This window comes from Collinsella sp. AF39-11AT, assembly GCF_003474585.1.
Classification (GTDB): domain Bacteria; phylum Actinomycetota; class Coriobacteriia; order Coriobacteriales; family Coriobacteriaceae; genus Collinsella.
In genome coordinates this window covers 1-57,001 of the sequence record NZ_QROG01000010.1, presented here as the reverse complement: position 1 = coordinate 57,001, position 57,001 = coordinate 1, and the positions used below count along the sequence as shown (strand labels likewise).

The window sequence follows — 57,001 nt, the reverse complement described above, 5'->3', positions numbered from 1 at the left end:
GGGCTTCCCATATCTCATTGTGTGGAGCAAGCCCGAGGGTGATTTTGTGGCAGTTGAGCCTTGGGGCGGCCTTTCGACCTGCTCCGATGAGGACGACGTGCTTGAGCATAAGCGTGGCTGCCTTGTCGCCAAGCCCAAGGAGACCGTCGTTCGCTCGTTCACGATTGAGATTCTGTAATTCCGTTTTGTCGACTCGTATCGCGAGGCACAAGGAGCCTGCGAGATAAGGAGCTAAAAATGATCCTCACCGTTACGATGAACCCGTCCGTCGATACACGCTATCAGCTCGATGAGCTCATTATCGACGACGTTAACCGTGTGACGCCCGAAAAGACCGCCGGCGGCAAGGGTCTCAACGTGGCCCGTGTACTGGGTCAGCTGGGCGACGACGTTGTGGCAACTGGTCTACTCGGCGGCCACATGGGCGCCTACATGGCCGAGCTCATGGATGCTAACGGCATTAAGAATGATTTTGTACCCATCAAGGGCGAGACTCGTATTTGCCTTAACATCCTCCACGCCGGCAACCAGACCGAGCTACTCGAGAGCGGCCCGACGATTGCCCCCGAGGAGCTCGATGCCTTTACCGCCAAGTTCGCCGAGCTTGCGAGCAAGGCCGCTGTCGTTACCATCTCGGGTTCGCTGCCCCGTGGTGTCGAGGCGGGCTACTACGCCAAGATCACGGGTATTGCCGAGAACGCCGGCGCCAAGGTGCTGCTCGATACCTCGGGTGCTTCGCTCGAGGCCGCCCTTAAGTCCGAAATTAAGCCCGAGCTGGTCAAGCCTAACCTGACCGAGATTAACGGCCTTCTGGGCACGAGCTTTACCACCGACGATGTGGACGAGCTCCGCGCCGCGCTCGCCTCTGATGCCCGCTTCTCCGATATCCCCTGGGTCGTCGTGTCCATGGGCGCTGCCGGCTCCGTGGGCTTCCATAATGGCCGTGCATTCCGCGCCAAGACCCCCGATATCCCCGCCGTTAACGCTACGGGCTCTGGCGATTCGACCATTGCCGGCTTCGCACATGCGATTGCTGCCGGTGCCGACGACGAGACGGTGCTGCGTACCGCCAACACCTGCGGCAAGCTCAATGCCATGGATCCCATGACTGGCCACTTGGTTATGGATCGTTGGGACGAGGTCTACAACGGCGTTGTCGTGACCGAGCTGTAGGAGCTTGTGCTGCGGCCCCGGCATCGGTTGCTTGCTTGTGGTTAGAGTCGACGACAAGTGCAGTAGCATTATGCCGGGGCGCGACGCCGACACTGTCGTGTTCAATCCCGACCTTACCCTGGTCGAGACGCATGTGGGTGGCAACAGCGTCGGTAATGCGTTTGCCGAGTAGCCGCCAAAGAAACGATCCGAGAGGGGATTTAGATGATTTACGGTGCATTGGGCGATATCGAGGAGTACCGCGGAATGCTCAAGGGCCTCGACGTGCTGATCGATTGGCTCGAGGAGAATGATCCGGCGAAGCTCGAGGTCGGCAGCCATCCGATTCTGGGCGACAAGGTCTTTGCGAACGTCATGGCTCCCACGACGCGTCCCGAGGCCGAGGCTCACTATGAGACGCATCAGCGCTATCACGACCTGCAGATCGACGTTGAGGGTCGCGAGGCCTTTAAGGTTGCCACGGGCAGCCTGACGCTGGTCCAGGAGTTTGACGAGAAGGACGACTATGATCTGGTCGATTCCGACGCCTCGATCGCCGGCGATCTTGCCGACGACAAATTCGCGCTGTTCGTTGCCGGCGAGCCCCACATGCCCACGCTCGAGTTCCCGGGCGATGGCGCACAGCCGGTCAAGAAGATCTGCTTTAAGTTGCTTGCCGACGCCTACTGGGAGGAGTAGCGAGCTGCTCGGCTGAGCTGTTCGTCTGATGGCGTGATTCCCCTAGGGAAATCACGCTAGGACCCCGCCAAACGGGTTTTCCCTAGGGAAATCACGTTTGGCGGGGTTTTCTGTTTTTGAATAGGGAAGCCTCATTTATTTGCGAAGAACATCGGCTAGCCGCAGGATTGAAATCATCGACCGATAAGTGAGTTCCTCTTTTTCGCCCGCAAGCAGTCGTTTCGAGCCAATCTCATCTAGCCCCACAAGCCGAGAAAACAGCGGGCCGCTCATCGTGCCATCGTCAATTGATTCCCTTATGGTCTTCAAAACGTCCGTATCATGAAGCGATGCCGAGCTGTAGGGGGCAACACGAGCGGAACTCTCAATTAACGACGAGACAAAAGGATGGAGATGCTTTGGACATAGTCCATCAAACACCACATCCCCATTGTCGTTCGAGCCGACCAGGCGCCAAGTATAATGATCGACCCAGTCATCTCCGTCATATATGGCGTCCATGAGCAACTTCCCGTCTAGAGAGAGAAACCTATTTGGACATCGGGGCGCAAGACCGCAATCCATATCGGACCTGCAGCAGCTCCAACCCAACGCACCACTTAGGTTCCCTTTCGTACATGTGTATCAATCTGCCCCGAAATGCCGGTGAATGCAATTCCAGACCCGTTTGTCGGATAGCAATCGACGTATTTTTGTTTTCCGCTCACAACCTTGTATAGATAAATCGTTCCAGCAAAAGAGAAGGGATCGTTCGCAATTTTGTCCGGAAGAACTTGCCACCTCAAAATCCCGCTACCAATATGGTCAAGCTTGACCGTTCCGCCGTCCCCCTCAAAAGTGGCAAGGGGATTTACCCCAGACTGAGAGTCGGCATCGCCCTCCTTAGCAGTTATCAGCAGGCTGCCCGTATAAGACTGCTGAGGCTCACCTTCAGGACAGGCAGCCTCGGCCCAAGAAGGGCCACTCAGGCAGAACAGTCCGAGCAGCATCATTACCAACAAAAGAAAACCCTTAGTTCTTTTCATCTCTATCCCCAACGTCTCTCGACATTTGTATATCGTGACTATTTTAGATCTATATGGCCAATTCGAGCCCTCGCCATGGCATTTGTTGCACTGGGTTTCTTTTCATTAATTTTTCACTTTGGTAAATCCCCGCCCCTAAGCATTAAACCCGAAGTCCACCGAGTGGGCCGCTGTTGACGTGGCGATGCTTGGATTGGCGCGCACGCACTCAAAATCGGCAACAAAAAAGCCGCCCGAAGGCGGCTATCTTGAGCAATGGAGCCAGCGACCGGGCTCGAACCGGTGACCCCCGCTTTACGAGAGCGGTGCTCTACCAACTGAGCTACGCTGGCGGCCATGTGATGACGCAACTGAGGCGCCAACGGCTGTCTATGATACGGGACATCGCACATCCGCGCAAGTGTTCTGACGGCTTTTCTCACTTTAAATGCACTAATATTAGAGGCGTGATGTCTGCAGTGCCCATTTGGTACTTGACCTGCTGTTGAGTTGGTGGCCGACGTCCCGCTCGTATGGGTCTCAAACAGAATGGGGCAGCCATGGCTCAACCCAAGATCCTTCTCACGCGTATCGATGACCGTTTCATTTACGGGCAAGACGTTGAGCTGTGGAACGAAGCCGTGGGTTCCAATCTTGTCTTAATCGTCAACGATGAGATCGCGGCGGATTCGCGCCAATGGGCACCCATGAGGGTGGCGGCGCCAGAAGGCGTTTGGACGCGGTTTTTCTCGGTGCAAAGGACCATCGACATCATTTATACCGCAACGCCGCGCCAATGGATTCTCATCATGGTGGCGTCGCCCACGGATGCACTCGCGCTGGTTAAGGGCGGTGTGCCAATAACCAAGATCAGCATCGGCCATATGCGGGCGAGGGAGGGCAAGCGCTCTGCAACGCCTGCCATTGCCGTAGACGATACGGACATCGCCGCCTTCAAAGAGTTGCAAAAGCTCGGCATAGAGCTAGAAATCCGTTATCTCCCCAGTTCCGCCCCCGACCCCATTGGCAATCTGTTCAACTGATCCCTTGGGGACGGAGGAAAACGGATCATTTTGCCCTTGCGAGGGATGCGCGCGATGCCGCCTGTCAAAAACTATGCCCATTTACTACGTTTGGTCGGCTATCGCCGAGCATGTCGAATTTGAGAAAAACAAAACCGCAGGTAGACGGCTTGCGAATTTAACAAAAACCGGTGCATGGTCGAGCACCCCGGGCTAAACGTAGTAAATGGGCATAGTTTTGATATGTCACTCATACAGTCACAGCGAAAATGAGCCAAAAGATGAAAAACGCCCGTCGGCGGTGGTGCCGGCGGGCGCTGCTGTGCGATATGTTGCGTTATGGGCTTAGTGCCTCATAAAGTGGTATTCGATCACATTGCTGTAGGGGTGACCCGGGCCCACAATGCCCTGTGGGAACAGCGGCTGGTGTGGTGTGTCGGGGTACATCTCGGCCTCGAGGGCAAAGCCAGCGCCCCAGCCGTAGTTGGCATCGTCCTTGGCGTGCTCGTCGCCCAGCCAGTTGCCGGTGTAGAGCTGCACGCCCGGGGCGGTGGTGTAGTAGTCCAGCTCACGACCGGTCCACATCTCCTCGACGTGCATCGCGCGGCGCAGATTACGTCCGTACTGATAGCCATCGATGCACAGGCAGTGGTCGTAGCCACGGGCCTGCTTAATCTGCGGATCGTCGGCCTCCATGCCAGGCGCGACGGGGCGCAACTCGCGAAAGTCAAACGGAGTTCCCTCGACTGGAGCAATCTCGCCGGTGGGGATGTTCTGCTCATCGATGGGCAGGTAATGGGCAGCGTTGGCAACGAAGAAGTGCTCGCAGTCCATGCCGGCGTTATGACCGGCAAGGTTAAAGTACGTGTGGTTGGTCATGGACACGTACGTGGCGCGGTCGCTCTCGCAGCCATATTCGATACGGAAGCAGCCGGTGCGCGTCACGGTAAACACGGCCGTAAAGGTGCGGTTGCCGGGCAGGCCCAGCTCGCCATCTTCAAGCGAGGTGGTCATGCGCACGGCATTGTGGACCTCGTCGAGCTCAACGTCCCACACGCGCTTGTGCAGGCCGTACTCAAGATCGCTGTGCAGGTTGTTGGCGCCCTCGTTGGCGGGCATATGCCAGTCCGTGCCGGCGATGGTGATCGTGGCACCTGCAGTGCGGTTGGCCACAGGTCCGATGGTCGTGCCAAAGCAGGCGGGGTTGTCAAAGTAATCCTCGAGCTTATCGAAGCCCAGCACCACATCGCACACGTTGCCGGGGATATCGGACACGTCGATGCCCAACACGGTGGCGCCATAGTCCATAATACGAACGCAGATCTCGGGCCCGTTGAGGGTGTAACGATGAACGGGGGTACCGCACGGTGCGGTGCCGAAAAGCTCGGAAGTGATCATTTAGTTCCTAACATCGAGGTATTTCCGACAAACTGTAGCGCGAACAGGCGAGATTATCACTACACCCCACTAAAGCAGGGGGTATTTTTCTCAAAAAAGTGATGATTGACTTACTGTGGACAAACAAAAAGAAACCCGCCGGGATGCGACGGGTTTCTTCCACAGGGGATATGTGGCAATGAGTTAGGCGTTTGCCTTTGCGGACTCGGCTTCCTTAGCAGCCTTGAGGTCCTCCTCGGTAAACTTGCCGGTGGTGAGCGGCGAGAGGGTGCACTTGTCCTGCTTCGCGTACTCGATGTTACGAGCGATCATCTGCTTGCGATACCAAGCGAAGAGCGCGACGTACACGACGATGGCAACGACAGTGGCGATGATCATGGTCACATCGCCCGTGGTCGCCTTGCCCACGAAGAAGGCCAGGAATTTCTCGACAGGTCCTTCCATGGTGGTCTGAGAGATCAGGCCGGTAACGCCATCGGGGAATGCGCCGACGGTCTTCGCGGTAAAGGTAACGAAATCGGCGACGAGGGTGCCGGCGCCCAGGAAGACGGGCAGCAGGACGGCACCGATAACGACCATGCGAATCACGCGGCCGCGGGTGACAACGAGCAGTGCCGGCGTCAGACCCATGGCGATGATGCCACCGAGCGGCAGCAGACCGTTCCAAGTGCCAGTCGGGGAGAAGGGGAAGGGAACGTTGGCGAGCAGCAGTGCCTCACCCAGCATGATGGGGGCAAGGATGTTAGCGGCAGCCCAGATCTCGGCGCGGCCGGCGATGAAGGGCCAGTCGAGGCCGACGTTGAGGGTACGGCCCTGGAGCCACTTGCTGTTGTTGGCAAAGTCGGAGATGCCCTGAGACAGCGGCTCGACGGCTGCGATGAACCAAGAACCGATCATGGAGAACAGCTCAAGGCAGGTTGCGGCGGTAAAGGCGAGCGTGCAGATCTGCTGCGGGGTCTGGTGCGAAAGCAGACCGACGAAGACGCCCAGGTAGATACCAATAGCGAACTTGGAGCCCCAGAAGCCGATCATGTTGTTGAGCTTGGCAGCGTCGAAGTCGTACTTATCGAGGAAGGGGAGCACCTTGTCGATGATCTTGTTGAGCAGCATGGCCAGCGGGTTCATCATGTAGTTCATGTGAGTCGTGGTCATGGGGTTCTCCTCGGGAGCACCCAAAAGATCGTTGAACGTGGGCTTCATAAGGTCGGAGTTCATGATCTTCATAACGCCGACGAAGACGACGAGCAGCGTGGCGACGACGATGTTGGCGCCAAAGTAGATGCAGGCAAGGCCGACAAAGGCGAGGTGCCAAACGTCAAAGATGTCGACGTCGATAGTGTTGGTCTTGGCGAGCACGATCATCACGATGTTGACGATGACGAGGACCATCAAGAAGTACAGCGTGTAGGGAGAACCCCAGGTGATGGTGGCCAGCGGTGCCCAACCCACGTCGGTAACGGTGAGCTGAAGGCCGGTGGACTCAACGAACGTCGTCATGGCGCTCGAGAAAGCCGTCGTCAGAATGTTGATGATGGCGCCGATGCCGGTAATGGCGATGCCGAGCTTAAGACCGCCCTCGAGGGCCTTGGTAAACTTAACTTTGAAGAGAAGGGCAATAACCGTCAAAACGATGGTCATCATAGGGGCTGCGCCAAGGTCGATCAGCGGCTGAAAGACGGCATTAGCAAACCCGATTACTGCGTCCATGTCTCCCTCTTTCCTAAAAGAGAATTTCCTTTTCCGTATGTTGCCTTAAAAAAGGAAGATGCCGTTCCCGGTCGTCATCTTCCTTAAAGCCAAAAATTGCGCAGAGCGAAGCTGCAAAAGATTAGTTGAGGCCCTTTTCCTTGATAATGGCCTCGATCTTGTCGTAAACCGGCTTAGCCATGGCAGGCATGCGGTAAAGGATCGGGCCAGCATCGACGATCGGGGTCTTAACCTCAAAGCCAAAGTCGGTCTTGGCGATCTGTGCGAAGATGTCGTACTGAGAGAGCATCTCCTCGTTGACGTCCTTGATCATCACGGCGTCGCAGTGCAGGTTGTAGCCGCGATTCTTGAACTCGGACTCGATGGCGTCCTTGATCTGATGGCTGGAGTTAACACCGGCGCCACAAGCTGCGAGAACCTTAATCATGATGAATTCCTTTCTCTATGCGGGTTATTCCGCGGATTCCTAAGGGTAATTGGCTAGTCGACAGGGAAGTTGTCGACCAAGAACTGGTAGATAGCGTTCGTGTGGGTCATAGAGAATAGTTCCTTGACGCGATCGGTGCCCAGAGCGTTAACAAAGTCCATGATCTTTGCGAGGATGCCCACCTGTGCCTCTTTGTCGTCGTTGAGAATCATGAAGAGGAACGAGACGGGGAAGGTCTGCGAAGGGTCGATCATAGAGTGCCACTCGACAGGGGTCGTTAACTTGACAGGCACGATACGACGGGTGTGAACAAACTCGACCTCGGTATGGGGAACGGCAAAGCTGGGCAACTCGGGGTCGACGACAGACATATCCATGCCGGTGGGGTAGCCCTTTTCGCGCTCGATGATGTTCTCGAGAAACGCGGGCGCCACATAGTTTTTGAGTGACAGCTTATTGGCGATCTCGGTAAAGACCTCTTCTTGCGTGGTGCGGTCGCAAACAAACACGGTGTCTTCGAAGAACAGATTGCTCTCTGCGGACATGTCTGCAACTCCTTCCGTTCCATGCAGATCGAACATGTTCGAATCTGTTTGTTTAAGTTCCCTGTTATTTAAGTCTAAGAGAATTAGTGTGTCAATCTGTTTTCTATTGTTCGGCAAAGTTCAATTTGCTTTATTGAGGCAACATTGGATTGAAATGATTTTAAAATCGCAGCTTTTTGCCTATGTATAGCTGAAGTTGATGTGTCGGATACATTCGATATTCAACGTTTGGCGTTTACTATCCTACCGTTCACCGGGAAAAACCGACCGTTTAGGGTGAGTGAGCATAAATGTTCGATTACTATAAATGCGAACAAAACCACTCAAAGGAGTAAAAATGATTAAGGCAGAGCGACAGGATAAGGTTCGTCAGCTGCTCGAGGAGCAGGGTACGGTCTCGGTCAAGGAGATCTCGGATGCGCTGGGCGTTTCGGACATGACGATCCGTCGCGACCTTGAGGAGCTTGCGAGCCTGGGCGAGATCGAGCGCGTGCACGGCGGAGCCCGCAGTGCGCAGGGCCGTCCCCACGCTATGTTGCGCCATGAGTATTCGCACAGTGAAAAGCGCACCAAGCATGCCGAGGAAAAGCTGCAGATCGCACGCCGCGCTGTGGAGCTTATCGAGGAAGGCTCGACCATCTTCTTGGGTACGGGCACCACGGTTGAGCAGATGGCCTCGATGCTGCCGGCGTTTCGCCTGCGCATTGTGACCAATTCGCTTTCGGTGTTTAACTTGCTCGAGGCGCGCGAAGACTGCGACCTGTGCCTCGTGGGCGGCATGTATCGCCGCCGCACCGCCGCCTTTGTGGGGCCCATGGCCGAGGATACCCTGCGCGCGCTGGGAATCGACGCAGCCTATATCGGCGCCAACGGCATTTTGAACGGCGACGTGTCCACGTCTAACATGGAAGAGGGCCGCATCCAGCAGCTCGCCTTTAGCAAGGCCGACTCGCGCTATCTGATCGCCGACTCCAGCAAGATCGGCAAGCGCGACTTCTATACCTTCTGCCGCCTGGACAATTTAGACGCCGTGGTGTGCGAGCCAGGTATCGCCGCCGAGGACCGCGCCGCCATCGAGGAACACACGCAGGTCATCTGCTAGCTCGTGCTGCCGGGCTAGACCAGGCGGGCGTAGTCCTGTGACTGGTGAAAGACATGGGCGATATAGATCGTATCGCGCTCACACTTGTAAAGACACACGTAGTTGTTGACGGGAAACGATCGATAATTGCGTGCCGCCAGCTCTCGTATATGGGAGAGAGGCCGTAGGAGCGGCTGCTCGCGAAGCAGATCAAGCTGATATTCAAACTCAGCAACAAAATTGCCTGCTGCACGTGGATTCATGAGGATTTGAGCAAGGTATCCGACAATACTCTCGTATTCGTATCGTGCGCTTTTGAGTATTACGACGTTATAGGTCATATTTGTCTCGTATCGAGGTCGCGAAGGAGTCGTAGTCGCTGTAGTCGCCTTGCGATATCTCGTCTTCTGCCAACATCATGCGAGACAGCAGCTTGGCTTTGGCGATTTCTTCTTGCATGAGGCGATACTGGTCGCTGCTGATGCAGTGCATGGCCTCGTAGCCGTTCTTGGTTACGGTGACGTCGCGCTCGGACTCAACAAGCGCGGTAAATGCAGCGGTGTCCTTCATGTCTCGGACGGGCACACAGGTGGGCATAGGTACCTCCTTTGCGTTGGGACATAATTGTACCACGGCGCATCAAAAAATCGGTACCGTTAAGTTGTCTCGGTCTGTAACAGCTGGGACCGAAAACCCGGCTCGATGTTACAGATTGAGACAAACGTGCGGCGCGGGCCGCTCAAAAGCAAAAAAGGCAGATACGACCAAGGATGTGGGGCATCCACCGGGAAGGTCGTATCCGCCACACGGAAAGAGGCGCATGGACGCAGCGCCCATGCAATCGGGATTGGTAAGGCGCTCAATCGCGCGCGATAGTCGCGGCGGCCGGTGGAGCAGGCTTGCAAGCAGGGGCAAGTGACACGCTCAACACGATTCTAAAAACAAAAAGGCCAGGATGCAGTTCATCCGGTGGTGTGTTCATCGCCTTCGTTGCCAGATTGCTCTGCACGCTGGCGCGTTGCGACGAGTTATGAGCCCATATCATGCTGAGAAGGCAAAGCCCAAGAACAAAAGTATCCCCGTCGGACCTAAGTTCCGACGGGGGCTACGGTGCGCTATCGCGCTGAATGGGTGTGATTACAATTGAGTGGCACAGGTACCCTCAACCATAGCGGGAACAGCGGCAACGCCCTGCTCGACCATGCAGTTTACATCGATATCGGTGTAGAACGCGATGTGGTTGGTGAGCAGCACGTTGGGGAACTGGCGTAGGTAAGCCATCTTGCGGTTGGCAAGAATGTCGTGCATACGGTTCTCATGGTAGATGCCCACTTCGTCCTCGAAGACGTCCATAGCAAGCGCACCGATCTTTTCGGACTCAATCGCCTCGATGACGGCATCGGTATCGATGAGCTCGCCGCGCGAGACGTTGACGATGGTCACATCTTCGCGCATCTTGGCGATGGCATCGGCATTGATGATGCCGCGGGTGGAGTCCATGAGGGGCACGTGCAGGGTGATGACGTCGGAGTTGGCAACGAGCGTATCCATGTCAACGTACTCGAGGCTGTCGCGGTTTGCCAGCTCGGCATTGGGGTAGGGATCGTAGGCCAAGATCTTGCAGCCAAAGCCGGAGAGGTTGTCGATGACGGTGCGACCAATGCGGCCGGTGCCAACCACGCCCACGGTCAGCGTGCGCAGTTCGCGGCCCAGCAGCCCGTCCAGGGAGTAGTCATTCACCTGCTGGCGCCAAATGGCGGCCTTGCAGCGGCGCAAGGCCATCAGGATGAGCATAACGGTGAACTCGGCAACGCCGTAGGGCGGATAGGCGGTGTTGCACACCTTGATGCCCAGCTCCTGGGCGCGCTTGACGTCCACGTGGTTGAAGCCGACGCAGCGGATAGCGATGTAACGAACGCCCAGCTCGTGCGCGCGCTCCACCAAAGCGGCGGACATCACGGATTTGTTGTTGATGATGATTCCCTCGCAGCCTGCAACGGAGTCAATGTTAGCTTCGGAGAGGATTTGAGTGTCAAAGGAGATGGAGTAGCCTGCTGGAAGATTGGCGGCAGCGCGCATGTAGGCGGCAACCTCGTCGTCGCGCAATTCGAACAGTCTGATGTTCATAGCGTTCCTTTTCTATGTCGGCGTATGATACGTCGCGGCCGGTGCCCATGTGGCCCGTCCGCCGCGCTCGGGGATACCGTTCCCGTGGCGCATTCATCGTCGTTACGATAATAGGCGGTTTTTTCGTGCTGCAACATCGCATAACCAGCACTTCCACGATTGCTATTTCACCTACGCGGTGAAAGATTTGAATGTGCGTGAAATTGGCAGGTCCTATGACGGAAGGTATAGTTATCTGAGACGATGATAGGAGGGTGCCGTGAGTTCCGATCGAAGCAGGGAAATTGTTCGTATTCTCGAAAGCGGGGCGTCCTGGACCACGGCGTCTCAGATCGCTTCGCAGGTTGGATGCTCTTCCCGTACTGTCAAAAGCGACATCACCGCGCTTAATCGCACCCATGAGGGCATGATTGTTGCCAGCTCGAAGGGCTATCGTATCGAGGATGCCACAGCAGCGGCGCAGCTGCTGTCGCAGCAGGCGAACGAGGTGCCGCAGACGGCCGAGGCGCGCAAGCGTTATATTCTGTTTGAACTGCTGATGCGCCACCGCAAGGTGCGCGCGGCCGATTTGGCGGAAAGCCTCTATATCTCGCTTGCGACGCTCGATAATGAGCTGGTTGCCATCAAACGAGAGTTGTCCGGGTACGGCCTGGTGCTGCGTTCGCGCGCGGGCTCGCTGTATATCGAGGGCAGTGCATCGGGTGAGAAGAAGATGGTCAACCAGCTGATCTTTGACGAGACGAAGGACTATTTCAGCCAAATCGACCTTATCAATCGCTATTTCCCCAAGCTCGACCTCGCGCAGTTGCAGGAGCGCATCGACGCATGCCTGAAGCGCCGCGGGTTCTACATCAACGGCTATGCGCTCTCGAGCCTCATCATACATATTGCCATCTTCGTGGAGCGCACAAGCAATGGGTTCGAGTCGGTACCGACGACGGTCAAGGCGGCTCAGCCCGCCGGTAACGAGGCGCGCGAGGGTCTTGACGAGGTGGCGGGTGAGGTTTGCGCGGCTATCGAGGGCCTTTTCTCTGTGCTCGTGTCCGATGCCGATCGCGATGCCGTCCGCTTGATGCTGGGTGCAAACTTGATTCATGCGAATCGTTTTGAACCAAGTGACCCGGAGCACCGGCATGCGCGCGAGCTGTTGGGTGCGATTGTGGAGCGCGTGCACGATCAATTCGGGCTTAATTTGAGCGATGGCGAGTTTGAGCTTCGTTTCTCTCTGCATCTGGCCAATATGCTATCCCGCGTGCGCTGCGGGATGCTGTTGCGTAACCCGCAGCTCGAGGCCATCAAGAGCAGTCAACCGTTTATTTACGATGTTGCGGTGTTTGTCGCCGATGTCATCGCTGCGGAGACCGGCGTTTCTGTCAACGAAGACGAAATCGCCTACATCGCGCTCCACGTGGGGTGCTTGGTGGAGGGGCAGCGCGCCAATGCCGATAAACTGCATGCGCTGGTGGTGTGCACACGTCACAACGCCTACGAGACTCATATCGACAGTTTCCTCGATGCCCTTGATGCTTGTGTGGTGGTTGAGGGTATCGTGCCTGCCATCGACGCGGCGGGTGACATCTCGCGCGTTGACCTCGTGATTTCAACCGTGCCGCTGTCGGGGTATTGCCCGGTACCGGTGGTTAATGTCTCTCCGTTCTTTAGCAAGCAAGATATTTCGCTGATGCGTGAGCGTGTCGAAGCGCTGCTTAAGGCGCGCCTGCGGACAAACCTTGAGTGCAGCATGCGCACCTTCTTCACCGAGGATTTCTTTGCGATCGAGCCCGAGGTTGACGATTGGCGCGATGCGATTTGCAAGATGAGTGCGCCGCTGATCGAGGGTGGCTACGCGTTTGAGAATTTTACTGAGCGCCTACTGGAGCGTGAGGACATCAGCTCCAGTGCATACTGTGACATCGCGATGCCACACCCGCTCGATATGGACGCCAAGCGCACTGCCGTCTCGGTCGCTCTGTTCCCGCGCGGCCTTGCGTGGAACAACGCGACGGTGCATGCGGTGATCATGCTGTCGATTACCCGTGATGACCGGGCGTTTTTTGGCGAGCTGTTCAATTACATCTCGGGCGTGCTACTCAAGCCCGGTGCTGTGCGCGCCATCTCCCATGCAAAAAGCTACCAGGAGTTCTTGGACGCCCTGTTGCGTTGTGCGTAGGGTTTGCGTACAAGCGGGGGTGGCTACGTCAAAAAGGCCCTCCGTCGGGTGGTCGCCTTCTCGCTTGTCGCTTCGCGACATTTCAACTCATAAATAACAACGCCCGCTCGAGCACATACTCGGGCGGGCGTTGCATGAAAGGAGGGCCTTTGATACGCGGGCGAGGTCTACTTGATGAGCTGGTGGGTAGCCATGCGATCCATGGCCTCGATGACCAGCTTGCGAGGCATGCCCAGGTTCAAGCGCACGAAGTCGGCGCCGTTCGCGACATAGAAGGTGCCATCGCCCACGATGACGCCCGCCTTCGCTGCCATGTGGTTGCAGATTTCGGTTGCCGTGGCGCCCGTGCCAGCGATGTTCACCCACGGTAGGTAGGATGCATCCATACGCATGAGCTCCCAACCCTTCATCTTCTCCTCGATGAAGGCGGCGGTCTGTGCATAAGACTCGCGCAGATAGTCGGTGATCTGGTCCAGCCACTCCTCGGACTCATCGTAAGCGGCGATGATGGCGGCGCAGCCAAACGTGTTGGGAGAGGTAATAGAGTTCATCTCCAGGCGATGGCGGAAGATAGTGCGGATGCGCTCGCTGGGGATCATAGAGTAGGAAGTCTTGAGGCCGCCCAGATTAAAGCCCTTGTTGGGCGAGGTGAGTACGATAAGGTTGTCCAGATAACGCTCGGGCAGCTGCAGGGCCGAGATGAACGAGCCGGCCATGATGTGCTCGCAGTGAACCTCATCGACCACCAGTAAGCAGTTGTACTTGTGGCAGATCTCGGCGACGCGGGTGATTTCATCGAGCGTCCAGATGCGACCACCGGGGTTGTGCGGCGAGCAGAACAGGTGCACGCGTGGACGGAAACGATCCATCTGTTCCTCGAGCAGGTCGAAGTCGATGCGATAGGTGCGATCGCGATAGATGAGCTGGTTTTCGATTACGCGGAACCCGTTGTTGTGCGCCGCGTAGCCAAAGGGGTCGTAGACCGGCGTGTTGAGGATGACGCAGTCGTTGGGCTGGCAGAATGCCTGATACAGGTAGTGGATGGTCGGGACGGTTCCATAGGCGAGCGTGATCCACTCGCGCTTGACCTCGTTGTTATGGCGGCGGCGCTGCCAGTTGATGACAGCGTTGTAAAAGCCGTTGTGCGCATAGCCATAGCCGTATGCTCCGTTTTGGGCTACCTCGGCCAGACGCGTGCAGATTGCGGGGGCGGCGGCAAAGTCCATGTCGGCGATCCACATGGGAATGTAGTCATCCCCAGCCTTAGGGAATTTCTGCTTGATGATGGCGGGGTCCCACTTGCGAGCGTGATCGAGCGAGCGGTCAGCCATGGAATCGAAGTCGTAAACCGGCATAAGGTATCCTCCTCGGCGATATAGGCGCGACCCGCGGATGTGGGTCGCACACCGCCGGCGTGGTTCGCATCAGCGGCGTATGTTGCAGATAAGTATGACAAAGATGCATATGGAGCCCCATCCCCAGTAATTGCACGGCCGTGGTGAAAGGGGAGGGACTTTCACCGTTTCACCGCTACGGTGAAAGCCCGGATACATCATTTGCGGCGCGCTGTCGATACACTCGCATACAGACGCCGCCACTACGGGCGCCGCCATACGACCACAAGGGGGGGTTACCTATGAACAAGGAGCTTATGTTCGCCTTGAGCAACGCCGACGCTGTCGCTTGCCGCGAGGGCGAGGTCCGCTCCATCATGCATGCCGAGCTTGACGATATCGCCGACGCCGTCGAGTACGACAAACTCGGTTCGATCATGTTTAAGAGCGCGGGTACCGAGGAGAATCCGGTCCGCATTCTGTTCACCGGCCACATGGACGAGGCCGGCTTTATGGTTCGCTATATTTCCGATATCGGCATGGTTCATGTGATCGGCGTGGGCGGCCCGCGTAAGAACAGCGTCGAGAGCCAGATTGTGCGCATCAAGACGCGTAGCGGCGAGAAAGTTCGCGGCGTGTTGTTTGCCAAGCGCGATACCGACGGCACTCCGACCGATATGTACATCGACTTTGGCTGCGAGACGGCTGAAGAAGTCCGTGAGCTGGGCATTGAGATTGGCGACTGGGGAACCTTTGCGGCCGAGTGCGAGCTCAAGCCCGTGAGTGACATTCTGCTGGGCAAGGCGTTCGACGACCGCGCCGGTGTGTATGTGGTGACCGAGGCCATGAAGCGCCTGGCCAACACCCCGCACGCAGCCGAGCTGTGGTTCGCCGGTTCCTCTTCCGAGGAGGTTGGCTGCCGTGGTGCTCAGACGGCTGCGGCGCACCTGGATGCCGATATCGTCATCCCAGTGGACATCGCTAATCCGCCCGAGTTCGATCGCGGTTGGAATAACAGCCGCAAGAACGGCCACGGTCCCATGATCGTGCACTACGACCGCATGCATGTCCCCAACGAGAAGCTGCTGCACTTCATCGTGGACACCGCCGAGAAGAACAACATCCCCTTCCAGCGTGACCTGTTCAAGGGCGGCGGCACCGATGCCGGCACCGCTCATCTAGTGGGAGACGGCAAGCTGGCAACGGTGATCGGCGTGCCGTTGCGCTACTGCCACGGTTCGTGGTCTGTCATGCGTGGTGCCGATTTGGACGCGGCAGTCGATCTGGTATGCGCGCTGGCAACCTCGATCGATCGCGTCACCTATGAGGAGCTTAAGAGCTTCGAGTAGCGCTTCGGCAGTCAACGGTTTCAATCGGGCGCGCCGTCAAAGCGGTGACGTGCCCGCCGAGCAGAAAGGGATTATCCCGGTGGAAAACAACGAACAGCAAATCATGACCATCATCGGCTCTGCCGGCGCCAGCAAGGGCAAGGCGTTCGCCGCGCTCGCTTGCGTGCGTGAGCGCGACTACGAGGGCGCCCGTGCGCTGCTTGCCGAAGCCAAGGAGGCCGATCTGGCCGCCCATGCCGCCCAGACCGAGGTGATTACCCAGGCCCTGTCCGGCGCGGAGAACGCCGCCGCTGCGAGCCTGCTTATGGTCCATGCCCAGGATCACTACATGACCTCTCAGCTCGCCCGTGACCTCATCGAGGAGATCGTCAAGATCTTCGAGGAGCGCGACGCCGAGGCCAAGCAGGCGTAAGAAACACGTCTGCGAAGGAGCGAAGCGCGCTACGAGCGCTGCGGTCCGTTCCTTCTCCAACAGTATTCAATTGCCGTTAGAAAGGGATAAACAATGGCAAAGATGAACATCGTTTTGTGCTGTGCCGGTGGTTTCTCCACCACCATGCTGATGGATCGCATCAAGCAGACGATCCACAACAGCCAGAAGCTCAACGACGATGACTTTGAGCTCAAGGCCATCGCTGCCGACCTGCTGGACCAGGAGGTCGACCACATGGACGCGTTGATTATGGGTCCTCAGATCGCCCATAAGCTCGAGTCCATCAAGCCCCTGATTGAGCCTCGTCACATCCCATACGTGATCGTCGATCAGGAGACCTACGGCAAGATGGACGGTGCTACCGTGTTTAAGCAGCTGCTCATCGCCAAGAAGAAGGCTGACATGGCCCGCGAGGCCGCCGAGGCAAACCAGTAAGCCCCTGTTTGATATTTCCTGAAGTGGAGGATGCGACGTATGTCGGAAGCTGTAGAGAAAAAGCAGAGTGCCTTTGATAAATTCGAAAACCTGCTGAACACCTATCTTGGCCCTGTTGCCGAGAAGATGGACAAGCAACGTCACCTGTCCGCAGTTAAGAAGGCCATGATCGCCATGACCCCGCTGCTACTGATTGGTTCGTTCTGCCTGATCCCGGCCGCCATTCCCAACATGATTGGCGAGACCAACCCCATCTCCGTTTGGATTCTGAACAACACCCAGTACTTCGATTTGGCCTATAACGTTTCCATGGGCCTGATGTCGGTCTTCGTTTCCGTCGTTACCGCCTACCACCTGGCCAATTCCTATGAGCTGGACGCTCCCGGCTCCATGTCCATGGCCCTCGTTGCCTTCCTGTTGCTCGGCATGGAAATGGACGAGGCCGGCGGCATCGCGCTGCGTGGCATGGGTTCCAAGGGTCTGTTTGTTGCCATGGTCGCTTCGCTACTCGCGGTCGAGGTGTACCGTTGGTGCAAGAAGCGTCACTTCACCATCAAGATGCCTGATACCGTGCCCGACTTCATCTCGAGCTCCTTCGAGATCATCCCGGTCACCGCTATCGTCATCGGCCTGTTCTTGGGTATCCGTGTTCTGTGTCAGGGCGTTTTCGGCATCATGCCCAACGAGATCTTCTCGATCATCCTGGCCCCGCTCGTCGGTTCGATGGACAGCCCGCTCGCGGTTACCTTCTACCACATCCTGCGCTGCTTCATCTTCTTCTTCGGCATTCACCCCTCCGTTCTGTCGCCGATTGTTCAGCCGATTTCCACGCAGTTCCTGGCTGAGAACATCGCTGCGGTTCAGGCCGGTGGTGTCGCTACCCACATCTTCACCCCTGGCCCCATGTCCGCATTTGGCGGTTTCACCGGCCTGGGTGTGACCATGGGCGTTGTTATCTGGTTCATGTTCTCCAAGTCCAAGGTCCAGCGCGAGATCGGCCGCATCGCTTTCATCCCGTCGCTGTTCGGCGTAAACGAGCCGATTCTGTTCGGTGCTCCGATTGTTCTGAATCCGATTTTCTTTATCCCGTTCGTTATCTTCGGCGGCATCCTGTCCTCCATCCCGTTCTGGTTCATGAGCTGGGGCTGGGTACCCTGCTCTACCTTCACGCCTCCTTACGTCGGTGTGTTCCTGGAAGGCTTCCTGACCAACATGTCTTGGACCTCGATTGCGGCCAACGTGGTTCAGCTGGTCCTTGCACTGATCGTGTACTACCCCTTCTGCAAGGTTGCCGAGAAGCGTGCATTGGCTGAAGAGGCTCGTATGGCTGCCGAGAAACATTCCGAGATCTCTGCTGAGGACGAGGCTCTGCTCGAGGATCTTGACCTCGACTTCTAATCAAGTGGAATAGCAGGCGCCTGCACCTGCTGATTTTGAAAGTATGAAAGCCCGGCGATGGGGGAGACTTCATTGTCGGGCTCCTTTGAAAGGCGCTACGTTCGATGAATGCACATGTGGATAATATCCGTACCTTCTTGGACGAGCACGAGCTCGACGCATTGCTGATCAAGAGTAAAACCATGAAGCGCTACCTGGGCACGTTGACCGGTAGCGGTTGCAAGGTGCTCATCACGCGTGACCGCGGTTTTCTCATCATGGACGGCCGCTATGTGAACGAGGCCCAGGGTCGCGAGTTCGATCTGGAGTTCCGTGTTCACGAACAGGGGAAGAGCTATTTGGTCGAGCTCGAGCGTGCACTCAAGGAGTGCGGCTGTGCCACGGTGGGCATCGAGGAGTCCGAAATCTCAATCTCGGAGTATCGCAACTTGGAGGGCTTGGGCTTTGGCACCACGCTGCTGGGCAGCGAGATGGCGCTGATGCGCCTGCACAAGGACGAGGCTGAGATTGCTGCGGTCCAGCATGCGGTCGATGTTGCCGATGACGTGTACGCCAAGGTGATCGAGCAGCTGCACGTGGATATGACTGAATTTGAAATCTCCGCACTCGTGCACTATTACTCGATTGCCGCCGGTGCCGAGGCAATGTCGTTCGATACCATCGTTGCCACCGGCGAGCGCAGCGCCATGCCTCATGGCCGTCCTACCGACCGTCGGGTCCAAGCACATGAGCCGATCCTGATTGACTTCGGTGTGCAGATCAACGGTTATCAGTCAGATATGACGCGCGTGTGCTTCCTGGGCGCCCCGACCGACCGGATGGCTCATGTGTACGAGACCGTTTTGAATGCTCATCTTGCGGGCATCGATACCATTCGTTGCGGTGTGGCGGCGCGCGATGTGGATACGGCCGCACGTCGTGTAATCAACGAAGCGGGTTACGGTGAGTATTTCACCCATGGTCTTGGTCATGGTATCGGCATGGGTGGCGACTTGCCGCTGCTAAACCCCTCTGGTGAGATTGTGCTCGACAACGGAATGATCATGTCCTGCGAGCCGGGCGTATATATTCCTGGAGTCGGAGGCGTGCGCATTGAAGACGACGTCTTGTTGAAAGACGGCGTTGCATGCTCGCTTAACCATACTGATAAGCAGCTGCGCATTCTGGATGTGAGGTAGCGCATGGCTAAAAAGCGCAAGGAACGGCCGCGTGCGGCGACCGCGGAGCAGATGCCTTCTCCTGCGGCGAGCACTGTGAGCAAGATTCACAAGGAATCGAAGGCTAATGCATCCTCGATTCTGCCGGCGCCCCCGCTGTCGCGTTTGTACGCGTACGTTATCGACTGGATTTTGGGTGGTATTGTCTCTGGCTTGCCGGCCGTGTTGGTTTATCTTGCGCTGACCCACAAGAACGCGATGCTCCCCGACTTGTACGTGTTTGAGGCAATGGGGTATCCCTGGAGCGTCGGTATCGTGGTCGGACTATCGTGCGTGCTCGCCGCTATCGCATACTTTGTGCTGATTCCGTTGCTGGCGTGGCCGGGGCAAACGCCGGGCAAGCGCATCGCGCATGTTCGTGTCGCAACGCTTGATGGCGGCTTGCCTTCCGTCGGACGTTTGATTTGGCGTCAGGTTATCGTTGGCTTTTTGCTCGAAGGCAGCGGGTATGTGGTGTCCCGATATATTCGCGAGACAATGGTGCTTGTCACCCGCGTTGACGTGAATTATTACTGGGAAATCGCGGGCATGATTATTACAGCGGTGTCTCTGCTCATGTTCCTGATCGTCCCCGCGCGCCGGTGCGTTCACGATTGCCTGGCTGGCACGCGCGTGGTTCCCACTGAGGGGCATCCGCTGTATCAGGACTAGTCACCTGTGAATTTGCCGCGGCGACGTTGTCCGCGGCCTACTTGTTGTATGCATGCGTAATGTCCGGCATGCTTCTACCTTGCCTAACGCGCGCGTTGGGCTAAATGAATTGGTCGGTCTACGACGAAGGAGTTAGAAATGTATAGCAAGAACGTTATGGTCGTTAACCCCACTGGCCTGCACGCTCGCCCTGCAGCGACGCTGGCGACCGAGGCTGCTAAGTTTGCCTCGAAGATTGAGGTCCGCAACGCCTCCAAGGATGGTGACTTCAAGGACGCTAAGTCCATGATTGCCATCATGACCTCGGGTATTACCCAGAACGATGAGGTCGAGTTGCGTGCCGAGGGCGACGACGAGGTTGCCGCCGTTGACGCGTTGGTCGCTCTTATTGAGGGCGGTTTCGGCGAGTAGCGCACTCTTGATGCGGACGGGTGCGCGTTCTTGCGCGCCGTCGATTTTGGCAAGAACGCCAATGCAGATGCCCTTCTCCGAGCGATCGGGGAGGGGCATTTTATTGTGAGTTTGAGTGGCACGTCCGCCGAGGTTCCTGATAGTTCGCGCTATCTTATCGCCGACTCCAGCAAAATCGGCAAGCGTGACTCCTGCACGTTCTGCCGCCTGGACAATTTGGACGCCGTGGTGTGCGAGCCGGATATTGACGATGAGGATCGCGCCGCCATCGAGGAGCATACGCAGGTTATCTGCTAGCGAGTGCTGCGGGAGATACTTTTGCCCCTGCCATTGCGGAGTATTTACATCATCACGACGCATAATAGGTGCGCGTGCAGATTGCAGGTTCCCCTGTGCGATGAGTTGCAGCTGTTTTACGGTGAGGCATAGCATCCGTTATGCGTAAAGCTCGGTATTACTGTATGTCTCAACCATTGCAATGGTCGGTATTTTTGTAGCTATAAGCTCATTTAAAGCTCGGCATTTTTGTATTATTAGATATATCTGAAGGTCGGTATTTTTGTAAACTAGCACGTAAATTATGCTGAGGTGAGATTATGTTTAAACGGAAGGCATATGATCGTCTGCAGGAGTGGAAAGAACGCTCGCAAGGGCGCACTGCGGTGCTTATTGAGGGTGCAAGACGCGTTGGCAAAACGACGCTCGTCAAGTGCTTCGCGCAAAATGAATACAAGGATTATCTGTACATTGACTTTTCGGCTGCTAGCAAAGCCACGCTCGATATATTTCTGAACCATCGTGAAGATGTCGATCTTTTTTTACGCATGCTTCAGCTGCAGTATGGTAAGGCCCTCGAACCGAGAGAGTCGCTGGTCATTTTTGATGAAGTGCAGCGGTTTCCCATCGCGCGCGAATACATAAAGCATCTTGTAGAAGACGGCAGATTTGATTACATCGAGACAGGCTCTCTTGTCTCCATCAAAAAGAATGTCGATAGCATTGTCATACCGTCAGAGGAAGAAAGAATCCCTCTCGAGCCCCTCGATTTTGAGGAGTATCTTTGGGCGACCGGAAAAGATCTTTATGCAGAAGAGATCCGTAAAGCGCGCGAATCTCGGACCGCGCTTCCGGACGGCGTTCATGCGACGTGCATGAGATTATTTGATGAGTATATGCTTGTCGGTGGTATGCCTCAGTCGGTCGACTCCTTTGTGGCAGAGAATGATTTTAGAGGATGCGACAGGGTTAAACGGCAGATTATCGCACTGTACAGGGAGGACATTGCCAAGTTTGGAGGTTCGGACGCTAGACGTGCGCGGGCGGTTTATGACGATATTCCGGGTCAATTATCTGCGGCAAATAAACGGTTCAAATTTGACAGCTTGGAGAAGGGGTCCCGTTTTGAGACATATGAGTCGGCGTTAATCTGGCTTGAGGATGCGCGACTGATTAACCGTTGCTATTTATGCAGTGATCCGAGCGTGGGTTACCGCCTGCACGAGGACGCGTCTTCGCTTAAATGCTATATGGCGGACACGGGATTGCTCGTGAGCTTGGCGTTTGATGATGGTCCGGACCTTATGGATGTTCATAGAGACATTCAATTTGGAAGAATTTCAATTAATAAAGGAATGCTAATCGAGAACATCGTGGCGCAGCAGCTTAAGAGTCTGGGGCATTCGCTTTTTTATTACAGCTGGCAGGAGCCTTCCAAAACAGAGGGGAGTCGGCCCAGAACGCGTGAAATTGATTTTCTTGTTTCGCGCGGCTTTGAAGACGCGGCTGGAAAACCGCGGGTCACTCCTGTTGAAGTTAAATCTTCCAAATCGTATTCAACAATCTCGCTTGACGATTTCGGCAGACGATTCGAACGACGAGTCGGAGAAGAGATAGTTCTTCACCCAAAACAGCTCAGGGCTGAAGGGCATAGGATATATCTACCTCTGTATATGACGATCTTTATCTGATCGGTGGAATGCGGCCAAAAAGGGGGCATGCGGCTGAGATTGTCAGCCCGGTCTATTTTATTTGTCTCGATCTGTAACAGCTAGGGGCGAAAACACAAGCTAGTTGTTACAGATTTAGATTGAGAGGGTTGGCTCGTGTGTTCATCTCGATCTGTAACAACTAGGACCCAAAAACTTAGCTAGATGTTACAGATTGAGACTGAGAGGATTGCCCTGTGTGTTCATCTCGATCTGTAACAGTTGGGGCCGAAACCGCGGGTCAGATGTTACAGATCGAGACAAACGGCTCCCGGTCCGCCCAAACACAAAGGCCGGGGGCGGCGCGCCGTGTGACGTGCCGCCCCCGGCTGAGAAATGGGGACAGGTTATGTGGGCAGGCAACCCCGCTAGTCTTTAGTCCAGACGACGGGTCTGCGCCACGTGCTTGTACCAGTAGGCGCTTGCCTTGGGCGTGCGCTTCTGGGTTTCAAAGTCAACGTAGAAGAAGCCGTAACGCTTGTTGTAGCCATTGGTCCAGGAGAACTGATCCTGCAGGCTCCACAGGAAGTAGCCGCCCACGTTGACGCCCACCTCCATGGCCTTGAGCAACCAGCGCAGGTGCTGCTCGATGTAGTCGATGCGCGGCTGGTCGTCAACGAAGCCGTCCTTGTAGGGGTCCTTGTAGCCCATGCCGTTCTCGGTGATGAAGATCTGCTTGTAGTTGGGGTAGCGCTGCTTAATGTAGACGAGCAGATCGAACAGACCCTCGGGATAGATGATCCAGTCCCAGTCGGTGGTGGGGATGCCGGGCTTGTTCACATGCTCGCCAATACCCTTGACGCGCCAGCGGCCGGTACCCTTCTCGCCCGTGCCGTTGTGGTGCAGGTCGTTCTCGCCGTCGTAGGCCTTGAGGAAGCGGCACTGGTAGTTGTTAACGCCCAGGTAGTCGTTGTAGAGCGCTGCCTCGCGCATAATCTCGAGGTCCTCGTCCAGGATCTCGATGGTGCCGCCCGAGACGGCAGCCAGGCGGTTGGCGCACTCGAGGGTGTCGGGAGCATAGTCCCCGCGGAAGGTGGCGTCGAGCAAGAACTGGTTCTGCAGCACGTGCTCGTTATTGGCGGCCTTGATGTCGGCGGGGTCGTTCTCGTTGAGCGGATACTTAAACTCCAGCGATTGAATGACGCCGATCTTGCCCTTAAAACCGCCGTTGTGGAAGGCCAGCACGGCCTTGGCGTGGGCGAGCATCATGTTGTGCTCGCACTGGAAGGCCTCGGCCAGATGAGCTTTGACGCCACCGGGGAAGGTGCCCTCGATGTAGGTGTTGGAGGCGTCCGCCCAGATCTCGTTAAAAGTGAACCAATAGGTTACCTGGTCGGCGTACTCCTTAAAGCAGAAGGTGGCAAAGTCCACAAAGGCGTCGATGGTCTCGCGATTGAGGAAGTCGCCCTTCTCAAAGAGGGGCAGCGGCGTGTCGAAGTGATGCAGCGTGACAAACGGCTCAACGTGGTGCTTGTGGCACTCGGCAAAGAGGTCGTGGTAGAACTGCACGCCCTCGGGGTTCACCTTGCCGGTGCCCTCGGGGAAGATGCGGCTCCAGGCGATGGAGAGGCGAATACCGTTGATGCCAAACTCCTCGCACAGCTCCAGGTCCACCGGATACTGGTTGTAGAAGTCGGAGGCGGGATCGGGAGAGAAGCGACCCTGGGCTTCCAGAAAGTCGTCCCAGGCAACCTTGCCCTTACCGTGAGTGCGGGTCTCGCCCTCTACCTGGTAGGCAGCAGTGGCGCCGCCAAAGACAAAGTCCTCGGGAAACTGCGCAGGCGGGTTGGTGACGCTAGCAGGGTTAACGGACATGATGATCCAATCGTCTAAATCGAAGGGCCAGCCGGTCTTGGATGGTCGGCTGGCCCTAGGCGTTACTTACTTCGAAAGCTGCTCGGAGACGAAGGCGAGAGACTTGTCGCCGTTCTGGGAGAGCTCAATGTACTGCTTACCGCGGCAGGCGACGCACTTGTTGCCCACGCGCTCGCAGTCTTTCTGAAGGTCGGCCAGGTAGCTTGCGGCCTGCGGAGCCAGGACGACCAGGTCAAAGTCGGGGAGCATGTCCACGTGGTTGCCATATGCCTCGGCAGCGGTCTCAAGATTGATGCCGCGCTCCTTGGCAGCCTTGGCCAGTGCGTTGGCGAGCAGGCCCGAGGTACCGCCGCCCTGGCAGAGCACGAGCACGCGCTTGCCGTTGAGGTCGCTGGCGGTCGTTGCCTCGGCAGCGGATGCTGCAGAAGCGGCGGGGGAGTCGGCCTTCACGGCCTCGGCGGCGCCGCCGGCGGCAACACTCTTGGCGTCGGCCTTACCCTGGAAGGCGTCGTTGAGCTTGGCGGCCTTCTCGGCGTTCTTGGCGGCGAGCTCCTCCTGGGAGATCTCGGCCTCCTCGGCGCACTTCTGGGCGTCATAGGCACGGAAGAACGGGTAGTACAGGACAAAGTCGACGACCAGGATGAGGGCGAGCATCACAAAGGCGAGCGGCTGGAAGCCCAAGCCCATGATGGTGCCGATGGGGCCGGGGACGGTCCAGGGCAGGGTGTACATAAAGCCGTTCATGCCCAAGAAGTCGATAAAGATCTTGAGGATCCAGATGTTGGCGATCGGGGCAAAGACAAACGGGACAAAGAAGACGGGGTTGAGCACGATGGGCGCGGCGAACAGCAGCGGCTCGTTGACAGCAAAGCAGACCGGGACGATGGCGGCCTTACCGACGGCGCGCATCTCCTGAGACTTGGCCAGGAAGCAGAACATAAAGACCAGGACGAGCGTGGCACCGGTGCCGCCCATGCAGACGACGAAGTACTGGGCACCCTGGGTCAGGACAGCGGAAGCGTGCTGGCCGGCCTGGAACGCAGCCAGGTTGTCGGTCATGTTGGCAACGAGAGCGGCGGCGATGGCGGGCTCGACGATCGAAGGGCCGTGGACGCCCACGAACCAGAAGAGGCTCATGGCGCCGTAGATCACAGCGAGGCCGATGTAGCCGTCGGCAGCGGTGAACAGGGGCTGGAACACCTGGATGACGCCCTGGGCAAAGCAGAAGCCAAAGGCAGCGCGGAAGACGATGTCAAAGACCCAAAAGACGGTGATGCAGACGGAGAAGGGGATGATGTCCTTAAAGGTCTGCGAGATGTTGGGCGGAACCTGCTCGGGCATCTTGACGGTGATGTTGCGCTTGATGAAGAACTTGTAGATGATGCCGGTCACAAACGCAGCGATAAAGGCGGTCAGCAGGCCTTTGGAACCAAGGTAGGTGGTGTTGAAGCCGCTGGCGGCGTCCGTGGCGATCGTGTCGCTCGAAAGGAGCAGGAAGCCGATGATGGCTGCGCACATGCACGAGATGAAGTTGATCTGGTTGTTCTTGGGTAGATCGCGGTTCTGGGCGTCGGCGAAGTGCTTGGCCGTGGTGGCGGCGCAGGCGATGGCCAGGATGCCCATGGAGTAGTTGTAGCACTTCCACAGGGCGTTGTTGATGTCATCGGGCCAGTAGAAACCCCAGATGTTGGGGACCGAGGCTACCAGGCAGAAGATGGACGAGAAGATGATGATGGGGATGACGGAGATAAAGCCGTCGCGGATCGCCTTGAGGTACTTGTTGCGGGCGATCGCGTTGAAAAAGGGTTGGCCCTTTTCGATGATGGCGATGAGTTGCTCCATGCAATGCTCCTAAGAGTCGGTGGGTTAGCAACGATGGTAACTTTTGGCGTTCGGTTGCCAAAATGTTGACGTTGCCATTTTGCGACACAAAAAAAGACGCGAACTGATGGTTCCTGTGCCTGCGAACCGTCGATTCCTTATGCGTAAACGTTTGAGCCGCCCGGTGGCTCTGTGTTTGCACAATGGCAACGTTAACATTTGGACTACAAAAGCCGTTCGGGGAAGCAAAAATGTCGGTGAACGGTAGGTTTTGGGTGGTGAGCGTATGGCGGAGGAGGCGTTAGATATACTTAAAGACGTTTCATTTAACTGCGTAGGGTGCCACCAATGGCATCGTTGACATAGAAAGATCGACCTATGGCCGCTGTTAAAAAATCGGTTTCCGTTAAGGACGTGGCGCGTCTCGCGGGCGTCTCGGAGCAGACAGTCTCGCGTACGGTGCACGATTCGCCCAGCGTGCGCCCCGAGACCAAGGAGCGCGTGCGTGCCGCCATGCGCGAGCTGGGGTATCGCCCCAATTTTGCCGGTCGATCGCTGCGCCGCGGCAAGTTTAAGACTGTCGGCGTCGCCATGTTCAACATTACCGGCACCGGCAACCTCGACCGTATGGAGGGCTTTGCCGCCGCGGCCGACAAACATGGCTATGCCATCACCCTCACTAAAGTAGACGGGCATCCGTATACCCTCGAGAGCGCATCGTCGCGCATGAGCGCACTGCCGGTGGATGGCATGGTTGTGATTATGAACCGCATGCCGGCGGACTTTGGCACCTTTGAGCCGCTGCCCGGTATGCAGACGGTGCTCGTTACCATGCTGGAGCACCCGCTGTGCTCGACGGTCGATAACGACCAGTTCGATTGCTCGCGCCAGGTGGTCGAGTACTTGCTGGGGCAGGGGCACAAGACTGTGCACTTTATCTCGTGCCCCGAGCGCTCGCTTTCGGGCATGCAGCGCGAGGAGGGCTGGCGCGAGACGCTGCGCGCGCATGGTATTGAGCCGCCGCGATTCATTCGTGGCGATTGGACGGCGCAGAGCGGCTATGCTGCCGGTCAGGCTCTGGCAGACGATCCGACCTGTACGGCCATCTATGCCTCCAACGACGCCATGGCCTACGGCTGCATTCGCGGGCTCGAGTCGCGCGGAAAGCGCGTGCCCGAGGACGTGAGCGTGGTGGGTGTCGATGACAGCCTGGGCGACATCGTGCCCGATCGTCGCCTGACCACGGTGCGCTTTGATAACAAGCGTGTCGGCATGTGGGCGGTCGACAAGATCGCCGGCGCCGAGGGCGTTGCGCCTGGCGTGGAACACATGCTGATCCCCGGCGTGCTCGTAGCGGGCGATACGGTGCACGATGTACGCTAGGGTGCGGACCTGTTTGGGTTGCCGCTAATTGTGTTCGAGAATGTTCAGATTGGTTTAAAAACCGTTCACGGGTGAAAAGCAACCGTTCATAGCTCGAAATTACGTTTTGCGCTGTTCTTTTTTGTTTGAATGTTAATGTTCCTGCCATACACAGCGCAGCGCGTATGCCCGGACGCGATGCTCTCCGTTGGTTCATATGTGAAAGGAACGCAATATGGCAACCAAAGAAGAAATCTCGATGGTTGGATTCGAGATTGTCGCATACGCGGGCGACGCCCAGACCGATCTGCTTGCAGCGCTCGATGCTGCTCGCGAGGGTGATTTTGAGAAGGCCGAGCAGCTGCACAAGGATGCCAGCGATGCACTTATCGGCGCCCACGACACGCAGACCAAGCTGCTTTCGCAGGAGGCCGGCGGCGGCGAGATGGAGATGACCTTCATCATGGCTCACGCTCAGGATACTCTCATGACCACCATGATCCTGGAGAAGCAGACCCGCTTTACCATCGATGCCTATAAGCGCATCGCCGCACTCGAGGCTAAGCTCGCCTAACGAGCTCTCACAACCAAGTCCCCTTCCAAAAGCTCTACCGCTACCCGCGGCAGGGCTTTTTCTGCACTCCTCCAAGTTGCGGTGAAATAGGGACTGAATAGGGACCGGCGGGCGCAAAACAATCCCTATTCCACCGCAACTCATCCCGAAATAGTCATTGGGGACAGTCTTGGTGCCCGTTCGTCTTGCCGTTCGGTTTTTCGCTGGGTGGGTATACTTCCTTTCACATTAAACGCCGGACTGAGGAGGTATCCAAATGCCGGATAACGGGTCAATACAAAAAAGAGACGCGCACGAGATGGCTCATGGGCGTCCTGTCCAGATAACCGAGCACACGACGGTAACCGAGCTGCAGCCCAGCCTGTCCGATGTCGTGTGCGCAAATAAAAAGCTGCAGATCGGTATCATCGTTGCGCTCGTGGTACTGGCCTTGCTGTCGGGCTTTGTGGCTCGTCCGCATTTTGCCGATACCAAGACTTGGGACTCCACCATCGAGGTTATCGACCAAAAGAAAGGTAACGTACTGGCGCTCACGGCCTCGTGCGTGGCGCTGTCTGCGGGCATTACCGCGCTGCCGGGTGATACGGGTACGCCGGTCGCTGAGCAGCTCGCACAGCTTTCGGGCAACTTGGGCATCGTGCTTGCCGTGCTCTACCTCGAGAAATATCTGCTGACTATTTTGTGGTCGGTTGGCTTGGGCATCTTAATCCCGTTTGCGTTGGCGCTCTTTGCGGTGTCGCTTGGCATTCACGGGCGCTGGAGCACGAGCGCCGTCCTGCGCCGTGTGGCGACGCGCGTGTTGGTGGTTGCCGTGATCGGCATGGCGCTTGTGCCCGCGAGCGTATGGGTGTCGCAGAAGGTCGATGAAACGTATCGCGTAAGTATTGAGCAAGCTGAGCAAAAGGCAGCGGACGCTGCGAGTGCGGCAGACAGCGATAACTCCAAAGCAAGCAAGAAAAAGGCCGAGGCCACGGAGTCCAAAAACGTGCTCGAGCAGTTGACTGACGGGGCCTCGAGCCTGGTCACGTCGGTAACCAGTGGTGCCAAGCAGATGACCGACAAGATCGTGCAGCAGGTGACCGACCTGATCGAAGGCGTCATCGTGATGATCGTGACCTCGTGCGTGATTCCTCTACTGGTGCTCGTGGCGTTCCTATGGCTAGGACACGTGTTGCTGGGGATCGATATCTCCGGTCCCGCGAACTATCTGACGGGTCGTTTTCTGAGCGCTCCGTCCAAACATGCCAAGAAGAGCGGGCAGTCTGAGTAGGCGGCAAAGCGATCTTTGGAAGATCAACCGTAAGAAGGGCAGCCGAGACACGTTCTCGGCCGCCCTTTTGTTTGTTGAACACATGGTCGCTACGTCTGCGCCGGGCTCAAACGGTCGCCAATCATCCGTGAATGGTATTTGTTCAAAATAGAACAAAGACAAACAAATAATTGTTGCAGTTGATGTTCGAATGTGTTCAAATAAACATGAACAGTGAAGAACCGCACATTCAGATGCCCGGACCTGAACGCGATTCAACACTTCCAAACAGAAACTACGCACCTGCGTATCTCTCAAGGAGGATGTCATGAGGGTTGTAATCGCTTCCGATGCCGACGGTATGTCGATGAAGGAGTCCATCAAGGAGATGCTCATCGCCGACGGTCACGAGGTTGTCGACTATTCCGAGACCCCTGCCGCGGACTTTGTCGATTCCGCGACCGCCGTTGCCAAGGACCTGCTGGAGCACAAGGATTCCCAGGGCTTCGCATTCGATAAGTACGGCGTCGGCTCCTATATGGCCGCCGTCAAGATCAAGGGCATGGTCGTCGCCAACATTTCCGACGAGCGTTCCGCTTACATGACCCGCGAGCACAACGGTTCGCGCATGGTCACCATGGGCCCGGGCGTTGTGGGCACCGAGGTCGCCAAGAAGATCGCCCGCGAGTTCCTGCGCGCCCAGTACGCCGGCGGCCGTCACCAGATCCGTGTCGACATGCTCAACAAGATGGCCTAACGAGAGCCACCGAGAACTCGAACTTCTACCTCAACTTGTGAATTCAGACGAAAGGACGTTCTGATGAAGAAGACCATCGCAATCGGTTGCGACCATATCGTTACGGACGAGAAGATCTATCTGGCCGACCGCCTGGAGCAGGCTGGCTACAAGGTGCTCGACTGTGGCACCTACAGCCACACCCGTACGCACTATCCCATCTACGGTAAGGCCGTGGGCGAGGCTGTTGCCAGCGGTAAGGCCGACTTTGGCGTGGCCCTGTGCGGCACCGGCATCGGCATCACCAACGCCGTCAACAAGGTTCCCGGCGCCCGCTGCGCCCTGGTCCGCGACATGACCTCTGCCCTGTATGCCCGTCGCGAGCTCAACGCCAACATCGTGGGCTTTGGCGGCAAGATTACCGGCGAGTTCCTGATGGCCGACATCATGCTTGCCTTCCTGGAGGAGCCCTACGAGAAGACCCCCGAGCACGATGCCCTGATCGCCAAGATCGACGCTTGCAATAAGGCCGATGCCGAGGCTCAGGCTGACCCGCACTTCTTTGACGAGTTCCTCGAGAAGTGGGACCGCGGCGAGTATCACGACTAAGGGGTTCCGGCGTTTTAACAAACGCCGGACCGGTTGACGCTGCGAAGCCATCTGGCGGGCAATCTGCCGCTCAGCTTCGACGGCATGACCAGAAGGTCAATGCCGTCTCGCTTCACGGCACCTTGCCTCGCCAGCTGGCTTCTCGCTGATGTCTGAGTGACCTGTGGGGTTACCGCTGTTGTTGCGAAGCGTTCTGGTTCGGCTAGCTGCTCCGATAACACGTTTGCTTGCTTGGCTTGAGTGCTTTGCTCTTGGCGGTCCCCGGCATTCTGCAGCTTTTCAATTGACGGCTCGCGTTTCTGTGAGGGGGCGCGGGTCGGTTTTCTATCAGCCCTATTGACTTGGCGGGCTGTCGTAAGAAAGGGAAGGCTCCTATGGAGTTTGTTCTTGATAACGGTTCTATTCGTGTGGCGCTGAGCACGGCTGGCGGATCGTTCACTTCGATTAAAGCCAGCGGTCGCGAGTACCTGTGGCAGGGCGATCCTTCGGTCTGGTCGGGCCAGGCACCCATTTGCTTCCCGATCTGCGGTGGCCTTCGTGACGGCCGCGCGATGACCATGGGCGGCCGCGAGGTCGAGCTCGCTCGCCACGGCTTTGCGCGCAAACAGGAGTGGAAGCTCGAGGAGCAGGGCGACAACATGGTTGCGCTGAGCCTAAGCTCTGCCGACCATGCCGAGTTGCTCGAGCAGTACCCGTATCCGTTTAAGATCGTTGCTCGTTACACGATCGATTCGGAAAAGGTGGCCGTGTCGTACGAGGTGACCAATGAGGGCACCGAGGACATGCCGTTCTTTGTGGGTGGTCACCCCGGCTTTAAGTGCCCGCTCGACGAGGGCGAGTCCTATGACGACTATGAGCTTCGTTTTGAGCGGTGCGAGGCCACCGAGCTCTGTACCGCCGTTCCCTCGACGGGCCTGATTGATGTTGAGCATCGCAGCAAGAACCCCATGATCGGCCAGAACCTGCCGCTTACCCACGAACTCTTCGACTTCGCGGAGACCATCTTTGACGTGCTCGAGAGCCGCGTGGTTACGCTGACCAAGAAAACCGAGGACAAGGGCGTGCGCCTGACGTTCCCCGATATGCCGTACCTGATTGTGTGGAGCAAGCCCGAGGGCGACTTTGTGGCAGTTGAGCCGTGGGGTGGTCTGTCCACCTGCTCCGACGAGGACGATATTCTGGAGCACAAGCGTGGCTGCCTGGTGGCCAAGCCAGGGGAGACCGTCATCCGCGGCTTTGAGATCGAGATCCTTTAACGAGTTATCGTATGTTTGGGGCCGCGCGTGTCGTGCCCCGGAAACAGGAGTTCAACATGATTCTGACCGTTACCATGAACCCGTCGATCGATACGCGCTATCAACTCGACAAGCTGATCATCGACGACGTGAACCGCGTGACGCCTGAAAAGACCGCTGGCGGCAAGGGCCTCAACGTGAGCCGTGTGCTGCTGCAGTTGGGCGACGATGTGCTCGCGACCGGCCTGCTCGGCGGCCACATGGGTGCCTATATGGCCGAGCTTATGGATGCCGACGGCGTCAAGAACGACTTTGTGCCCATCGCCGGTGAGACGCGCATTTGCCTGAATATCCTGCACGAGGGCAATCAGACCGAGCTGCTGGAGAGCGGCCCGCAGATCGCTCCCGCCGAGCTCGAGGCCTTTACGGCTAAGTTCGCCGAGCTTGCAGCGAAGGCGGATGTTGTGACGCTTTCGGGCTCGCTGCCGCGCGGCGTCGATGCTGGCTACTATGCCGAGCTCGTCAAGATCGCCGAGGAGGCGGGCGCCAAGGTGCTGCTCGACACCTCGGGTGCATCGCTGGAGGCTGCGCTGGAATCTGACGCTAAGCCTGAGCTCGTGAAGCCCAACCTGACCGAGATTAACGGCCTGCTGGGTACGTCCTTTACGACCGATGATGTCGATGCCCTGCGCGAGGCGCTTGCCGCCGATGGCCGCTTTGCCGGTATTCCCTGGGTCGTCGTCTCGATGGGCGCTGCCGGTTCGGCGGGCTTCCATGAGGGCCGCGCGTTCCGCGCCAAGACGCCCGCGATTGCGGCTGTGAACGCGACGGGTTCCGGTGACTCGACCATCGCCGGCTTTGCGCATGCCATTGCTGCTGGTGCCGACGACGTCACGGTGCTCAAGACCGCCAATACCTGCGGCAAGCTCAACGCCATGGATCCCAAGACCGGCCACCTGGTCATGGACCGCTGGGACGAGATCTACAGCAACGTTGAGGTCGTAGAGTTGTAGCGGTTGCGACTCCTAATAGAATGAGCGTGGATAATCTCCTGCTTTTGGTGCCCATGCGAGCTCAAAGTGGGAGATTTTCCACGCTCGAGTCATTAGTCGTTGGGGACGTTCTTGTTTGACTAGTCGTTTAAGAGCGTCCCCAATGACTACACGCAAAAACGGCGCCCGCTGGCAATGTTGCCGGCGGGCGCCGTTGTCTTGAAGACGAAATGATCCGTTTTCCTCCGTCCCCAAAGGAATCATTACAGCGAGTCGATAAAGCGCTGTTGGGCGGCGCGGCCGGCTTCATCCCACTTAAAGACGCCGGCGTTGTCGAGCACGTGGCCAAACACTACGCCGACTTCCTCGTGCAGGATGCCGATGGCGCTATCCGCCGTAAGCTCGTCGGCGCGGCGGGCATAGACGTCCTCGGCCCACGCGGCATGGCTGCGGCAAAGGTCGTCGCCCTCGAGCGCACTGGCAAGGTCGTAGCTGGTATCGGCTTTGGCTGCCAGCAGGTGCTCGCGGACAGCACCGAGCTCGGGAACCAGGCGCGGCGGAAGAATAGCCAGGCCCATAACCTCGATCAGGCCGATGTTCTCCTTCTTAATGTGGTGATACTCGGCATGCGGGTGGAAAACGCCCAGCGGATGCTCGTCGGTCGTGATATTGCAGCGAAGCGCCAGGTAGGCCTCGTAAATCTCGCCGCCGGCGTTGCCGCGGGAGTCGACGCGGCGGATGACGGGCGTCACGGTGTTGTGCGCTACGCCGTCGGCCGTGTGCGCGATAACGCCCACAGACTCGTCGGTCCACTCGCGCCAGGCGAGGATAATCTTCTCGGCAGCGTCGAGCAGCTGAGCGCGGTCATGCGAGCGCAGGCGCAGCACCGAGAGCGGCCACTGCAGCACAGTGCCGGTGACCTGGTCAAAACCGGGCATGCTAAACTGCGAGACCTCGGTGGCATGCATCATGGGGAACTCGTGCGCGCCGCCCTGGAAGTGGTCGTGCGACAGAATCGAGCCGCCCACGATAGGCAGGTCGGCGTTGGAGCCGATGAAGTAATGCGGGAACAGGTCCACAAAGTCGAGCAGGCAAGTCAGGCCCTTGCGGTCGACGTGCATCGGACGATGCTCGGAGCTCATGGCAATGCAGTGCTCGTTAAAGTAGGCGTACGGGCTGTACTGGAAGCCCCAGCGCTCGCCGTTGAGCTGGATGGGGATAATGCGCAGGTTTTGGCGAGCGGGGTGAGCGCCGCCGTCGGCTGCGGCGGAGCGTCCGGGATAGCCCTCGTTTTCGATGCAGAGCTGGCAGGCGGGATACTTCTCGCCCGTGTTCTTGGCGGCACCTGCCGCGGCGATATCGCGCGGATCCTTCTCGGGCTTGGACAGGTTGATGGTGATCTCAAGATCGCCCCAGTTGGTGGGGGTGCTCCATTTGATGTTGCGCGCGATGGCGGCGCGGCGCACGTAGCCGGCGTCGCAGCACAGGCCGTAGAACCAGTCGGTCGCGGCGCGGGGCTCGTTGACGCCCATACGTCCGTTGAACTCTTCGTTTACAACCGAAGGCCTCGGCATGAGCGCACCCATGATGCGCATGGCGATGCGGTCGCGGCCTGACGCCGTGTCCTCGGCGGCACCGTTGGTAACGGCGGCCTCGGAAAGCGCGGCAAGCGTGCCTTCAAGATCAAAGTCGGGCAGGGTATTGGGGTGCAAGAGCGAGAGTTTCTCAACCTGGAGCGCCCAGGCCATATCGAGCGCGGGACCCGTAACGCCGATGCACTCCAGAATGGTGTTGTATGCCCAGATGCGATCGTCCTGGCCGATCATCGATCGGTGGATGGCGTACTCGATCAGGTTCTGCGCAGCCTCGCGCACGTCGGTCATTACAGCCATGCCGCATAAGCCCCCTTGTCAGAGATGGCGTAGTGACGGGCAGAGCCCTCGCCCAGCCAGCCGTTCATCTTGGCAATGAAGGTGTCGACCAGATCGAGCGGCACGAAGGCCTGGATGGTGCCACCAAAGCCGCCACCGTGAATGCGAACGGCGCCGCGGCCGTCGAGCACGTGCTCGGCCAGCGCCAAGGCATACATGGAAGGCTGTTCAGATCCCAGCTTGGCAACGACATTCTGCAGGTACATGGCAGAGCTGGCGCCGGACTCGCGCGTCAGGGCCAGGAACTGGTCAATGTCGCCAGCGTTGAGCGCTGCCCAGCGCTTGTCGACCAGGCCGTTCTCGTACCAGTAGTGAACGGCGCGCAGGCAGGCGCGGTCGCCCAGCTTGGCGCGCAGCTCGGGGAGTTTAGCGTCAAAGTCGGCAACGTCGACCTCGCACAGGCGTGCCTTGCCAAACTCGGCGGCGACGTCCTGCATCTCGCGCGGAACGGCGGCGTAGTCGTCGGTAGCTGCCACATGGTCGGCGCCAACCTTAACGAGCACAAGCGCATAACCGTGATCCTCAAAGTTGAGCTCGAGCTTTTGGGTCTTAGGCTGGGCCTGGTCCTCAAAGTCCATGTAGGCAAGGCCGCCCAGGCACACAGCGGCCTGGTCCATCAGACCGCAGGGCTTGCCGTAGTAGTTGTTCTCGGTGCGCTGACTCATCTGGGCGAGCGTGACGGGCTCAATGGCGGGCGCGCCCCAGAGTGCCTCCATGGCACGACCGTACGCGGCCTCGACGGCGGCAGAGCTGGAAAGGCCGCCACCCGAGGGGACGGAGCAGGTGAAGGCGAAGTCGAAGCCCTGGGGCTCAACACCAAGCGCTGCGACCTCGTGGGCCATACCGCGCACGAGGCTTGCGGACGTGCCCTTCTCGGACTCCTGAACATTCAGCGTGTCGAGGGTAATCTCAAACGTGGGGTAGCCCTCGTCGGCGACGCGGACCTTGTTGGAATCGGTTGCCACGGCGATGCCGTCGACGGCGACATCGAGCGAGCCGGCGATAACGTGACCGCCCTCGTGATCGGTGTGGTTGCCGCTGATCTCGGAACGGCCGGGCGCGTGCACATAGAGCACCTGGCGGTCGCCGATGGGGCCAAACTCCTCCTCAAACAGCTTGGTGAGGGCGGCGAATGTCTTTTCGTCGGGGGTGGTCATGGGAGTCCTTTCCTTGGCGCGCACGGGTGAGTTTTGCGTCGTTATGAGTACGTTAACAACTTGAAGCGGCATGAACCAAGTGTTCACGATGCCGCACGTTACGGGCTATGTTAACGTACTCATAACACAACACTTATCACTTTTTGAGAATCTGGTAATCGGTAGAAATTCAGCCGTGAACGGTATTGCCGTATGGACTTATAGAGCAGAAGAGTTGCGGATTGAAAAAGTAGAGTACGTTAACATGCGTTCGACGATAGCGGGCTTCGGCGCGGGGTGTGTTTCTGCCCGGGCCGGCATGCACGCTATTCAGATCTCGCAAGGGTGAAGGTGATCCTGTGGCAAGGCGCCCGTCCAACGATACAGGTACGCGTCCGGTCTCCATGGCCGACGTCGCCCGCGCTGCTGGCGTTTCGCAGCAGACGGTTTCGCGCGTCGCCAACGGCTTGCCCAACGTTAACGAGCAGACGCGCCAGCGCGTGCAAGCCGCTATGCAAGAGCTCGGCTTTCGTCCGAGTTATGCCGGTCGCTCGCTGCGCGACGGCCGCTACCATTCGGTCGGTCTGTGCGTCAACGATGTCACCAAGTTTGGCAACCTCTCAATGATCGACGGCATCGCCAGCGCTGCTCGCGAGCATAATTGCGCCATCACGCTGGTCGAGATGTCCAAGACCGAGGAGTTCTCGCTTGCCGAGGCAACGCGTCGTATGGCTGCGCTGCCCGTGGACGGCATCATCATCGGCATGAGCCGTATGGCGCCCGATTTTGAGACGTTTGATCCACTGCCGGGCATTGGCACGGTCATCGTTACCATGTATGCGCATCCGCGCGTGACCACAGTCGATTCCGACCATTACGGCTGCTCGCTGTTGCTTATGGACCATCTGTTTGAGCTGGGGCACGAGCAGATTCGCTATATTGGCGGCCCGTCGTTCTCGGTCGACGAGCAATTTCGTCGCGCCGGTTGGCAGGATGCGCTCGAGCGTAAACACATCGAGCCGGCAGAGCCGCTCGAGGGCGACTGGTCTGCTAACAGCGGTTACGAGGCCGGCAGGTACCTGGCCGAGCATGACCGCGCCATGACGGCGATTTACGCGGCAAACGACCAGATGGCAAACGGCGCTATTGCAGCGCTGCGCGATAGCGGCTTGCGCGTGCCCGAGGACGTGAGCGTGGTGGGCGTCGACGATTCGCTCGATGATTTTGTCGCACACAACGAGCTCACGACCGTGCGATTCGATCTACATCAGCGCGGACGCGAGGTATTCGAGCATGCGGTTCCCGAGGCGGGTGCGGCGGACAAAACCGTTGCCATTCGTATTCCCGGACAACTCATCATTCGACATAGCACGGCGATACCGCGCGCATAGTTTGTGCTGATAAACGGCGATTTATCGCATTTCAATAACAATCGGTAAGGATGCCGGCAGATAGCTGTTGGGATGCAGCCGAGTGTTATGATAGACGGGTTCTTTTGTCTATCTAGGAGGCTTTGCCTGATGGAGATCACCAAGGATATCCGCTACGTTGGCGTCGACGATCACGACATTGACCTGTTCGAGGGCCAGTACGATGTGTCCGAGAACGGTATGGCATACAACAGCTACGTTATCTTGGGCGAAAAGATTGCTGTCGCCGATTCAGTCGACGGCGGTTTTGTCGACGAGTGGCTCGGTAACATCGAAGCCGTGCTCGACGGTCGCACGCCCGATTACCTGGTCGTTCACCATATGGAGCCCGATCACTCCGCCGGCATCGCCGCCTTTATGGAGCGCTATCCCCAGGCACAGATTGTGGCCAGCATGGGCGCCTTCCGCATGATGGTCAACTACTTTGGCACCGACTACCCCGAGCGCAAGATGGTCGTCAAAGAGGGCGACGTGCTCGATCTGGGCGGTCACAGCCTAACGTTTGTCGGCGCCCCCAACGTTCACTGGCCCGAGGTGATCTTCTCCTACGAGTCTACCGACAAGGTGCTCTTTAGTGCCGACGGCTTTGGCAAGTTTGGCGCTAACGACATCGAGGATCCCGAGGGTTGGGCTTGCGAGGCTCGCCGCTACTACTTTGGCATCGTTGGTAAGTTCGGCAAGTTCGTGCAGGCCGTGCTCAAGAAGGCCGCTGATCTGGACATCCAGATCATCTGCCCGCTCCACGGCCCCGTGCTGACCGAGAACCTGGGCTACTACCTCGACACCTACAACACCTGGTCGAGCTATCAGCCCGAGGACGAGGGCATCACCATTGCCTACGCGAGCGTCTACGGCCATCTGAAGGCTGCCGTTGAGGAGCTTGCATCTGCGCTTGAGGCTCGCGGCCAGAAGGTTTCCGTCTTTGACCTGGCTCGCGACGACATGGCCGAGGCCGTTGAGGACGCGTTCCGCTATGACCGTCTGGTGCTCGCCTCCATCACCTATCAGGGCGAGATCTTCCCGTTTATGAGCACCTTCATCCACACGCTCGCCGAGCATGCCTACCAGAACCGCACCGTGGCGCTCGTCGAGGCCGGTTCCTGGGCACCTGCCGCCGCTAAGGTTATGACCAAGGAGCTCGAGGGTATGAAAGACATCACGCTGACGCAGAATAAGGTGACCGTCCTGGGTTCGCTCAACGACGCCTCGCGCGCTCAGATCGAGGTTCTCGCCGACGAGCTGTCCAAGTAGCGACACATTCACTTCTGATGCTCAACCACCACAAAGGAGACCTTTGTGGTGGTTTTTGTTTAAGCGCCGGCGATGACGAGATTTGGGCGGGTGTCGTCGGCGATCTCGGCGATTGAGATGGCGACGGCGTGATCGGGGTCACGGTCCATTACGATGGCGTTGACGTCGGTCAGCTCGGCAAAGCGGTACATGCCACGTCCGTTGACCTTACTGGCGTCCATGAGGGCGACACTTTGACGAGCGGCACCGACCATAGCCGCTTTGGTCTCGGCCATCTGCGGAAAGTCGGTCGTAAAGCCGCAGCCGGGAACAAAAGCGCCAGGGCACATGACGGCAAGATCGGCGTGGACCATTTGGAGCGCCTGCATGGTAAGTGGGCCGTGCAGATAGCGATGGCCTTTGCGCAGTGCCCCGCCCAGCATGACGACATCGACTAAGGGCATGCTCTCGTCGATGTAATCGGCAATGGTAATGTCGGCCGTGATGACGGTGATGCCATCGCGCTGGTCGAGGAGCCGGACGAACTCGAGCGCTGTGGTGCCCGAGTCGACGAGCAGAGTGTCACCATTGCCGACGAGTTCAATGGCGCTTTGCGCGATGGCCTGCTTGGCGGCGACGTTGACATTGATGCGGCGATCCTGCGTGGAAACGGTCAGGCGTTTGTGGAGCGATACGGCACCGCCATGCGTGCGGCGCAGCTTGCCTGCTTCGGCGAGCGCGTCCAGGTCGGCTCGGGCGGTGACGGAGGACACGCCAAAGGTCTGGGCGATTTCTGCTACCTGCACCGAGGCATTATGATCGAGCATCTCCATGATGGCGGAACGACGCTCGTCGGCGAAAGCTCGGGTTGTTGCGTGGGCCATATCTGCTCCATCATCGTCTGAAATTTGCAGGAATTGTGTTGACTCTATTTTCGTTCATTTTCTTTTTGAGTAAGAAAATACCTTTCGATTACTTATCTTTTCTATAAAAGAAAGACGATCAAGGCTCAAAACTCAATATCGAACACGCGCGCTCGGGTTCGATCCCTTCCGTTTGCTTTTCAAAAATGAAGGTTGAACCTCGCGCGATGACAATATCTCGCACGTGCAAAGCCGCTGAATTTCATACAATGAGCGCAGCAAAACGCAAGGTAAAACGCCTTGTGAACAACTACGCCCGATGTCCAGATGCGGGCGAGGGAGAGGAGCAAACGCTCATGGCACTTGTTACCACCGAAAAGATGCTCAAGGACGCTCAGGCCGGCCACTACGCCGTCGGCGCGTTCAACGTCGAGAACCTCGAGTTTGTTATGGCCGTTCTGGCCGCTGCCGAGGAGACCAAGTCCCCCGTCATCATGCAGACCACCCCGGGCACCATCAAGACCGCTGGTCTGGACTACTTCTACGGCATGGTCAAGGCTGCCGCCGAGCGCGCTTCCGTGCCCGTCGCTCTGCACCTCGATCACGGCGATGGCTATGACCGCTGCATGCAGGCTTTCCGCACGGGCTACACCTCCGTTATGATTGACGGCTCGCACGAGTCCTTCGAGGACAACATCGCCCTGACCAAGTCCGTCGCCGATGCTGGCCGCGCCATGGGCGTGCCCGTCGAGGCTGAGCTCGGCAAGGTCGGCGGCAAGGAGGACGACGGTCCCGCGGTTGAGGGCGAGAGCCCCTACACCGATCCTGCCGAGGCCAAGGAGTTCGTCGAGCGCACTGGCTGCACCTCCCTCGCTATTGGCGTTGGCACCAGCCACGGCGTGTACACGAGCGATCCGCACATCGAGCAGTCCGTGGTCAAGGCCATCCGCGACGCCGTCGACGTGCCGCTGGTCCTGCACGGCACCTCCGGTGTGCCCGATGAGCAGGTTGCCGAGGCCGTGAAGAACGGCATCTGCAAGGTTAACTACGCTACCGAGCTGCGTCAGGCCTTCACCAAGGGCTTCATGGCCTACATGGCCGAGAACCCCGCCTGCTTCGATCCCAAGAAGCCGGCCAAGGAGGGCATGCGCGAGATCACCGAGCTGGTTAAGATCCGCATGACCAACCTCAACTCTGTGGGCAAGGCAGAGTAACAGCAAGGGTACTCCGACTCGCTACATATCCCGGGGAGGGACGGGGGCTTAGTTCCCCAATCGTCCTCGGGCATGCAAAAAGCCTCGCTGCGCACTTCGTGCGGCGAGGCTTTTTGCCCCCTGCGGAAAGATTGGGGAACTAAGCCCTCGTCCCTCCCAGGTTGACCTACTCGAGGTCGTCGCCCTTGTGGCGTTAGGGCGGAAAATAATAAGAAGCCTTCGCGCTGCGGAATGATTTTGGAAACTAAGTACGGGGACCCGCCCAAGCCGTTCTGCTCAATCGCCCTTGTGGTGTTGGGGCTGAAAGGGTGGGACGCGTGGGTTATTTGGTTGTTAGGGTTAGTAGGTCGTTGGGGGTTTTGAGGTTGTAGGTGGCGTTTGGGATGTCTTGGTGTGATCCCCATGCCGCTCTGGCAAAACTGACCCCTGCCGAAGTTGCGCATTGTTCGTCGTAGACGGTGTCGCCAACGTAGACGACGTTGCCAGGATTCGCGCCCGTACGCCGGAGATATTCGAGCATGGGTGCGGGTGCGGGTTTATGTTCGGTTGTGTCTTCGACAAGGATGATGTGCTCAAAATACTTATCGAAACCAAGGGGTGCAATTTCTTTTGTGTATTCGTCGCGCGCACGTGAGGAGACGATGCCAAGTTTGCAGCCGCTATCGGCGAGTGTTGCGATGACTTCAAGCAAACCTGGAAACACGCTGATGGTGCTTTTAAAGCTGGCGGCAACTTGGCACCAGCGATCCAACGTTGCCTGCGAGTAGATTCCAAGTTTCTCAAGGGCATCCTTGCCGGGTATGCCGAGGGCAAATTCAAGCTCGTGTCGGGGGAGCGTTTTGCCGGTCTCTTCTTGGACAATCTGGACAAGCGATGATAGAACGCTTTCTTCTGTATCTGCCAATGTCCCATCAACGTCAAATACGATATGGTCAAAGTGCTTCATATGATTGCTCCTCTCTGTTGTTTGCCTGCAAGTTTGATGCGGTGACAGAAGAAAGGCTAGCGGGATTTCTGCCTGGTGCTATCGAGATTCTGCCTCGCTGCTCGATAGCTCGAAGGAGTGCATCCCATTTGTTCTTTAAATACCTGGCCAAGATGGCTTGCTGTCGCAAAGCCGCATTGGCGCGCGACTGTCTGGACCGTTCGCGTGGTGTGTGTCAAAAGTTCGCAAGCACGGTTTACGCGGTATGCGCGCAGATATGCCGCCGGGGTCGTTCCTGCGCAAGCTTCGATAATGCGGTAACACTCTCTTTCGCTTACGCCGGCTGCAGATGCCATCTGGGGCACATCTATAGCGGCTGCATAGTTCGCGCGGATATAGTCCAGGATTGCCTTGAACTGTACGTCGCGGTTGGTCATCCAAGAGGCGTTGTCGGAGGAAAAGAGCGGTTCGGCCTTGGCGTAAATCTGAATCCAGAGCTCTGACAAGCTATTCCGAAGCGCCATCTCGTTCTGCGGCCGTTGAAGGTCGTGGTTAAAGGAACTCTTTAGCAAATCGATAAAGGGCATATCGTCGGGGTTGGTGGGCGACCATTTGAGCACATCGACGCCTCGACATTGCAGTAAAGGATTGATATAGCGCTTTTGAAGGCGTCCCGCGGGATCGCCGAGCATCGACGGCTGAAAGATATGCAACATTTGAATGGCTGGTGCCGAATTGGGTGATTGCAGCGTGCTGTGCAAAACGCCGCCGTTGATAAAGCCGGCGGACCCTTCCTCAAAGCGTACGTGCTCATGAGCCGCGCGCGTTCGATAGTCAATCGCTCCCTGCTCCATGTAGAAAAGCTCAACTTCGGAATGCCAGTGCCAGGGGACGGAATTGCCCGGATAGCGAGCGAATTCTGCGCGTTCGGCAATATAGGGCCAGTCATCGGCGGTCTCGGGAAACGCTTCCTCGCGTCCTCCGCGGTGCAATTCTATGTGATCCATGTTTCGCATGGCATCAGTATAAAGCGCGATGGGCTTAGATTGCTCTTGCCTGTTCGGGGAACGCCTTGTTTAGGGATGCTTGGAGCTTTTCGAACGATGCTCGCAAGTTGAGGTTCTGGTCGGTTGAGCGTTTTGCTTTTGTGGTGGGGGAGTCGAGGAGGCCATTTCTCTGTGTCGGGGGGAAGGAGAAAAGGTCTGCATGTGTTAGGGATGGCTGCTGTGTTGCGTCATTGGAAGAATGCATGCTTATGCGGCCTCCTCGATGTCCACCAAAAGGTTGCGCACAGGGTGTGCTGCTAGGTCCCGTGCGTTGGCAGTATTATGCAGCGGACCGTTCAAAGAAGCGCTAAAGAAAGGCTTAACCTGGTTTGGTGTTACGATGAAACCGCAGGTCAAGGCTATTGAGTAACACTCTTGAAAGGTTTTGGGCTTAAGGGCTTTCTAAGGTTTGTGACGTGGATGTGGCTCGCCTGTGTGGGGCGTGTGAATGCTCGCTGTTAGCGCTGCGGCTCTGCAGCCCGTACCTGCTCGATGACCTTTTCCATCGTGGCGTCGATGCGGTCTTTTTTGAGCTCGCATTCCCAGATGGTTATGGGTGTCCAGCCCATTTGAGTGAGTGCCGCCACGGCAGCGCGGTCGCGCTCGACGTTGCGACGGAACTTTGCCTCCCAAAAATCAACATTGCGCTTGGGCTGGCTCGGGTTGCACTTGGGGCAGCGGTGCCAAAAGCAGCCGTTGACGAAGATGGCGATCTTGCGGCCGGGGAAGGCGATGTCGGGCTTGCCGGGTACCTTCCATTCCAAACGATAGCCCGTAAGGCCCGCGGCCCGTAGGCGCTGACGTACGAGCAGCTCGGGCTTGGTGTTGGCGCGCTTGTTGCCCTTCATGGACTTTTTGATGGCGGCGCGCCGGCGGACCAGTTCGCGCTCGTCAGCGGAGAGGTCCGAGGTATCGATGCCGTCCAGCAGGCCGGGCTTGGGGCGCTTTTTGCTGCGGCGCTTAGGTTTGCGCCTGGGTTTGGCGGCTGTGTTGGGCGCGGCGTCATCGGCGGCGCTTGCCTCAAGCCGGTCTTCCTTCAGCTCAATCAGGGCATCAATGAGCCCCTTGTCGGCGGGCATCCACTCAACGGTGGCAAGCGAGGTGCGCGGAATCCAGCGGATATCGAGCTGGCGGTCGTGCTTCTGAGGCTCATCGGATTCATCGGCGAGCGAGCAGTAGTAGCACTCCATGGAGAGATGAAAATCGGGGTAGTCATACTCAACGGTGTAGAAATCGCGCAGGTTGGTGACTTTTACCTGCAACTCTTCCATAAGCTCGCGGCGTACGGCGTCCTCGGGCGACTCGCCGCGCATGAGCTTACCACCCGGGAACTCCCAAAGTCCTTGCATGTCGCCGTAGCCGCGCTGCACGGCCAGCAGCTCGTCGGATCCTTCCTTGCGAATGATCCCGGCGGCAACATGAACAGTCTTCAACAGGAGTCCTCTCTCAACATCAACACGTGACAGGCTAGCTACCCGTACCTTACACAACGGTAAGGCAAGCGTAAGTCATATCGATGGTAGCCGACTCGGCTTCTTGCGACTATAGATGCCGTAGACTAATCGCAAGAAAGGACTCGGTATGCAAACCACGCACATGGCGACCCCGGTACTGGAGGTCGCGCATCTCGAAAAGGTATATGGAGCGCTGGGCAACGTGACCCGCGCGCTCAACGACGTCAGCTTTACCGTCAACCGCGGCGAATTTGTTGGCATCATGGGCGCTTCGGGCTCGGGCAAGTCGACGTTGCTCAACTGCGTGTCGACCATCGATAGCGCCACAAGTGGCACGATCCGCATCAACGGCCAGGACGTGACGCGCATGAAGCAGGCCAAGCTCTCGCAGTTCCGCCGCGAGGAACTGGGCTTTATCTTCCAGGACTCCAACCTGCTCGATACGCTCACGGCGCGCGAGAACATCGCCCTGCCGCTCACCATCGCCCGCACAAACTCGGCAGAGATCTCGACCCGCGTGCAGGATGTGGCAGCGCGCCTGTCCATCAGTCAGGTGCTCGACAAGTATCCCTATCAGATGTCCGGCGGTCAGCAGCAGCGCGTTGCCGCGGCTCGCGCGCTCGTCACCGATCCCACCATGATCATGGCCGACGAGCCCACCGGCGCCCTCGATTCCAAGAGCGCTCGCCTGCTGCTCGAGAGCCTGGAGGCCCTCAATCGCCGCCTACGCGCTACCGTGCTCATGGTCACGCACGACAGCTTTGCCGCCAGCTACACGAGTCGTGTACTGTTTATTCGCGACGGCAAAATCTTCACCGAGTTGCGCCGCGGCGACACCGACCGCCGAGAGTTTTTCGACCGCATTATGGAGGTCGTTGCCATGATGGGCGGTGAGGGCTCCGATGCTCTGTAAACTCGCTTGGGGCAACGTCCGCCGCGCCGGCCGCGACTATCTCGTCTACCTTTTGACGCTCACCCTGGGCGTCACGGTCTTCTATGCCTTTAACACCATCTCGATGCAGGTTGACATCGCCGGAATCGATGAAAAGGGCTTGGCGCAGGTTATGGGCAGCATGCTCGGCTACCTGACGTACTTTTTGGCCGGTGTCATGGCCTTTTTGATGGTGTATGCCAATAACTTCATCATGAAACGCCGCAAGAAGGAGTTTGGCCTGTACCAGGTGCTCGGCATGGGGCGCGGGCGCGTCGCCACGATCATGGCGCTCGAGACCGTGATAGTATCGGTCGTGGCCTTTGTTGCCGGCATTGTGCTGGGCGTGGGGCTCTCCCAGCTCATGACGTTCTTTACGGCCTCGCTCTTTAAGACGCAGATTGCCAATTTCCACTTTTTCTTCTCGGCGCATGCGTTCAACCTGACCCTTGCCTGCATGCTCGTGATGTTTGTGCTCACGCTACTGCTGAACCTTCGCGCCGTGCGTCGTACCAAACTCATCGAGCTTATGGGTGCCGAGCGTCGCAACGAGAGCATCAAGACACGCAACCCCTGGATCGCGATTGCCATCTTTGCCGTGGGCGTGGTGCTTGTGGGCGTGGCCTATTACCGTCTGCTACGTGATGGGTTCCCGCTAACCGCGACGGACAGCAAGCTGCAAGAGGCTATGAACCAGTTTGGCATTACGACCGCTATGGTTACAGTGGGCACCTTTGCCCTGTTCTTGGGACTCTCGGGCATGCTTATCAAGCTGTTGCAGAGCCTGCGCGGCGTGTATTGGCGCGGACTTAACATGTTTACCGTGCGCCAGCTTGCGGCCAAGGTCAACACGGTGTGCTTTTCGATGGGCGTCATCGCGATGATTCTGTTTTTGGCCATTACCTCGGTGACGTGCGGTATGTCTATTGCCAATGTGATGAACGAAAACCTGGAGCGCTATAACCCTGTTGACGTGTCTCAGACGTATGTCTATTACACGCCCGAAACGCTCGACTACTACAAGGAGTATGTCAATCCGTCTGAGGCCGATCGCATGGTGCTGGCCGATGCAACGGTCGATTTGTACGCTGCATGGCATGGCGAGCGCAAGTCGGCGGACAACAACGACGAGACCGGCAAAAAGGTCAATATCGCCGATGTTGCCGGTGAGCATGTGCAGATCGATTCGTATCTGAGTTACCCGCTTGGCGGCTCGGGCCCCTCGGTGGTGGCGGGCGAGATGTGCAAGGCCATGGGCGAAAAGCTTCCCAAGGCGCTCGAGGGAAGCAACGCCGATGCGATGGGTCTGTATGTGACGCCGGCGAGCCAGTACAACAAACTGCGCCAGATGATGGGCGAGGAGCCGGTGAGCATTGGCCGCGACCAGTATTTGCTCACGTGTGATATGGGCGGTGAGCTGGGCGACCTGTACACCAAATACATGGCCGGCGGCCATACCCTCACCTTGGGCGGGCATGAGCTCAAGCCCGCAACCGATAAGTCGGACGAGGACACGGCGGCCATCGCCAACTCGGCGATGGGCAGCAATCCCGGTACCGTGGTCGTAGCCGATGAACTGCTGTCCCAGCTTAATCTGCAGCCGTATTCCAGTAATCTGCTCGTTAATTACAAACAGGGTATGGATACGACCGAGGCAGACGAGAGCATTAAATACACCTTGCTCGATAATCTGCTCGTTGACGGCAAGGAGCCGGGGTCGTGGGGAGTCTTCATCAAGCGTTCCGAGATGTACACGCAAGCAGCGCAGATGAACGGCATGATTAGCTATCTGGCCATCTACATTGGCTTTGTACTGGTCGTTGCGTGCGCGGCAATCCTATCGATCCAGCAGATCTCCAATGTGGCCGACGGCAGCCGCAGCTATCGTGTGCTGGCACAGATCGGCTGTGACGACCGCCAGATTCGTCATTCGGTGATGGCGCAGCAAGCGGTATTCTTCCTGTTCCCGCTGGCAGTGGGCTTGGCGCACTCCTTTGTGGCGCTCAAGGTGATCATCGAGCTGGTGAGCGTATTCGGCGATATGAGCATCGCCGGCACCGCGGGCCTCACCTGCGCGATTTTCCTGGCGGCCTATGGTGGCTACTTCCTGGTAACGTACCTCATGAGCGCCGGCATGGTACAAGCTGCCATCGCCACCCGCTACAGCGAGTAGCAGACGGGTAAAACCATCGCAAAGCCACTGCGAACAGCCGCCGCGAACGGGGTTCGGACCCCTTTCGCGGCGGTTTTTTGCCTTTCTGGTGCGCCTCAGATGCAAGTGAGTAGACTTTCTTGGATTTGCCGAGCACACCGCGACAAGTGCCCAATAAAACCGCAGGTCAGGGCTGTGTCGATTTGGGGCGTGCTCGGCCTTCTGCAAAAAGCCTACTCACTTGGTTTTCGCTGTTAGAAGGCCGTCGCGAGGGAAAGCAGTTCCCTCGCGACGGCCTTCACGTTTGCCCAGATAAAACCTGCCAAAATAAACCTGTCCCTTTTTGGTAGGTTATCGCTTCCAGAAGTGGAGGATCAGCGTCGTGCGGTTTTGCTGCTCGGTTTTGACCAGGATGTTGTGGATGTGGGTCTTGACGGTGCCCACGGCAAGGAATAGCTCGTCGGCGATCTCTTGGTTCGATTTGCCCAGCACAACCAGGCGCATGACTTCGGTCTCGCGGTTGGAGAGCTTGTAGGCGTTGCGGTAGAAGGGCATCTGCTCTTCGATGTGTCGATCAAGATCGCTGACGTTCTTTTCCTCGGGTGCCTCCCGCATGCGAATCGAAAGCACGTGATAGGCATAGATAATCAGCAGAATCGCAAAGTAGCACGCAAAGATGTTCTCGCTAAAGTTGCGCTCGGATAGGTACAGCTGCAGCCAGGAGGGTGCCAGGCTCATGGGAACAACAAGGATGTTGTAGAAATCCTCGGCAACGATGCAACCGACCAGAATGGCGCCGATAATGAGGTGCTTTCGTTGATTGTTGACGCGCGCCTTAAGCTCGACCTGCGTGCTTTTATGCGCCGTCCAAAAGATATAGAGCCCCACAAATACAAGGAATGCCTGACGTATCGTGTAGTAGAGCCATTGATGCATGGGGCCGTAGGGGACAGCGACAATGATCAGCAGCTCGCTCAGGAAGAACGTTGCGACGGGAATAACAAACTGCTTTTTTGAATGTTTGTCGAGCAAGTCCATGGCAATGAGCCAGATAAAAGCTTGTGAAGCGGTCGCCACAAGGGTCCGCAACACAGGCATGGTAATTGAGTAATAGTCGCTGGCCGGAAAACTCTGGTTTTGCAGCGTGTATTCGAAAAAGAAAATCTCGGTCATCTCGATGGCATAGCAGATAAATACGCCGCTGCCATAGATAAAGAACCGTCGACGAGACGAGGCATAGGCGGCAAGCGAAAGCACTGCCGTCACAATACAAATCAGGAGTATCGCTAGGGTATAGAAGAACATCAGAGTGTTCATCTGCCACCGTCCCATCTCATTTCGTCTATGGCCGAGCCCTGTATATCTTGCGGGATATAGACGCCTCAACCCATCGTTTCATTGCGGATTAGGCGCCGAGTTACAGCATAGCGATATACCGTTCGCGGTTCCAGATAGTAAACCCCCTGCAAGCTCGCTACCTGCGGGTTTATATTGGTTTAGAGGGGGTGTAACTCCGTGAACGGTCTTTAATCCCGAATAAACTAGGTAAAAATTGCATACGGGTGAATGATGGTCTTGTCAACACGAGGCGTGATGTTCGAGCGTCTCATAGTAATAGTCGGCAAGACCGGCGGAAAGGAAATCGACATGGCACTGCCTAAGGATTTCATCGACACCAACGACTTCACCAAAGAGCAGATCCTGGCTATCGAGGATCTTGGCCTGGCAATGAAGAAGGCCATCAAGGTTGACGGTTATTATCCGCACCTGCTCCGCAACAAGAGCCTTGGCATGATCTTCCAGCAGGTCTCCACCCGCACCCGTCTTTCCTTCGAGACCGCTATGACCGACCTTGGCGGCCATGCTCAGTTCTATGGCCCTGGCACCATCCAGCTCGGCGGTCACGAGTCCCTGGGCGACACCGCTCGCGTTATGGGCTCGCTGCTCGACATCATGATGGCTCGCGTTGACCGTCACAAGGACGTCGTCGGCCTCGCCGAGGGCTCCGCTGTGCCCGTCATCAATGGCATGTCCGAGTTCAACCATCCCACGCAGGAGATGGGCGACCTCATGACCATGCTCGAGAACCTCCCCGAGGGCAAGAAGATCGAGGACTGCACCCTGGCCTTCATCGGCGACGCCACCCAGGTCTGCGTCTCCCTCATGTTCATCGCCTCCAAGGTCGGCATGAAGTTTGTCCAGTTTGGACCTAAGGGCCACCAGATCCCCGACGGCGGCCTGCACGTTGGCACCGTCGAGGAGCGCGCCGAGTTCGGCAAGCAGATGATGGCCATCGCCGAGGAGAACTGCAAGGTCTCCGGCGGCTCTGTCGTCATCTCCGACGACATCGAGTGCATCAAGGGCGCCGACTTCATCTACACCGACGTGTGGTATGGCCTGTACGACGAGGAGGTCTCGGGCGAGAACTACATGGACGTGTTCTATCCCAAGTATCAGGTCACCATGGACATGATGAACTTTGCCGGCCCCAACTCCAAGTTCATGCACTGCCTGCCGGCCACCCGCAACGAGGAGGTCGTCGACGAAGTCATGGACGATCCCGAGCGCTCCCTGTGCTGGGTCGAGGCCGAGAACCGCAAGCACTCCATCCGTGCTCTCCTTGCCGCCCTGGGCAAGCGCACCCCGCTCAACGACGAGGGTGTCGAGTACTCCGCCAAGGCTGAGCTCCACGCCGCTCTCGAGGCTCTCGAGCAGCTCTAAGCCTCAAGGCTTCTAAAAGCACGTTTGCGGGCGGCGGATGCTCGTCTCCTGTCGCCCGCTCACCGAGGCCCAAGCAATTGCCTTAATACCTTAGGGCCTCGGATCTGTCCAAGACTGAGCGAAGGAGCTCATCATGAGCGACGGAAAGAAAAAGCTTTCCTTCTTGACGGTCATTTCGACCATCATCTGCGTCGTCTTCGTTTGCGAGGCCGCCGCTCCTGCTGCTGCCATTGGCAACCAGCAGTTCTTCTGGTGGATCTTCCTGATCCTGACCTTCCTGCTTCCCTACGGCATGGTTGTCGCCGAGCTCGGTACCACCTATGACGGCGAGGGCGGCATTTACGACTGGGTACGCGATGGCCTGGGCGACAAATGGGGCGCCCGCATCTCGTACTACTACTGGGTCAACTACCCGCTGTGGATCGCCTCGCTGGCTACCATGTTCCCCGACATTTTGGGCATGGTCTTTGGCGTCGAGTTCAACTTGATCGCCAAGATGGGTATCGATCTTGCCTTTGTGTGGATCGTCTACCTCATGGGCCGCTCCAAGGCGGCCGACTCCGAGTGGGTCCTTAACGGTGGCGCCATCATCAAGGTCGCCGTCGCCGTTATCGTTGGCGCTTTGGGCATTTGGTATGCCATGGAGAACGGTTTTGCGAACGACATGTCCGCTGCCACCTTCCTGCCCGAGCTCACCAACACCAACGCTCTCGGCTACCTGTCGATCATCATCTTTAACTTCATGGGCTTCGAGGTCATCTGCACTATGACCGACGACATGGCCGATCCCGCTCGCGATATCCCCAAGGCTATCATCGTCGGTGGCCTGTCCATCGCCGTGATCTACCTGTTCGCTGGCTTTGGCATCGGCGCTGCTGTGCCGGCCGATTCCATCGACCCCGACTATGGCATGATTGTCGCAGTCCAGACCATGGTGGGCGACTCCATGATCTTCAGGGTCATCTGCATCGCCTTCCTGATCACCCTGTTCGCCAACATGGCCGCCTGGTCCTTCGGCGTCAACTCCGTCGCCCGCTACGCTGCCGAGCACGGCAACATGCCCAAGGTCTTCGCCTCGATGATTTCGGATGATGACATGCCCAACGGCGCCAACCTGGTCAACGCCGTCGTTGCCTCCCTGGTGCTGTGCCTGCAGCTCGTTCCCATCGACGCCATCTCCAACGGCGTCTTCTGGATGCTCTTCGGCACCTCCGTCGTCTTCCTGCTGCTGACCTACATCCCGATGTTCCCGGCGTTCCTCAACCTTCGCAAGAGCGACCCCGACCGCGAGCGCATCTTCACGTTCCCGTTTAAGGGTGCCATGATGAAGGTCATGCTGGCCATCCCTTGCATCGAGCTGATCCTGGCCATCGTTGCAACGCTGGTGCCGCTCTCCGCCGCCGAGATTGGCGACAAGCTCCCGATGATCGTTATCTTCATCGTGCTTCTGCTCATCGGCGAGGTTGTCCGCGTCGTCAGCGCCAAGGGCCGCGAGACCGAGTACAAGGGCCTCACTCCCGAGCTGGCAGCTCAGCGTCTCGCTGAGGAGGCCGCCGAGGCCGAGGAGAACTAGAGCACCCGGTTCTGGGGCTCCAACCCTCCTCGTGTACCAACGCGCGCTTCGTCGGGCTTGTCGCTCCCGACTCCGGGCACTCTAGCCTCTTCGGAGACGTGCCCAAGCGACAGGTTTGCTAACCATTCCCCGGGGTGGGTGTGAGCGATAGCTCCGGTAACCACCGCCCACCCCAATCTCTCTTCCGTATCCTTCGTGCGTTTTGTCTCCGCGCACTTGGTTACGTCGTCGCTTGCCGGTGCGACTCCGTGAAAACCGGCGCCGGGCGCCCCGACCCTTGCCGGGGAACGGGCGCCTACCATCTCTTGGTTTTAGGCTGCGGGTAACCCGCCCGCAGCAAGCGATCGTTCGATTTGGAGGATATCTTATGCGTACGATCACCGAGTCCGAGTCCACCCCCAAGGCCGACGGCTTCTTTATGCCCGCTGAGTTCGCCCCGCAGGATCGCGTGTGGATGGGTTGGCCCCACCGCACCGACACCTGGGCCCACGGCGCCAAGCCGGCTCAGAAGCAGTATGCCGCCATCGCCCGCGCCATCGCCGAGTTCACCCCGGTTACCATGTGCGCCAACCAGGTCGACTATGCCAACTGCAAGGCCGTCTTCGAGGAGGACGAGAACGTCACCGTCATCGAGATGACCACCGACGACGCCTGGTTCCGCGACACCGCCGCCACCTACGTCATCAACGGCAAGGGTGAGAAGCGCGCCAACCACTGGCACTTCAACGCCTACGGCGGTCTCGTCGACGGCCTCTATTTCCCGTGGGACAAGGACGAGCAGATCGCCCTTAAGATGGCTGAGCTTTCCGGCTGCCGCCGCTATCGTCCCGATGACATGATCCTCGAGGGCGGCTCCATCACCGTTGACGGCGAGGGCACCCTTGTCGTGACCGACCAGTGCCTGCTTTCCCCGGGCCGCACCTGCTCTGCAGTGCTCGAGGAGGAAGAGGATCCCGAGTCCATCTGGCCCAAGTTCCACAAGAAGTTTGAGCCCTGGAGCGAGGAGCTTCGCGCCTACATGGACGAGCACCTCAAGGATTACCTGGGTGTCGAGAAGGTCATCTGGGTCAAGGAGGGCATCGACCCCGAGGAGACCAACGGCCACATCGACGACGTCGCCACGTTCATCGCGCCGGGCGTCATGGCCTGCATTTGGACCGACGATCCCGAGTATCCGTTCTACGAGCAGTGCCACGCTGCCTACGAGACCCTCTCCAACGCCGTCGACGCCAAGGGCCGCAAGATGAAGGTCTACAAGCTCTGCATGCCCGTGAACCCGCTGTTCATGGACCAGGCTTCCTGCGACACCATCGACGCCGACGAGAACGCCGAGCCGCGCGTCCCCGACGAGCCGCTGATCGCCTCCTACATGAACTACCTCGTGACCAACCACGGCGTTATCGTCCCGCAGTACGGCGACGAGAACGACCAGCTGGCCGTCGACACGCTCCAGAAGATCTACGACGAGGTCTGGGGCGAGGGTGTCTACAAGTGCGTCGGCGTTCAGTCCGAGCAGGTCGTCTTCGGTGGCGGCAACATCCACTGCATTACTCAGCAGGAGCCGTCCGCGTAATTGTCTGTCTTCCCGAGGCACGGCACCTTCCCGTTCATTCGTCGCTTGCGTACCAAAGTACGCGGCGCTCCTCTTTCACGGGAATCTGCCGCACCTCAGAAACCCAGCCGATCAATCGGACGGTCGGTGAATCGGACCATCTCGGGGCATTGATGGTCGGTTTATTCGATGTCTTGGTCGGCTGGGTTTTTCTTTGGGCACTCCGTTGCCTCCACTTCGGAGTGTCCGCCTCTTTGATTGAGTACGCGTCTGATCTGGGATTTATTGCGGGTTAGGCCAATTGTTCGCTTGAATTTCCCAGGTCAGACGCGTCTTCAATTGCTGATAGTTTCCGGTTGCGAGCGCGACCGTTTTGATCGGAGTATCTATGTACCAGCGTATCGTTATCTACACGCGCCTGTTCCGCGAGCGTTGGTCCAACAATTGCATCCTCTCTTCTCTTTGGGATGGCACCTGCACCGGTGACGCGGCCTGCAACCCTACCTTGGGCTGCGCCTTCGGTACAGATGCCATCCTTTTTGCTGTAGGGGGAGCGTGCCGTGGCAGGTAAAAAGTTCTCCCTGTTCGAGGTCATCCTCTCGGTTATCTGCGTCGTTTTTACCATCGAGGCGGCGGCTCCGGCATCTGCCATGGGTAACGTGCAGTTCTTCTGGTGGATCTTCCTCATCATTACGTTTTTGCTTCCCTATGGCCTGGTGGTGGCCGAGCTCGGTACGGCGTTCGATTCCGAGGGCGGCCTGTACGATTGGGTTCGTCTGGGCTTGGGCGACCGTTGGGGCGCCCGCTGCTCCTGGTGCTATTGGGTCAACTTTCCACTGTGGGTGGCAAGTATCGCCTGCATGTTTCCCAGTGTCATCAATGCGGTATGGGGCATCGATTTTTCGCTTGGGGTCCGAATTGCCATCGAGCTTACCTTTGTGTGGGGCGTCACGGTCATGGCAATGCAGCCGGTGGCCGAGGCCGATTGGGTCATGGATGGCGGCGCCGTCATCAAGGTGCTCATTACCGCCGTGGTGGGAATCATCGGCATCTGGTTTGCCTGCAACAACGGCTTTGCCAACGATATGTCGTTTAAGACCTTTGTCCCCGATCTGGGAGACACTAACTCACTGACGTATCTTTCAATCATCCTATTCAACTTTATGGGCTTTGAGGTGGTCGCGACCTTTGCCAGCACGATGAAGAACCCATCGCGCGATATCCCCAAGGCGGTTATCGCCGGTGGCGTTGCCATCGCGGCGATCTACATTATCTGTGGCATCGGTATTGGAGCCGCGGTTCCCACCGAGCAGCTTTCACTCGATTCGGGCATTGTGGACGCGGTTGCCGCCATGGTGGGGCGCGCTCACCCGCTGACGATGGTCGTGGGCGTGGCCTTTCTGGTAACGCTGTTTGCCAACATGATCTGTTGGAGCTTTGGCGTCAACAACGTGGCGAGCTATGCCGCGCGCCATGGCAACATGCCGCGTCCCTTTGCGCTGGTGTCCAAGAAGACCGGCATGCCCAACGGCTCGGCACTCATTAACGGTTGTTTTGCCAGCTTGGTGCTGCTACTTCAGATTCCGCTGGGTGAAGGTTCCGACGTCTTTTGGGTCTTCTTCTCGATGAACGTCGTCTTTCTGCTCATGAGCTATATCCCGATGTTCCCGGCGTTTTGGCGCCTGCGTAAATACGACGACCGCCCGCGTGTGTTTCGCGCGCTCTTCGAGGGCAAGGTGCTTGCGGTAGCGCTTGCGGTGCCGGTGGTAGAGCTCGTGCTTTCGATTGTTGCGACAACCGTGCCGCTTAACAGCTCGCCCGCCGAGATGTCAAAGTTGCCGATCCTCATGGGTGTGGTGATCGGCGTGTTGCTGGGCGAGGTTTCGCGCCTCATATCGCGCCGCGGCCGCAGCATCGACAATCCCGGCGTTGGCGCAAGGGGGACAGGTCGCTTTGCACCAAAACAGTAGCGCCGCGAGTTGTGCGGTGCTAGATGCATCTTGGATTACTGCTCACGCTGCTCGGGATCAGATGCGAGCTTGGGTGCAAAGTAGGGGACGTGGCCCAGGTAGGGGCAGCTGTCCTCGCGTGATTCGACGACGCAGGGGATATCTTCGTAGGTGAGTGAGTCGCTCAGGCGGGCGATGGTCTTGGCGGCAGGAGCGACGAGCATCTTGAGCGGTGCGATAGGCGCCATGGCATCTCCTTTCTTGCATGCGACCCGTGTTTTGGCGCGAATGTATACGCCGCCAGTCTAGCATTCCGCCGAGGAGAGCTCCAAACCACCACAAAGGGGACAGGCACCTTTGTGGTGGTTTTGGTGTTTGACCAGATAATACCTGTTATCGCTCCCGGGCAGTCGTTGGGGACGTTCTAAAACGGTTATATGTCACTATCCAATAACGCCTCTGAACTGGGCCACTATTAGATTATGGAAAACACTACTGCAAGATTATGGCAAATGATACTGTCAGATTATTGCGTGTGCTGCTGTAGTCGTCGGGGGCCTGCCTTATGAGCGCCGGCATGGTGCGAACTGTCATCGCTGCCCGCTGCAGCGAGTAGCAAGCGGGCAAAACCGCCTCAAAACCAGCGCGAACAACCGCCGCGAAGAGGATCGGATCCCTTTCGCGGCGGTTGTTCGCCTATCTGGAGCGCCTCAAAACCAAGTGAGTAGGCTTTTTTGGATCTGCCGAGCATATCACGACAAGTGCTCAATAAAACCGCAGGTCAGCGCTGTGGCGATTCGGGGTGTGCTCGGCCTCCTGCAAAAAGTCTACTCACTTGGTTTTGGCTGCTAGAAGACTGCCGCGAGGGAAGGCAACTTCCTCGCGGCGGTTGGCGTTTACCCAGATAAAACCTGCCAAAATAAACCTGTCCCTTTTTGGCATGTCCCTTTTGGCGTGGCTGATTGCTTTGGGCTGTCTTGGAGAAAGCCCGTGAGGCGGCACTCAAGCTAATCCTGCGTGTCGCCTCCGTACATGTAGACGATAAAGCCGTCGCCGGTGTCTTGGCTGTGATCTTCCAAGATGCGCTTCATGTTGAGGTGCTCGTAGAACTGCCAGTCGGAGCTGCAGTCGCTCATCAGGAAGAACTTGGTGCAGCCTGCCCGGGCGAGCTCGGCGCGCGCAAGGTCGATGAGCGCGCGGCCGAGCCCCTTGCCCTGCCACTCGGGCACGATGATGATGAGGTTGAGTTGGCCCTGGGCATACTCATTGCCCGTGGCGGCAAAGCGGTCGGCCGTGGCCTTCTCGCGGCTGTCGCCAAAGAGCGAGCCCTCGAGCTTGGCGTCGGCGGTCTTCGCCATCTCGGTTGCCTGGGCGAACATCTCGTCGTAGCAGGGTACCCACGTGGGGTTGGTACGCGGCTTGCCGTCTTCGAAGATGCCGATGCAGCAGGCGGCGATAATGCGGCCCTCGGCCTCGGCGACAAGCGCGATGGGGGAGCGCTGCAGCTGCATGGCGATGTTAAAGCGCGCGCAGAAATCGGCAGCTTCGACGTCGCCGCGGTTGCGCAGCGTGTTGCACCACAGCTGGTTGTAGATGGCGGCGATGCCGGTCAGGTCATCAAGTGTGGTGGCGCGCAGGGCTACGTTGTCAAGGCTCATGGAGGCTCCTTCCGGGTTGGGTCAGGCCACCTCTGAGTGTGACATGGCCGCAGGGCCGCCGCATCAACCATTCGGTAGACGACCCCCGATCCCACGGGGGCGGAGAGATAGTCATTGGGGACGTTCTTAAACGACTGGTCAAACAAGAGCGTCCCCAACGACTACCTCAAGGAATGTCCCAGACTGCCGGCAGAAAAGGAACGTCCCTAACTGCCGCATCCGGAGCAAGACAACGCCGCAGGTAGAGGACGGACAGACACTATGACCCAATCCAGGGGCACGGAAACGACAGGAGCCC

At 57.9% G+C, this 57,001-nt stretch carries 53 protein-coding genes and 1 tRNA gene (1 of these 54 cut by a window edge); 32 read left to right on the top strand and 22 right to left on the bottom strand.

The genetic code is table 11. The annotated features are described in order from the left end of the window. The 3 genes from DW037_RS05720 to DW037_RS05705 form a co-directional block, all read left to right on the top strand. Positions 1–178: the final stretch of an aldose 1-epimerase family protein gene (locus DW037_RS05720; RefSeq protein WP_118372964.1), read on the top strand. 704 nt of this gene lie to the left of the window's left edge; only the last 178 of its 882 coding nucleotides appear in the window; the start codon falls outside the window, past its left edge; the stop codon is at positions 176–178. 59 nt (positions 179–237) lie between these two features. Next, the gene (locus DW037_RS05715) at positions 238–1,173 is read left to right on the top strand and encodes a hexose kinase (RefSeq protein WP_117648435.1); all 936 of its coding nucleotides are present in this window, start codon (positions 238–240) and stop codon (positions 1,171–1,173) included. Between the two features lie 204 nt (positions 1,174–1,377). Then, complete coding sequence (locus DW037_RS05705; RefSeq protein ID WP_117629886.1) at positions 1,378–1,851, top strand: YhcH/YjgK/YiaL family protein; 474 nt, start codon at positions 1,378–1,380, stop codon at positions 1,849–1,851. 135 nt (positions 1,852–1,986) lie between these two features. Here the strand turns inward: DW037_RS05705 and DW037_RS05700 are convergent, their stop codons facing one another. The 3 genes from DW037_RS05700 to DW037_RS05690 all read right to left on the bottom strand — a co-directional run bounded on the left by DW037_RS05700 (position 1,987) and on the right by DW037_RS05690 (position 3,208). Next, positions 1,987–2,352, bottom strand: coding sequence for a hypothetical protein (locus tag DW037_RS05700; RefSeq protein ID WP_118372963.1), 366 nt, complete (start codon positions 2,350–2,352; stop codon positions 1,987–1,989). Between the two features lie 98 nt (positions 2,353–2,450). Continuing rightward, positions 2,451–2,876 carry a hypothetical protein gene (locus DW037_RS05695; RefSeq protein ID WP_118237208.1) on the bottom strand — a complete coding sequence of 142 codons (426 nt, stop codon included), beginning with the start codon at positions 2,874–2,876 and terminating at the stop codon, positions 2,451–2,453. A gap of 256 nt (positions 2,877–3,132) precedes the next feature. Then, positions 3,133–3,208 (bottom strand) — tRNA-Thr (locus tag DW037_RS05690). A gap of 207 nt (positions 3,209–3,415) precedes the next feature. Here DW037_RS05690 and DW037_RS05685 point away from each other — a divergent pair. Then, positions 3,416–3,898 (top strand): PTS sugar transporter subunit IIB, encoded by a 483-nt coding sequence (locus DW037_RS05685; protein WP_118227293.1) that lies wholly within the window; start codon positions 3,416–3,418, stop codon positions 3,896–3,898. A gap of 324 nt (positions 3,899–4,222) precedes the next feature. On the opposite strand, the gene DW037_RS05680 is transcribed toward DW037_RS05685, so the two are convergent. From DW037_RS05680 to DW037_RS05665, 4 genes are all read right to left on the bottom strand, one after another. Then, complete coding sequence (locus tag DW037_RS05680) at positions 4,223–5,275, bottom strand: aldose epimerase family protein (protein ID WP_118372962.1); 1,053 nt, start codon at positions 5,273–5,275, stop codon at positions 4,223–4,225. Positions 5,276–5,458: 183 nt separating this feature from the next. Further along, positions 5,459–6,982, bottom strand: coding sequence for a PTS transporter subunit IIC (locus DW037_RS05675; RefSeq protein ID WP_118372961.1), 1,524 nt, complete (start codon positions 6,980–6,982; stop codon positions 5,459–5,461). A gap of 121 nt (positions 6,983–7,103) precedes the next feature. Continuing rightward, positions 7,104–7,409 carry a PTS sugar transporter subunit IIB gene (locus DW037_RS05670; protein ID WP_117716300.1) on the bottom strand — a complete coding sequence of 102 codons (306 nt, stop codon included), beginning with the start codon at positions 7,407–7,409 and terminating at the stop codon, positions 7,104–7,106. Between the two features lie 53 nt (positions 7,410–7,462). After that, positions 7,463–7,954, bottom strand: coding sequence for a PTS sugar transporter subunit IIA (locus DW037_RS05665; protein ID WP_118372960.1), 492 nt, complete (start codon positions 7,952–7,954; stop codon positions 7,463–7,465). A 337-nt stretch (positions 7,955–8,291) separates the two neighbouring features. Here DW037_RS05665 and DW037_RS05660 point away from each other — a divergent pair, with 337 nt between their 5' ends. Beyond that, positions 8,292–9,056, top strand: a complete 765-nt coding sequence (locus DW037_RS05660) for a DeoR/GlpR family DNA-binding transcription regulator (RefSeq protein ID WP_118372959.1) — start codon at positions 8,292–8,294, stop codon at positions 9,054–9,056. Positions 9,057–9,070: 14 nt separating this feature from the next. Here the strand turns inward: DW037_RS05660 and DW037_RS05655 are convergent, their stop codons facing one another. The 3 genes from DW037_RS05655 to DW037_RS05645 form a co-directional block, all read right to left on the bottom strand. Next, positions 9,071–9,376, bottom strand: coding sequence for a type II toxin-antitoxin system RelE/ParE family toxin (locus DW037_RS05655; RefSeq protein WP_117785945.1), 306 nt, complete (start codon positions 9,374–9,376; stop codon positions 9,071–9,073). Beyond that, positions 9,366–9,632: a type II toxin-antitoxin system Phd/YefM family antitoxin gene (locus tag DW037_RS05650; RefSeq protein ID WP_118372958.1), complete on the bottom strand. Its 267-nt coding sequence runs from the start codon at positions 9,630–9,632 to the stop codon at positions 9,366–9,368. The genes DW037_RS05655 and DW037_RS05650 overlap by 11 nt, the downstream gene beginning before the upstream one ends. A 540-nt stretch (positions 9,633–10,172) precedes the next feature. Continuing rightward, on the bottom strand, positions 10,173–11,162 hold the full coding sequence (locus DW037_RS05645; protein ID WP_117716305.1) for a D-isomer specific 2-hydroxyacid dehydrogenase family protein: 990 nt from the start codon (positions 11,160–11,162) through the stop codon (positions 10,173–10,175). 259 nt (positions 11,163–11,421) lie between these two features. On the opposite strand from DW037_RS05645, the gene DW037_RS05640 reads away from it, so the two are divergent. Further along, the gene (locus tag DW037_RS05640; protein WP_118372957.1) at positions 11,422–13,332 is read left to right on the top strand and encodes a transcription antiterminator; all 1,911 of its coding nucleotides are present in this window, start codon (positions 11,422–11,424) and stop codon (positions 13,330–13,332) included. A gap of 167 nt (positions 13,333–13,499) precedes the next feature. Here DW037_RS05640 and DW037_RS05635 read toward each other — a convergent pair whose 3' ends face one another. Further along, complete coding sequence (locus DW037_RS05635) at positions 13,500–14,687, bottom strand: MalY/PatB family protein (protein WP_118372956.1); 1,188 nt, start codon at positions 14,685–14,687, stop codon at positions 13,500–13,502. Positions 14,688–14,968: 281 nt separating this feature from the next. Here DW037_RS05635 and DW037_RS05630 point away from each other — a divergent pair, with 281 nt between their 5' ends. The 9 genes from DW037_RS05630 (at position 14,969) to DW037_RS05590 (ending at position 22,527) form a co-directional block, all read left to right on the top strand. Continuing rightward, complete coding sequence (locus DW037_RS05630) at positions 14,969–16,015, top strand: aminopeptidase (protein ID WP_117716308.1); 1,047 nt, start codon at positions 14,969–14,971, stop codon at positions 16,013–16,015. 79 nt (positions 16,016–16,094) lie between these two features. After that, positions 16,095–16,427: a PTS lactose/cellobiose transporter subunit IIA gene (locus DW037_RS05625; RefSeq protein ID WP_233508986.1), complete on the top strand. Its 333-nt coding sequence runs from the start codon at positions 16,095–16,097 to the stop codon at positions 16,425–16,427. Positions 16,428–16,520: 93 nt separating this feature from the next. Beyond that, positions 16,521–16,883 (top strand): PTS sugar transporter subunit IIB, encoded by a 363-nt coding sequence (locus tag DW037_RS05620; RefSeq protein ID WP_199412180.1) that lies wholly within the window; start codon positions 16,521–16,523, stop codon positions 16,881–16,883. A gap of 39 nt (positions 16,884–16,922) precedes the next feature. Further along, entirely contained in the window at positions 16,923–18,281 is a 1,359-nt protein-coding gene (locus tag DW037_RS05615; RefSeq protein ID WP_118372955.1) for a PTS sugar transporter subunit IIC, read from the top strand. Between the two features lie 104 nt (positions 18,282–18,385). Continuing rightward, entirely contained in the window at positions 18,386–19,459 is a 1,074-nt protein-coding gene (locus tag DW037_RS05610; RefSeq protein ID WP_118372954.1) for a M24 family metallopeptidase, read from the top strand. Between the two features lie 3 nt (positions 19,460–19,462). After that, complete coding sequence (locus DW037_RS05605) at positions 19,463–20,149, top strand: RDD family protein (RefSeq protein WP_117716312.1); 687 nt, start codon at positions 19,463–19,465, stop codon at positions 20,147–20,149. Positions 20,150–20,287: 138 nt separating this feature from the next. Beyond that, positions 20,288–20,560 (top strand): HPr family phosphocarrier protein, encoded by a 273-nt coding sequence (locus DW037_RS05600; RefSeq protein ID WP_117716313.1) that lies wholly within the window; start codon positions 20,288–20,290, stop codon positions 20,558–20,560. Between the two features lie 105 nt (positions 20,561–20,665). Beyond that, positions 20,666–20,857: a hypothetical protein gene (locus DW037_RS05595; RefSeq protein ID WP_199578335.1), complete on the top strand. Its 192-nt coding sequence runs from the start codon at positions 20,666–20,668 to the stop codon at positions 20,855–20,857. Positions 20,858–21,156: 299 nt separating this feature from the next. Then, positions 21,157–22,527 carry an ATP-binding protein gene (locus tag DW037_RS05590; protein ID WP_117629883.1) on the top strand — a complete coding sequence of 457 codons (1,371 nt, stop codon included), beginning with the start codon at positions 21,157–21,159 and terminating at the stop codon, positions 22,525–22,527. Between the two features lie 393 nt (positions 22,528–22,920). Here DW037_RS05590 and lacG read toward each other — a convergent pair whose 3' ends face one another. Beyond that, the gene (gene lacG / locus DW037_RS05585; RefSeq protein WP_117735483.1) at positions 22,921–24,360 is read right to left on the bottom strand and encodes a 6-phospho-beta-galactosidase; all 1,440 of its coding nucleotides are present in this window, start codon (positions 24,358–24,360) and stop codon (positions 22,921–22,923) included. Between the two features lie 66 nt (positions 24,361–24,426). Then, positions 24,427–26,202, bottom strand: coding sequence for a lactose/cellobiose PTS transporter subunit IIB (locus DW037_RS05580; RefSeq protein ID WP_118372953.1), 1,776 nt, complete (start codon positions 26,200–26,202; stop codon positions 24,427–24,429). 357 nt (positions 26,203–26,559) lie between these two features. Between DW037_RS05580 and DW037_RS05575 the strand changes: the two genes are divergently transcribed. The 7 genes from DW037_RS05575 (at position 26,560) to DW037_RS05545 (ending at position 32,959) form a co-directional block, all read left to right on the top strand. Next, on the top strand, positions 26,560–27,564 hold the full coding sequence (locus DW037_RS05575) for a LacI family DNA-binding transcriptional regulator (protein WP_118237218.1): 1,005 nt from the start codon (positions 26,560–26,562) through the stop codon (positions 27,562–27,564). A gap of 214 nt (positions 27,565–27,778) precedes the next feature. Continuing rightward, entirely contained in the window at positions 27,779–28,117 is a 339-nt protein-coding gene (locus DW037_RS05570) for a PTS lactose/cellobiose transporter subunit IIA (protein WP_089572387.1), read from the top strand. 256 nt (positions 28,118–28,373) lie between these two features. Further along, the gene (locus DW037_RS05565; RefSeq protein ID WP_147352011.1) at positions 28,374–29,387 is read left to right on the top strand and encodes a hypothetical protein; all 1,014 of its coding nucleotides are present in this window, start codon (positions 28,374–28,376) and stop codon (positions 29,385–29,387) included. A gap of 307 nt (positions 29,388–29,694) precedes the next feature. Next, the gene (gene lacA / locus DW037_RS05560) at positions 29,695–30,123 is read left to right on the top strand and encodes a galactose-6-phosphate isomerase subunit LacA (RefSeq protein WP_006234830.1); all 429 of its coding nucleotides are present in this window, start codon (positions 29,695–29,697) and stop codon (positions 30,121–30,123) included. A gap of 63 nt (positions 30,124–30,186) precedes the next feature. After that, positions 30,187–30,711, top strand: a complete 525-nt coding sequence (lacB, locus tag DW037_RS05555) for a galactose-6-phosphate isomerase subunit LacB (RefSeq protein ID WP_006234831.1) — start codon at positions 30,187–30,189, stop codon at positions 30,709–30,711. A 374-nt stretch (positions 30,712–31,085) separates the two neighbouring features. After that, positions 31,086–31,967 (top strand): aldose 1-epimerase family protein, encoded by an 882-nt coding sequence (locus DW037_RS05550; protein ID WP_118289368.1) that lies wholly within the window; start codon positions 31,086–31,088, stop codon positions 31,965–31,967. A gap of 56 nt (positions 31,968–32,023) precedes the next feature. Further along, entirely contained in the window at positions 32,024–32,959 is a 936-nt protein-coding gene (locus DW037_RS05545) for a hexose kinase (RefSeq protein ID WP_118372981.1), read from the top strand. Between the two features lie 242 nt (positions 32,960–33,201). On the opposite strand, the gene DW037_RS05540 is transcribed toward DW037_RS05545, so the two are convergent. Continuing rightward, positions 33,202–34,830: a UDP-glucose--hexose-1-phosphate uridylyltransferase gene (locus DW037_RS05540; RefSeq protein ID WP_233542277.1), complete on the bottom strand. Its 1,629-nt coding sequence runs from the start codon at positions 34,828–34,830 to the stop codon at positions 33,202–33,204. Then, positions 34,821–36,026, bottom strand: a complete 1,206-nt coding sequence (locus DW037_RS05535; RefSeq protein ID WP_199578333.1) for a galactokinase family protein — start codon at positions 36,024–36,026, stop codon at positions 34,821–34,823. The genes DW037_RS05540 and DW037_RS05535 overlap by 10 nt, the downstream gene beginning before the upstream one ends. Positions 36,027–36,409: 383 nt before the next feature. On the opposite strand from DW037_RS05535, the gene DW037_RS05530 reads away from it, so the two are divergent. Together DW037_RS05530 and DW037_RS05525 are read left to right on the top strand one after the other, a co-directional pair. Beyond that, positions 36,410–37,396, top strand: a complete 987-nt coding sequence (locus DW037_RS05530; protein ID WP_118206363.1) for a LacI family DNA-binding transcriptional regulator — start codon at positions 36,410–36,412, stop codon at positions 37,394–37,396. 129 nt (positions 37,397–37,525) lie between these two features. Next, complete coding sequence (locus DW037_RS05525; RefSeq protein ID WP_233540576.1) at positions 37,526–38,686, top strand: FprA family A-type flavoprotein; 1,161 nt, start codon at positions 37,526–37,528, stop codon at positions 38,684–38,686. A 59-nt stretch (positions 38,687–38,745) separates the two neighbouring features. On the opposite strand, the gene DW037_RS05520 is transcribed toward DW037_RS05525, so the two are convergent. Beyond that, the gene (locus DW037_RS05520; protein ID WP_117629874.1) at positions 38,746–39,549 is read right to left on the bottom strand and encodes a DeoR/GlpR family DNA-binding transcription regulator; all 804 of its coding nucleotides are present in this window, start codon (positions 39,547–39,549) and stop codon (positions 38,746–38,748) included. Positions 39,550–39,884: 335 nt separating this feature from the next. On the opposite strand from DW037_RS05520, the gene DW037_RS05515 reads away from it, so the two are divergent. After that, positions 39,885–40,742 (top strand): class II fructose-bisphosphate aldolase, encoded by an 858-nt coding sequence (locus DW037_RS05515; protein ID WP_117629873.1) that lies wholly within the window; start codon positions 39,885–39,887, stop codon positions 40,740–40,742. Positions 40,743–41,064: 322 nt separating this feature from the next. On the opposite strand, the gene DW037_RS05510 is transcribed toward DW037_RS05515, so the two are convergent. The 3 genes from DW037_RS05510 to vsr form a co-directional block, all read right to left on the bottom strand. Then, the gene (locus tag DW037_RS05510) at positions 41,065–41,688 is read right to left on the bottom strand and encodes an HAD family hydrolase (protein ID WP_117629872.1); all 624 of its coding nucleotides are present in this window, start codon (positions 41,686–41,688) and stop codon (positions 41,065–41,067) included. A gap of 56 nt (positions 41,689–41,744) precedes the next feature. After that, entirely contained in the window at positions 41,745–42,674 is a 930-nt protein-coding gene (locus DW037_RS05505) for an AraC family transcriptional regulator (protein ID WP_158551686.1), read from the bottom strand. A 497-nt stretch (positions 42,675–43,171) separates the two neighbouring features. Then, positions 43,172–44,146: a DNA mismatch endonuclease Vsr gene (gene vsr / locus DW037_RS05500; protein WP_117629870.1), complete on the bottom strand. Its 975-nt coding sequence runs from the start codon at positions 44,144–44,146 to the stop codon at positions 43,172–43,174. A 148-nt stretch (positions 44,147–44,294) separates the two neighbouring features. Here vsr and DW037_RS05495 point away from each other — a divergent pair, with 148 nt between their 5' ends. Together DW037_RS05495 and DW037_RS05490 are read left to right on the top strand one after the other, a co-directional pair. Continuing rightward, a complete protein-coding gene (locus DW037_RS05495) occupies positions 44,295–45,080 on the top strand; it encodes an ABC transporter ATP-binding protein (RefSeq protein ID WP_006234847.1) in 786 nt (261 codons plus the stop codon). Next, the gene (locus tag DW037_RS05490; protein WP_118372951.1) at positions 45,070–47,271 is read left to right on the top strand and encodes an FtsX-like permease family protein; all 2,202 of its coding nucleotides are present in this window, start codon (positions 45,070–45,072) and stop codon (positions 47,269–47,271) included. The genes DW037_RS05495 and DW037_RS05490 overlap by 11 nt, the downstream gene beginning before the upstream one ends. A 330-nt stretch (positions 47,272–47,601) precedes the next feature. Here the strand turns inward: DW037_RS05490 and DW037_RS05485 are convergent, their stop codons facing one another. After that, entirely contained in the window at positions 47,602–48,567 is a 966-nt protein-coding gene (locus DW037_RS05485) for a response regulator transcription factor (RefSeq protein WP_158551685.1), read from the bottom strand. Positions 48,568–48,897: 330 nt separating this feature from the next. Between DW037_RS05485 and ptcA the strand changes: the two genes are divergently transcribed. The 5 genes from ptcA to DW037_RS05465 all read left to right on the top strand — a co-directional run bounded on the left by ptcA (position 48,898) and on the right by DW037_RS05465 (position 55,066). Beyond that, positions 48,898–49,971 carry a putrescine carbamoyltransferase gene (gene ptcA, locus DW037_RS05480; RefSeq protein ID WP_117583532.1) on the top strand — a complete coding sequence of 358 codons (1,074 nt, stop codon included), beginning with the start codon at positions 48,898–48,900 and terminating at the stop codon, positions 49,969–49,971. A gap of 133 nt (positions 49,972–50,104) precedes the next feature. After that, positions 50,105–51,544 (top strand): APC family permease, encoded by a 1,440-nt coding sequence (locus DW037_RS05475; RefSeq protein WP_118094775.1) that lies wholly within the window; start codon positions 50,105–50,107, stop codon positions 51,542–51,544. Between the two features lie 367 nt (positions 51,545–51,911). Continuing rightward, entirely contained in the window at positions 51,912–53,117 is a 1,206-nt protein-coding gene (locus DW037_RS05470; protein ID WP_089572369.1) for an agmatine deiminase family protein, read from the top strand. Positions 53,118–53,484: 367 nt separating this feature from the next. After that, positions 53,485–53,667 carry a hypothetical protein gene (locus DW037_RS10505; protein ID WP_147327489.1) on the top strand — a complete coding sequence of 61 codons (183 nt, stop codon included), beginning with the start codon at positions 53,485–53,487 and terminating at the stop codon, positions 53,665–53,667. Continuing rightward, positions 53,657–55,066, top strand: a complete 1,410-nt coding sequence (locus tag DW037_RS05465) for an APC family permease (protein ID WP_117629865.1) — start codon at positions 53,657–53,659, stop codon at positions 55,064–55,066. The genes DW037_RS10505 and DW037_RS05465 overlap by 11 nt, the downstream gene beginning before the upstream one ends. Positions 55,067–55,101: 35 nt before the next feature. On the opposite strand, the gene DW037_RS05460 is transcribed toward DW037_RS05465, so the two are convergent. After that, positions 55,102–55,293 carry a hypothetical protein gene (locus DW037_RS05460; RefSeq protein ID WP_117629864.1) on the bottom strand — a complete coding sequence of 64 codons (192 nt, stop codon included), beginning with the start codon at positions 55,291–55,293 and terminating at the stop codon, positions 55,102–55,104. Between the two features lie 759 nt (positions 55,294–56,052). Further along, positions 56,053–56,703 (bottom strand): GNAT family N-acetyltransferase, encoded by a 651-nt coding sequence (locus DW037_RS05455; RefSeq protein ID WP_117583527.1) that lies wholly within the window; start codon positions 56,701–56,703, stop codon positions 56,053–56,055. Positions 56,704–57,001 lie beyond the last annotated feature (298 nt).

Excerpts from the sequence above, each read along its gene's own strand:
- DW037_RS05715 (WP_117648435.1), top strand. The coding sequence starts at position 238 with ATGATCCTCACCGTTACGATGAACCCGTCCGTCGATACACGCTATCAG.
- DW037_RS05705 (WP_117629886.1), top strand. The coding sequence starts at position 1,378 with ATGATTTACGGTGCATTGGGCGATATCGAGGAGTACCGCGGAATGCTC.
- DW037_RS05700 (WP_118372963.1), bottom strand. The coding sequence starts at position 2,352 with ATGGACGCCATATATGACGGAGATGACTGGGTCGATCATTATACTTGG.
- DW037_RS05695 (WP_118237208.1), bottom strand. The coding sequence starts at position 2,876 with ATGAAAAGAACTAAGGGTTTTCTTTTGTTGGTAATGATGCTGCTCGGA.
- DW037_RS05685 (WP_118227293.1), top strand. The coding sequence starts at position 3,416 with ATGGCTCAACCCAAGATCCTTCTCACGCGTATCGATGACCGTTTCATT.
- DW037_RS05680 (WP_118372962.1), bottom strand. The coding sequence starts at position 5,275 with ATGATCACTTCCGAGCTTTTCGGCACCGCACCGTGCGGTACCCCCGTT.
- DW037_RS05675 (WP_118372961.1), bottom strand. The coding sequence starts at position 6,982 with ATGGACGCAGTAATCGGGTTTGCTAATGCCGTCTTTCAGCCGCTGATC.
- DW037_RS05670 (WP_117716300.1), bottom strand. The coding sequence starts at position 7,409 with ATGATTAAGGTTCTCGCAGCTTGTGGCGCCGGTGTTAACTCCAGCCAT.
- DW037_RS05665 (WP_118372960.1), bottom strand. The coding sequence starts at position 7,954 with ATGTCCGCAGAGAGCAATCTGTTCTTCGAAGACACCGTGTTTGTTTGC.
- DW037_RS05660 (WP_118372959.1), top strand. The coding sequence starts at position 8,292 with ATGATTAAGGCAGAGCGACAGGATAAGGTTCGTCAGCTGCTCGAGGAG.
- DW037_RS05655 (WP_117785945.1), bottom strand. The coding sequence starts at position 9,376 with ATGACCTATAACGTCGTAATACTCAAAAGCGCACGATACGAATACGAG.
- DW037_RS05650 (WP_118372958.1), bottom strand. The coding sequence starts at position 9,632 with ATGCCCACCTGTGTGCCCGTCCGAGACATGAAGGACACCGCTGCATTT.
- DW037_RS05645 (WP_117716305.1), bottom strand. The coding sequence starts at position 11,162 with ATGAACATCAGACTGTTCGAATTGCGCGACGACGAGGTTGCCGCCTAC.
- DW037_RS05635 (WP_118372956.1), bottom strand. The coding sequence starts at position 14,687 with ATGCCGGTTTACGACTTCGATTCCATGGCTGACCGCTCGCTCGATCAC.
- DW037_RS05630 (WP_117716308.1), top strand. The coding sequence starts at position 14,969 with ATGAACAAGGAGCTTATGTTCGCCTTGAGCAACGCCGACGCTGTCGCT.
- DW037_RS05620 (WP_199412180.1), top strand. The coding sequence starts at position 16,521 with ATGGCAAAGATGAACATCGTTTTGTGCTGTGCCGGTGGTTTCTCCACC.
- DW037_RS05615 (WP_118372955.1), top strand. The coding sequence starts at position 16,923 with ATGTCGGAAGCTGTAGAGAAAAAGCAGAGTGCCTTTGATAAATTCGAA.
- DW037_RS05610 (WP_118372954.1), top strand. The coding sequence starts at position 18,386 with ATGAATGCACATGTGGATAATATCCGTACCTTCTTGGACGAGCACGAG.
- DW037_RS05605 (WP_117716312.1), top strand. The coding sequence starts at position 19,463 with ATGGCTAAAAAGCGCAAGGAACGGCCGCGTGCGGCGACCGCGGAGCAG.
- DW037_RS05600 (WP_117716313.1), top strand. The coding sequence starts at position 20,288 with ATGTATAGCAAGAACGTTATGGTCGTTAACCCCACTGGCCTGCACGCT.
- DW037_RS05590 (WP_117629883.1), top strand. The coding sequence starts at position 21,157 with ATGTTTAAACGGAAGGCATATGATCGTCTGCAGGAGTGGAAAGAACGC.
- lacG (WP_117735483.1), bottom strand. The coding sequence starts at position 24,360 with ATGTCCGTTAACCCTGCTAGCGTCACCAACCCGCCTGCGCAGTTTCCC.
- DW037_RS05580 (WP_118372953.1), bottom strand. The coding sequence starts at position 26,202 with ATGGAGCAACTCATCGCCATCATCGAAAAGGGCCAACCCTTTTTCAAC.
- DW037_RS05575 (WP_118237218.1), top strand. The coding sequence starts at position 26,560 with ATGGCCGCTGTTAAAAAATCGGTTTCCGTTAAGGACGTGGCGCGTCTC.
- DW037_RS05570 (WP_089572387.1), top strand. The coding sequence starts at position 27,779 with ATGGCAACCAAAGAAGAAATCTCGATGGTTGGATTCGAGATTGTCGCA.
- DW037_RS05565 (WP_147352011.1), top strand. The coding sequence starts at position 28,374 with ATGCCGGATAACGGGTCAATACAAAAAAGAGACGCGCACGAGATGGCT.
- lacA (WP_006234830.1), top strand. The coding sequence starts at position 29,695 with ATGAGGGTTGTAATCGCTTCCGATGCCGACGGTATGTCGATGAAGGAG.
- lacB (WP_006234831.1), top strand. The coding sequence starts at position 30,187 with ATGAAGAAGACCATCGCAATCGGTTGCGACCATATCGTTACGGACGAG.
- DW037_RS05550 (WP_118289368.1), top strand. The coding sequence starts at position 31,086 with ATGGAGTTTGTTCTTGATAACGGTTCTATTCGTGTGGCGCTGAGCACG.
- DW037_RS05545 (WP_118372981.1), top strand. The coding sequence starts at position 32,024 with ATGATTCTGACCGTTACCATGAACCCGTCGATCGATACGCGCTATCAA.
- DW037_RS05540 (WP_233542277.1), bottom strand. The coding sequence starts at position 34,830 with ATGGCTGTAATGACCGACGTGCGCGAGGCTGCGCAGAACCTGATCGAG.
- DW037_RS05535 (WP_199578333.1), bottom strand. The coding sequence starts at position 36,026 with ATGACCACCCCCGACGAAAAGACATTCGCCGCCCTCACCAAGCTGTTT.
- DW037_RS05530 (WP_118206363.1), top strand. The coding sequence starts at position 36,410 with ATGGCCGACGTCGCCCGCGCTGCTGGCGTTTCGCAGCAGACGGTTTCG.
- DW037_RS05525 (WP_233540576.1), top strand. The coding sequence starts at position 37,526 with ATGGAGATCACCAAGGATATCCGCTACGTTGGCGTCGACGATCACGAC.
- DW037_RS05520 (WP_117629874.1), bottom strand. The coding sequence starts at position 39,549 with ATGGCCCACGCAACAACCCGAGCTTTCGCCGACGAGCGTCGTTCCGCC.
- DW037_RS05515 (WP_117629873.1), top strand. The coding sequence starts at position 39,885 with ATGGCACTTGTTACCACCGAAAAGATGCTCAAGGACGCTCAGGCCGGC.
- DW037_RS05510 (WP_117629872.1), bottom strand. The coding sequence starts at position 41,688 with ATGAAGCACTTTGACCATATCGTATTTGACGTTGATGGGACATTGGCA.
- DW037_RS05505 (WP_158551686.1), bottom strand. The coding sequence starts at position 42,674 with ATGGATCACATAGAATTGCACCGCGGAGGACGCGAGGAAGCGTTTCCC.
- DW037_RS05495 (WP_006234847.1), top strand. The coding sequence starts at position 44,295 with ATGCAAACCACGCACATGGCGACCCCGGTACTGGAGGTCGCGCATCTC.
- DW037_RS05490 (WP_118372951.1), top strand. The coding sequence starts at position 45,070 with ATGCTCTGTAAACTCGCTTGGGGCAACGTCCGCCGCGCCGGCCGCGAC.
- DW037_RS05485 (WP_158551685.1), bottom strand. The coding sequence starts at position 48,567 with ATGAACACTCTGATGTTCTTCTATACCCTAGCGATACTCCTGATTTGT.
- ptcA (WP_117583532.1), top strand. The coding sequence starts at position 48,898 with ATGGCACTGCCTAAGGATTTCATCGACACCAACGACTTCACCAAAGAG.
- DW037_RS05475 (WP_118094775.1), top strand. The coding sequence starts at position 50,105 with ATGAGCGACGGAAAGAAAAAGCTTTCCTTCTTGACGGTCATTTCGACC.
- DW037_RS05470 (WP_089572369.1), top strand. The coding sequence starts at position 51,912 with ATGCGTACGATCACCGAGTCCGAGTCCACCCCCAAGGCCGACGGCTTC.
- DW037_RS10505 (WP_147327489.1), top strand. The coding sequence starts at position 53,485 with ATGTACCAGCGTATCGTTATCTACACGCGCCTGTTCCGCGAGCGTTGG.
- DW037_RS05460 (WP_117629864.1), bottom strand. The coding sequence starts at position 55,293 with ATGGCGCCTATCGCACCGCTCAAGATGCTCGTCGCTCCTGCCGCCAAG.
- DW037_RS05455 (WP_117583527.1), bottom strand. The coding sequence starts at position 56,703 with ATGAGCCTTGACAACGTAGCCCTGCGCGCCACCACACTTGATGACCTG.